The following is a 55047-nucleotide window of genomic DNA, read 5'->3' as shown; positions in this document are numbered from 1 at the left end:
TGACGGTCGCCGCGGGCGGCGTGGTGCTGGCCGTGCTCGAGGTGCGGCTGTATGACATCTGGGGAGGCTGAGGTGGCCGTGACACAGGAGAAGCCCGGCAGGGCACGGCTGATCAGCGGGCCCGGAATCGTGCTGGTGTGGCTGTACGGCGTGATGGTGGTCGGCGCCGTGTCGCGCTCGGCGTACCAGATCGCGACCGAGTTCGACCGGGCGCCGCTCGCGTATGCGCTGTCGGCGGTGGCGGGCGTGGTGTACGGCTTCATCACGTACACGCTCGTACGCGGCGGCGAGACAGCTCGCAAAGCAGCGCTGGTGTGCTGCGTCGCGGAGTTGGTGGGAGTGCTGACGGTCGGCACCTGGACGTTGGTCGAGCCGTCGGCCTTCCCCGACGCGACCGTGTGGTCGGACTTCGGCATGGGGTACGTCTTCATCCCCGTACTGCTGCCGTTGTCGGCGATCTACTGGCTCCGCAAGGCACGTGCACAGCAGGGGGATGCCGCCTGAGGTCGTCAGGCGGCTGCCTGCCCGTCGTAACCGGTCACGCCGTTGTTGCGTACGCGCCTGCCTGCTTCTCCAGGACGACCATCGGAACGCCGTCGGCGCCCTTCGACGTGCCCACCGCCTCGTAGCCCACCTTGCGGTACAGGCGCAGGTTGCCCTCGCTGCGGTGGCCGGCCTCCAGGCGGAACCGCTTGGCGCCGCGCTGTTCGGTCAGGGCGGCTTCCGCGGCGCGCAGGAGGCGGGCGCCGATGCCGTGGCCCTGGAGTCGGGGGTGGACGCAGAGCTTGCCGATGGCCGCCGCGCCGTCCTCGGTGACGCTGCCGCGGACGGAGCCGACCACCTCCTCGCCGAGCCGTGCCACGAAGACACAGTCCGCGGCGACCTCCGCCCGGACCGAGTCCAGTGTTTGGACGAGCGGGTCGATGCGGTAGTTGCCGTACAGCGCCGCCTCGCTCTGGAAGCACAGGTACTGCAGCCTGAAGATCTGCTCCGCGTCCTGCTCGGTCGCCGCCGAGATGGTCACGCTCATGCCCATGTGCGCACGCCTCCCGCTCACCTGATCACCTGTCGTCCCTCACTCCTATCCCCGCGCTCCGCGGGCCGCAACCTCCGGCGTGAGCATTCGACGCAGACATCCCAGGCATCTGGAACGTTCCGGGCCGAGACTGCCCTGTGAGATACCCAACTCCCCCGCGATTTCCCGGTATGTCAGGTCGTCCGGGGAGAGCAGGGCCTCGACGAGGCGGGGGCAGCGGCCGGGGAGACGGCGCACCGCTTCGCGCAGGGCGCGGCGGCGGGCGGCCGCGAGGGCCAGGTGTTCGGGGTCGTGACGGTCGCTGTCGGCGGCGGGCTCCTGCTCGTACGGCCGTTCACGGCGGGTCGTACGGCGGCTTCGGCGGGCTTCGGAGCGGACCGCCCTGCGCAGCCAGCCCGGCGGGTCCGCGGGCGGGCCGTCGGAGTCGAGGCGTTCCAGGAGGCGGAGCCAGACCGCCTGTTCCAGGTCGCCCGGCTCCGCTCCGGAGGCGGGTGCCTCGGCTGAGGCCTCCGCGAGGAGCAGCGGGCGCAGGGCGGCAACCAGGTCGTCCGTCATATGCGGCACGACGCGGCCGCCCGGGCATGGGGTTGCCCGGGCGGCCGCCAGTCACCCCAACCGGGGCGCGGGTCTCAGTCGTTGACGAAGTCCTTGCGGGCCAGCAGGCCCGTGTCCGGGTTGTCGGTGAAGACACCGTCGATGCCGGTCGCGAAGTACGTCTTGTAGGCGCCGAAGACGTCACCGTAGGCGTCCGCGTCGGTGCCCTTGCGGAAGCTGGTCGGCAGGAAGGGGTTCTCGTTGCGCATCGTGTAGGGGTGCAGGATCAGCCCGACCTTGTGTGCGTCGGCGACCAGCGTCGTGGGCTGGGTGAGGTTGCCGTTCGCGTCCTTCGGGATGACCAGGTCCAGGGTGGGGCCGATGCCCTGGGCGTAGGAGGCGATCTCCCTGAGGCCGGCCGGCTTGACCAGGTCGGCGACCGTGCGCGGGTCGCCCGTCTCGACGAAGTCCCAGGGCCGGGTGGTCGCGCCGGAGAGCAGGACCACCAGCGGGTTGTCGACGAGCTTGTTCAGCCGCTGGATGCCGGTCGGCTCGAAGGACTGGAGGATGACGGGCGAGTTCCGCCGGTCCTTGCCGTACTTGTGGAGCACCTTGGCGACCCGCTCCTCCAGAGCGAGGCCCTGCTTGCGGAAGTAGGTGGGGTGCTTGAGCTCGGGGTAGATCCAGACCTGCTTGCCGCGCTTACGGCTCTGCTCGTCCTGCCACCGCAGGACCTCTTCGAAGGTGGGGATCTCCCAGCGGCCGTTGTAGAGGGTGTTGTGCGGGCGGTTGGCCGGGATGCGCTCGGTCGCACGCAGCGTCTTCAGCTCGGCGAGCGTGAAGTCCTCGGTGAACCAGCCGGTGGTGGCGACGCCGTCGAGGGACTTGGTCTTCTTGCGGTCGGCGAACTCGGGATGGTCCGCGACATCGGTCGTGCCGCCGATTTCCGGCTCGTGCCGGCAGACGAGGTGGCCGTCCTTGGTGGGCACCAGGTCGCCGGCCTCGACGATGTCGGCGCCCATGTCGAGGGCCAGCTGGTAGGAGCCGAGGGTGTGCTCGGGCCGGTAGCCGCTGGCGCCGCGGTGTCCGATGATCGTCGGCTTGGGCAGGTTCTTCAGGCCGCCGCCCGAGCCGCCGTGCCGTGCCTCGCCCGCTCGCGCCGTACCGGACAGCCCGAGGACCGCTCCGCCCGCGCCGAGCACAGCCGCGCCGAGAAGCATCCGCCGTCCGGTGACGACCGTGTGCTCGTTCTCCTGGGTTCCCATGAGGGCCCTCCTGACCGTCCGCCCATTTCAGTGCGGGGTGATCGTAGGTGCGTGTCCATGACGGATGGGAGACCTTCGGCGGAACTCGCGGGTGATGCTGAATGTCGTACCGGAATGGTGAGGTGACGGCCCGTCGGAATGCCTACGGCCGTACGGGGAACGTGTCGGACAGGCCCTCGGGGCGATGTCCGTCACATCATGGCGAACGCGTTACGTGCCGTTCTCGACGCGCCACCGCAGGTAAACGTGCGTCAACAGTGCGTAAGGCGTAGGTGAAGTCGGCCCACCCGATGTGCGGGACCCGGGGAACCGCGAGTATCGTCCTCACCTGCACAGACTTATACCGAATCCCTTGACACCGGAGGGCCCGTTGTCCCGCTTCGCGCTCATCAAGGCAGTGCTCGGACCGATCATGCGCCTGATGTTCCGCCCACAGGTGGAGGGCGCGGAGCACATCCCGGGCGACGGTCCGGTCATCCTGGCCGGCAACCACCTCACGTTCATCGACTCGATGATTCTGCCGCTGGTCTGCGACCGACAGGTCCTCTTCATCGGCAAGGACGAGTACGTCACCGGCAAGGGCCTCAAGGGCCGGCTGATGGCGTGGTTCTTCACCGGCGTCGGCATGATCCCCGTCGACCGTGACGGCGGCCGCGGCGGTGTGGCCGCGCTGATGACCGGGCGCCGGATCCTGGAGGAGGGCAACGTCTTCGGGATCTACCCCGAGGGCACGCGGTCTCCCGACGGGCGGCTGTACCGGGGCCGTACCGGCATCGCACGCCTGACGCTCATGACCGGGGCGCCGGTCGTTCCGTTCGCGATGATCGGCACGGACAAGATCCAGCCGGGTGGGGCGGGGATGCCCCGGCCGCGGAAGGTCACGGTTCGCTTCGGCGAGGCGATGGAGTTCTCGCGGTACGAGGGGATGGACCGGGACCGGTATGTGCTGCGCGCGGTGACCGACTCCGTGATGGCGGAGGTCATGCGGCTGTCCGGACAGGAGTACGTGGACATGTACGCGAGCAAGGCCAAAGAGGCGGCGTAGCTCCGCTGGTTCGGCGGCCCGGAGGTCCGGGGGCCGCGGGTTGCTCTCGGGTGCGGGTCCGATGCAGCTGATCGCGCCCGCGCGGCGGAGCCGCACAACGGACACGGCCCCGCCCCTTGTCCCCGCGCCCCTGAAAGGACGCGGGGAGGGCGGGTCGCTCAAGGCCTCAGGCGGTGTTGTCCAGCCGCTGGCCGCGCAGGAGGAACCACGCTGCCACCGCCGCCGCGAGCAGTACGGCCGCTCCGACTCCCGCCGCGAGGGCGAGACCGTCGACGAAGGAACTGCGAGCTGCGTCCAGCATCGCCTCGGAGGTCTGGGCCGGCATTCCCGCCGCGGCTTCCACCGCGCCACCCAGTGACTCATGCGCCTCCGTCGGAGTGCCCGCCGGGCCCGTGAAGTCCCGGTAGACGCCCGTCACGATCGAGCCCAGCACCGCGATACCCAGAGCGGCACCCAGCTCGTACGCCGTCTCCGACACCGCCGACGCCGCGCCCGCCTGCTCCTTCGGCACGCTGGAGAGGATCACGTCCGACGTCACCGTGAAGGAGAAGCCGGCGCCGACGCCGACCACCAGCAGGGCGGCGCCCAGCAGGGGGTAGCCGGTCGAGCGGTCGATGACCGTGAGCACGGCCAGGGCGAGGCCGATGGCCGCGAGGCCGCCGGAGACGACGGCCCGTACCGAGTAACGGCGGGCCGCGCGACCGGCGATCAGGCCGGCGACGACCGCGCCGATCGCGGCGGGCAGCTCGGCAAGGCCCGCCTCGAACGGGCCCCTGCCCTGCACGAGTTGCAGGAACTGGGAGAGGAAGAACACCAGGCCGGACAGGCCGAGGATGGTCAGCAGGTCGGCCAGCACCGCGCCGCTGAAGCCGCGGTGACGGAACAGCCGCATGTCCAGCAGCGGGATCGGCAGGGTGAGCTGGCGGCGTACGAAGCCGTACAGTGCTGCGGCACCCAGCAGGCCCGCGGCGACCATGACCCAGGTGAAGCCGACCGCGGCCGCCTCCTTGACGGCGTACACGACACCGATCATGCCGACGAGGGACAGCACGACGCTGATCATGTCCCAGGGACCGGGGTTCGGGTTGCGGGACTCGGGGAGCAGCTTGATGCCGACGACCACGAGGACCGCCATCACGGGCAGGTTGATCAGGAAGACCGAGCCCCACCAGAAGTGTTCGAGCAGGAAGCCACCGACGATCGGGCCGACGGCCGTACCGGCGGAGGCGGTCGCGCCCCAGATGCCGATGGCGAGGCTGCGTTCGCGCGGGTCGTGGAAGAGGTTGCGGATCAGGGCGAGCGTGGCCGGCATCAGGGTGGCGCCCGCGACACCGAGCAGGGCCCGGGCGACGATCATCATCTCCGGGGTCGTCGCGTAGGCGTTGAGCACGGACACCGCGCCGAACGCCGTGGCGCCGACGAGCAGGATCCGCTTGCGGCCTATGCGGTCGCCGAGGCTGCCCATCGACACCAGCAGACCGGCGATGACGAAGGAGTAGACGTCGCCTATCCACAGGAGCTGGGTGCCGGAGGGCTTCAGGTCCTCGCTGATGTAGGGGGTCGCGAGGCCGAGGACGGTCGCGTCCACGGCCACCAGCAGCACGGCGAGGACGAGGACGGACAGCGCGAGCCAACGGCCGGGGCGCTTGGTCACCGCCTCGGTCGTGGTCGCCGACTGCAGGGTGCTGGTCATGATTCCTCTCTTCTGAGCGCGCCGCCGAGCAACAGCTCGACGATCATGTGGTGGAAGTCGTTGGCCGCGACCTTGCCGCTCTGCACGACCCAGGCGCCGGACGCGAGCAGCCCGAACAGAGCCTCGGTGAGCCAGGTGGGCGTGAGGTCGATCCGGAACTCGCCGTTGTCCTGTCCGCGCCGGAACAGCGCGGCGATCCGGGCGTCGATCCGGGACCAGCCCTCGTCCACCTCCTCGCCCTCGAACAGCTGGTTCTCGGTGTAGAGGAAGGCGAGGAGGCCCGCGACGGGCTCGATCCCGCGGACGAGACGTCGTACGGCGTCACTCGCCGCCCCCTCGTCCAGCCGCGCCGAGTCCACCACGGCCTCGCACTCCGCGATGCCGAGCGACTCCAGCGCCCGCACGAGCGCGTCCCGCCCGGCGAACTGCCGGTGCAGTGTGGCGCGGCTGATCCCGGCGGCCTTGGCGACCTCGTCCATGGTCGCGGTGGATTTATGGGTCAGCAGTGCGGCGGCACTGCGGAGTACGTGGTCACGATCGACGGCCATGAGACAACGATAACCCATCTGAGACATCATTGTCTCATTCAAGGCATGCGAAGCTCACGGTTGATGGCGCTCAGGGTGTCTCAGTGCCAGGGCAGCTGCCCGCGCCGCTCCCAGTACGCGCCGGGCTCCTCCACCAGCGCGGCGAGCTTCTCCAGCTGCCCCTCGTCGAGATCGACGACGGCGGCATGCAGGTTGGACGCGAGCTGTACGGTCGTCGCGGCGCCGGAGAGGACCACGCCGGCCCAGGGTCGGCGCAGGATCAGCGCGAGGGCGACGGCGTCACACCCGAGGGACGTCTCCTCGGCCACGGCCTTCAGAGCGTCCGGCGCGTACGGGTCGGCGAGCCGCCCGTTGGCCATGCCCTCCTTGACGATCACCGTGAGCCCGGCGTCGTGGGCCTCGGCGAGGGCGGGTTCGGCCGAGGTCTCCAGGGCGTTGTACGTCGACTGGACGGTACGGAAGAGGGGCTCGCCGTCGACCGTCACGGCGAGGGCGGCGCGGATCGCCTCGGCCTGGGCGGGGCCACTGGTGGAGAAGCCGATGGTGAGGCCGGCGGCGGCTGCCTCGGCGAGCCTGGCGTGCAGGTCCTTGTCGGTGAGGGCGGGGCTGTCCGGGGTCACCGAGTGGATCTGGTAGAGGTCGAGCCGGTCGCCGAGCAGGTCGTCGGTCTCGGCGCGCTGACGTTCGTACGTCTGAAGGCCGTGGTCCTTGACCTCGTGCTTCTCGGCGTCGGTGGTCCAGTCGGCGGTGTAGGTGTAGCCCCACTTGCTGCCTACGACGATGTCGTCGAGGTCGGGGCGGGCCTTCAGCCAGTCGGCCAGAAACTCCTCGGAACGGCCGTAGGAGCGGGCTGCGTCGAAGTAGCGGACGCCCTGGGCGTAGGCGGCGTTCAGGAGTTCGTGGGTGCGGGTGCGCAGCGCTTCGGGGCTGCGGTGCTCTCCGAGGTCTTCGTCGCGGCCGAGGTTGATGTAGCCGGGGCGGCCGACGGCGGCGAGGCCCAGTCCGATGTGGCAGGTGGGGGTTGTTGCTGTGGCCAGTCGGGCGAAGGGCATCGCGGGCTCCGTCGGTCGGGTCCGGTACGGCGTTCCGACCAACGTAACCCGTGATGACCTTCGACTGACGCCTCAGAGCTCGGTTCGTGCGGTGCTTTGGCGGGCGCGGGACCGTCGTGGCTTGTCGCGCCCGCGCGGCGAAGCCGCAAATCGATACAGCCCCGCGCCCCTTGAGGGCGTTGCTCTAGCGCTTCTTGGCGGTCGCCCACTCGTGCTGGGCCGCCACGTCCTGCTTCACCTCGGCCAGCTGGACCGCCACCGCGCTCGGGGCGGTACCCCCACGGCCGTTCCTGGAAGCCAGGGCACCCGGCACGTTCAGCACCGAGCGCACCTGAGGCGTGAGGTGGGCGGAGATCTTCGCGAACTGTTCGTCCGTCAGGTCGGCCAGTTCCTTGTTCTCGGCCTCGGCCACCTTGACGCACTCGCCGGCGACCTCGTGGGCGACGCGGAAGGGGACGCCCTGCTTGACCAGCCACTCGGCGATGTCGGTGGCGAGGGAGAAGCCGGCCGGGGCCAGTTCCTCCATGCGCTCACGGTTGACGGTGAGGGTGGCCATCATGCCGGTGAAGGCGGGGAGCAGGACCTCCAGCTGGTCGCAGGAGTCGAAGACGGGCTCCTTGTCCTCCTGGAGGTCACGGTTGTAGGCGAGGGGCAGGGCCTTGAGCGTGGCCAGCAGACCCGTCAGGTTGCCGATCAGGCGGCCGCTCTTGCCGCGCGCCAGCTCCGCGATGTCCGGGTTCTTCTTCTGCGGCATGATCGACGAGCCCGTGGAGAACGCGTCGTGCAGGGTCACGAAGGAGAACTCCTTCGTGTTCCAGATGATGATCTCCTCGGCGATCCGGGAGAGGTTCACGCCGATCATCGCGGTGATGAAGGCGAACTCGGCGACGAAGTCACGGGAGGCCGTGCCGTCGATGGAGTTGGCGGCGGACCCGTGCTCGAAGCCGAGGTCCTTCGCCACCGCCTCCGGGTCCAGTCCGAGGGACGAGCCCGCAAGGGCGCCCGAGCCGTACGGCGAGACGGCCGTCCGCTCGTCCCACTGGCGAAGCCGCTCGGCGTCCCGGGACAGGGACTGGACGTGGGCCAGGACGTGGTGGGCGAAGAGCACGGGCTGGGCGTGCTGGAGGTGGGTGCGGCCGGGCATCGCCACGTCCGGGTGGGCCTCGGCGAGGCCGATCAGGGCGTCCTGGAGGTCGGCGATCAGGCCGCCGACGATGCGGGCGTGGTCGCGCAGGTACATCCGGAACAACGTCGCCACCTGGTCGTTCCTCGACCGACCGGCCCGCAGCTTGCCGCCGAGGTCCGGGCCGAGGCGCTCCAGCAGCCCGCGCTCCAGGGCGGTGTGGACGTCCTCGTCGGCGATCGTGCCCACGAAGGAGCCGTCGGCGACGTCCGCCTCCAGCTGGTCCAGCCCGGCGATCATCCGGGTCAGCTCGTCCTGCGTGAGCAGCCCCGCCTTGTGCAGCACGCGCGCGTGGGCACGCGAACCGGCGATGTCGTACGGCGCCAGCCGCCAGTCGAAGTGGACGGATGCGGACAGCTTGGCCAGTGCCTCGGCGGGACCGTCGGCGAAACGGCCGCCCCAGAGCCGGACGTCACCGCTGTTGCTGCTCACTTGCGTTGCTCCTAGGGAGGGTTGGTCGGCGTTGCGCCGGTCGACGTCAGGCTATGCCCGCGACGGACGCTGAGCGGGAATGCTCGACGACAAGCTGTTGCATGAGTATGCAGAGCTCTGCATGATTCGTCAATCTCGGTCGGCGGGGGCGGAAATTCTTGAGCTCCCCTTGAACGCTAGAAACCGCTTACCCGTACCTCTCGCCGAACGCAGGCGCCGCGTTTGTAAAGAAGAAGACACCCCCGAACCCGAGTGAGGCATCCGCATGTCCAGGGCCCTTCCGAAGTACAACAAGCGTCGCGTCGCGTTCGTCGGCGGTGCCGCCGCGGTGGCGCTGTCCGGCACGGTGATCGCCGGTTTCGCCCTGGCAGGGGAGACGACATCGCCCTCGAAGAGCGCCGGCACGAACGCCCGGACGCTGGCCGGCCCCGGCACCATCTCGTGCCCGGACGTGACCGGCGAGCTGCCCGCGATCCCGGCCTCCGCGCAGGCCGAGGTCGACCGCAACCTCGCCCAGCTCCGGACCCAGATCCAGGAAGCCGACCAGCGCCTCGTCGACACCGTCGGCCAAGGCGGACCCAACTTCGTCCAGAACGCCATCCTCGGCCCCCTGGAGGACAAGCGCGTCGCCGCCCTCAACCGCATCGAAACCTCCATCGGCCGCGCCGCCGCAAAGCCGGAAGGACTGGAGGCATTCGCCGCCTGCACGCTCAACGCCGAGGGCGGTGCGGGCGCAGGCGAGGAGGCCGGTGCGGAAGCGGGAGCCGGTGCGGGCGCGCAGGACGGTGCCGGTGACGAGGCCGCGGCCACCCCGGGCGGCGGGGCCACCGAGGAGGCCGGCGGTGCGGCGGGCGAGGACGCCGGTGACGCCGCGGGTGAGGCGGGCGACGCGGGGGACGCCGGCGTCGGCACGATCAGCTGCCCGGACGTGACCGGCGAGCTACCTGCGATCCCGGCCTCCGCGCAGGCCGAGGTAGACCGCAACCTCGCCCAGCTCCGGACCCAGATCCAGGAAGCCGACCAGCGCCTCGTCGACACCGTCGGCCAAGGCGGACCCAACTTCGTCCAGAACGCCATCCTCGGCCCCCTGGAGGACAAGCGCGTCGCCGCCCTCAACCGCATCGAAACCTCCATCGGCCGCGCCGCCGCAAAGCCGGAAGGACTGGAGGCATTCGCCGCCTGCACGCTCTCCCAGTGACGTGACAGGCAGCCATGGCCGCCCCGTTGGCACGCCGGCCGGGGCGGCCATGGTGACTCCACATGGACCAGGCAATTCCTTAGACAGGCGAACGATCCGGGTCCATACTCGGTTGACGTGGGAAAAACTTACGAACGCATAGACGGCAGGCTGCGGACGTTCATCGAGGAGCAGCCCCTCTTCTTCACCGCGACCGCTCCCCTGTCCGCCGACGGCACGGTCAACCTCTCCCCCAAGGGCCTCAAGGGTTCCTTCGCGATCCTCAACGAACTGACCGTCGCCTACCTCGATTTCGCCGGCTCCAACGCCGAGACCGTCGCGCATCTTCGGGAGAACGGCCGGATCACGCTGATGTGGTGCGCCTTCCAGGGCCCTCCGAACATCGTCCGCGTCCACGGCCGCGGTGAGGCCGTCTTCCGCGACGACCCGCGGTTCAAGGAGCTGCTCGGGCACTTTCCCGACATCGACCCGTCCCTGCACGGGCTGCGCGCGATCATCGTGGTCCGGGCCGACGTCATCCGCGACTCCTGCGGGTACGCGGTGCCCCTGATGACGTACGACGAGGACCGCGACCTGCACGGCAAGCGGTTCGCGCGCGAGGACGACGACTCGCTGAGCGCGTACTTCAGCAAGAAGGACTACATCGCGACCAGCCTGGATGGCCTACCCGGGCTGCCGTTGCCGCTCCCGCCCTCTAGCGTCTGAGGCATGCGCCCCGGTGTCGTAGCCCTCGCGTCCCTTCTCGTACTCGGTGCCGCACCCGGCGCCACAACGCCCGAGCCGCTGCCCGCACGCATGGCCGACACCGGGGGCGGCACCCAGCTGATCACCGCTGTGGCGCCGCGGAAGGGCTCGACGTCGGGCACGGTCACCTGGTGGGACCGGGTCGGCGGGACGTGGGTGAAGGCCGGTTCGGCGCCCGCCCGTTTCGGGGCGAAGGGCCTCGTCGAGGGGACCCGGCGCAAGCAGAGCACGAACACGACACCGACCGGGCTGTACGGGCTGCCGTACGCCTTCGGCATCAAGGCGGCGCCGCGCGGCACTGCGTACAAGTACCGCCGTGTGCACCAGGACTCCTGGTGGTGCCAGGACAGCGACTCCCGCGCCTACAACCGCTGGAGCGAGCCGCTGGCACGGGACTGCCGTGCCGCCGAGTCCGAGCACCTGGTCTCCTACGGCGCCCTGTACGCCCACGCACTCGTCATCGCCTTCAACTACGAGCGCCCCGTGAAGGGCCGCGGCGCCGGCATCTTCCTCCATGTGAAGGGGCGTACGGCGACGGCCGGTTGTGTGTCGGTGTCCGAGGGGGCCATGAGACGGATCCTCAAGTGGGCGGATCCGGGACGGAAGCCGCACATCGCGATCGGGACGGCGGGCGGGGCCACGGCAATCACCCGTTACTGAGCAAGCAGCACTGAACACACGGACCTCCCCGCACGTACCTCAGGGCCAAGGGACCACGCCCATCTCCACCCCCTTGCTCCCGTCCCCGGAGGAACCGTGACCACCACGCTCGCAGGCGGCCGTGCCGCTCGCCGCCAGACGATGCGCCGCATCCGCCCGCGCCGCTCCCCGGCCGTTCCGCTGGTGATCGCCCTATGGGCGGGCGCGGCGGCGGTGCTGTGGTTGTGGTGGGACAACACGCCGTCCCTCGCGGACAACACAGCCAAGATCATCGCCGCGGGCCGGATCACCGGCCTGCTCGCCGGCTACCTGATGGCGCTCGTGGTGCTCCAGATGGCCCGGGTGCCCGCGCTGGAGCGACGGGTGGGCTCGGACCGGGTCGCGCGCTGGCACGCGATGAGCGGGCGGTACACCATCTGCCTGGTCATCGCGCACGTCTTCCTCATCATGTGGGGGTACGCGCTCCAGGCCGGCAAGACGCTCGGCGATGTCGTCCAGCAGACGATCGACTCGGTCAACACGCTGCCGGACATGGGCAAGGCGGCCATCGGCACGGGGCTGCTGTTCTTCATCGCCTTCATCTCGATCGGGGGCATCCGCCGCCGCATCCCGTACGACACCTGGTACCACGTGCACCTGCTGACGTACGCGGCCGTGTACCTGACGTTCTGGCACCAGATCTCCACCGGCAACGAGTTCGCCGTCGAGCCCGCCGCGAAGACCTTCTGGTACGGGCTGTACGGCGTGGTCACCGCGCTGGTGGTCTGGTACCGGATCCTCACGCCGATCCGCCTCAACCTGCGGCACCGGATGTATGTCGAGGCGGTCATCGAGGAGACGCCGGGCATCGTGTCCGTGCTGATCGGCGGGCGCAAGCTGCACCGGATCGGGGCGGAGGCCGGGCAGTTCTTCCGCTGGCGGTTCAAGGCGCCGGGCATGCGGTTCAGCTCCCACCCGTACTCGCTGTCGGCGGCGCCCCGCCCCGACATGCTGCGGATCACGGTCAAGGCGATCGGCGACCACACGTCGCGGCTGCGCGACCTGAAGCCCGGCACCAAGGTGTGGGCCGAGGGGCCGTACGGCGCGCTGACCGCCCAGCGGCGCAGCCGCGGCAAGGTGCTGCTGGTCGCCGGCGGGGTCGGCATCACGCCGATGCGGGCCCTGTTCGAGACGCTGCCGGGCGCGTCCGGCGACATCACCCTGCTCTACCGGGCCAACAGCACCCAGGACCTGGCGCTGTGGGACGAGCTCTCCAAGATCGCCGACGAGCGCGGTGCCCGGCTGATGTACGCGGTCAACAGCCCGGACGGGGAGCGGCCCGACATCTCGGCGGAGCGGTTGCAGCAGAAGCTGCCCGACATCGACAAGCACGACGTGTTCATGTGCGGGCCGGCCGGCTTCGCGCAGTCCGTCTACGAAGCACTACGCGGCGCGGGTGTGCCCGCCCGCCGCATCCATCACGAGTCGTTCGAGATGTGAGCGACGGGACTTCCAACTTCAGGAGCTGTAGGAGCGATGAGGAAGAGTCACCCGATCCGCCGCGTTGTGCTGGCAGGCGCCGCCACCGTGTCCGGGATCGTGCTGCTGCTGTCGCTGAAGCCGGCGACCGACCCGGGCTCCGCGCAGGCGGCGGGCGTCGGCGCACCGCCGGCGGCCTCGGCCCAGGGCGGCGCCCAGGCGGCGTCCGGCACGGTCACCGGTGACGCGGCGCAGACCCAGTACGGCGCCGTGCAGGTGCGGCTGACCGTGGCCAACGGAAAGATCACCAAGGCCGAGGCGGTCCAGGCCCCCAAGGGCGGCCAGAGCGACCAGATCACCGCGAACGCCGTACCCAAGCTCAACCAGGCGGTGGTCACCGCCCAGAGCGCGAACGTCGACGCCGTGTCCGGGGCGACGTACACCAGCAACGGCTACAAGAAGTCCGTCCAGTCGGCGATCGACAAGGCGAACGCGAGCGCCGGCTCCCAGGGCTCGGGAGGCTCCGCCCAGGCCGCCACCGTCACCGGCGACGCCGTCCAGACCCAGTACGGCGCGGTCCAGGTCCGCGTCACCGTCGCCGGCGGAAAGATCGCCAAGGCCGAAGCGGTCCAGGCACCCAAGGGCGGCCAGAGCGACCAGGTCACCGCCAACGCCGTACCCAAACTCAACCAAGCCGCCGTAGCCACCGGAACCGCCGACATCGACGCCGTCTCCGGAGCCACCTACACCAGCAACGGCTACAAGGAATCCCTCCAGTCGGCTCTGGACAAGGCGAAGGCGAGCGCGGGTTCGTCACAGGGCTCCGGCTCCCAGGGTTCGGGCGGCGGCGCCGCTCAGGCCCGCACGGTCACCGGCAGCGTCTCCCAGACCCAGTACGGCGCGGTCCAGGTCCGTGTCACCGTCGCCGGCGGAAAGATCACCAAGGCCGAAGCGGTCCAGGCACCCAAGGGCGGCCAGAGCGACCAGGTCACCGCCAACGCCGTACCCAAACTCAACCAAGCCGCCGTAGCCACCGGAACCGCCGACATCGACGCCGTCTCCGGAGCCACCTACACCAGCAACGGCTACAAGGAATCCCTCCAGTCGGCTCTGGATCAGGCCGGTGGCTGACACGGTGGCGGAACCGGCAGAAGCTCCCGCCGCGGTGCGTCATGCGGAGGAGGTCATGGGGACGGTCTTCTCCTTCGACGTCCGCGGCGGGGACCCCGGTGCCGTGCAGGCGGCGCTGGGAGAGGCGGTCGCGGGGCTGCACCGGGTCGACGAGGTGTTCAGCACCTACCGCGACGACAGCCAGATCTCCCGGCTGGCACGCGGTGAGCTGGCCGTCGAGGAGTGCGATCCGGAGGTCGCCGCGGTGCTGGAGCTGGGCGCCGAGGCGGAGCGGCTCAGCGAGGGCTGGTTCAGCACGAAGTACGAGGGCCGCCTCGACCCGACCGGCATCGTCAAGGGCTGGTCCGCCGAACGCGCGGCCCGCCGCCTCGCGGACGTCCCCGGTGTGACCGGCGTCAGCCTCAACGGCGGCGGCGACGTCCAACTGTTGGGTGTGCCGGGCCCCCAGCGCCCCTGGCGGGTGGGCGTCTCCGACCCCCTGCGCCCCGGCGGCCTCGCGGCAGTCATCTCCGCCGCCGGCGCGTCCGAACTGGCGGTCGCCACCTCCGGCACGGCAGAACGGGGCGACCACATCGTCGACCCCCGCACGGGCCGCTCAGCGGTGACGGACCTGGTGGCGGTGACGGTGGTGGCACCCAGTCTGACCTGGGCGGACTGCTGGGCGACGGCGGCTTTCGCGATGGGGTCGCGGCAGGGCCTGCGCTGGCTGGAGTCGCTGCCCGACGTGGAGGCCCTGCTGATCACGGCAGGCGACGAGGTGAGATGCACAGGCGGCCTGGCATCTCGACTCGGGTAAGTCGAGATGCCAGGGGGCGTGTGGAACCCACCGCCCCCGCTCAGTGGCCGTTCTGAGCCAGCCTCAGCAAGTGATCGGCCAGGGCCTGACCCCCGGTAGGGTTCCGGCTGATCAGCAGCAACGTATCGTCACCGGCGATCGTCCCCAGGATGTCCTGCAGCTCGGCCTGATCGATGGCCGAGGCCAGAAATTGCGCGGCCCCCGGAGGGGTACGCAGGACCACGAGATTCGCAGAGGCCTCCGCGGAGATGAGCAGCTCCTGCGACAACCGCCGCATCCGCTCCTCCTTCGCCGACTCCCCGAGCGGCGCCCGAGGAGTACGGAAGCCGCCCTCGCTCGGCACCGCGTAGATCAGGTCACCGTCGTTGTTGCGGATCTTCACCGCGTTGAGCTCGTCCAGATCCCGGGAGAGCGTCGCCTGGGTGACGCTCAGCCCGTCGTCCGACAGCAGCTTCGCCAGCTGACTCTGCGAGCGCACGGGCTGCCGGTTGAGGATGTCCACGATCCGGCGGTGGCGTGCGGTGCGGGTCTGCGGCACGGCCGGCCCGACGGCCCCGTTCGCCTCGTTGTGCCCGTGGTCCTGCGCCTGACTCATCGTCGTCTCATTCTCCGGATCCGTCCCCGTTGGCTTGGTCCAGGATGCCGGGAAGGGCCTGAAGAAGCGCCTCCACTTCGTCGTCACCGAGGTTCAGCGGCGGCATGAGCCGTACGACATCGGGGGCGGGCGCGTTCACCAGGAAACCGGCGTCCTGAGCCACCTGCTGCACCTTGGCGGCGTGCGGCTCGGTGAGCACGATACCCAGGAGCAGTCCCGCGCCCCGGACATAACCGATCAAAGGGTGGCCCAGCGCCTCGATCCCGTCCCGCAACTTCTCGCTCTGCCGCTTGACGTTCTCCAGCAACCCGTCGTTCGCGATGGTGTCCAGCACGGCAAGACCGGCGGCGCACGCGACCGGGTTCCCGCCGAACGTCGTCCCGTGCTGGCCGGGCTGCAGCAGCTCCGCGGCCCGCCCGAAGGCGACGGTCGCGCCCAGCGGCAGCCCGCCGCCGAGCTGCTTGGCGAGGGTGACCACGTCGGGCAGCACGCCTTCGTGGGCCTGGTACGCGAACCAGTGCCCCGACCGGCCGACGCCGGTCTGCACCTCGTCCAGCACCAGCAGCGAGCCGGTCGCGGCCGTGATGGCCCGGGCCGCCTTGAGGTAGCCGGCGGGCGGCACGACCACGCCGTTCTCGCCCTGGACCGGCTCGATGATCACGAGGGCGGTCTCCTCGGTGACGGCGGCGGCCAACGCCTGCGCGTCCCCGTACGGCACGTGCGTGACGTCGCCGGGCAGCGGCAGGAACGGCTCCTGCTTGGCGGGCTGGCCGGTGAGCGCGAGGGCGCCCATGGTCCGGCCGTGGAAGCCGCCGTCGGTGGCGACCATGTGGGTCCGCCCGGTCAGCCGGCCGATCTTGAAGGCGGCCTCGTTGGCCTCGGCGCCGGAGTTGCAGAAGAAGACCTTGCCGTCCCGGCCGAAGAGCTGGAGGAGCCGCTCGGCGAGGGCGACGGTCGGCTCGGCCATGAAGAAGTTGGAGATGTGGCCGAGGGAGGCGACCTGCTTGCTCACGGCCTCCACGATCGCGGGGTGGGCGTGGCCGAGCGCGTTGGTGGCGATGCCGCCGACGAAGTCGAGGTACTGCCGGCCCTCGGTGTCCCAGACCTTGAGGCCCGCACCGCGGATGAGGGGCAGCCGCGGGGTGCCGTAGTTGTTCATGAGCGAGCCCTGCCAGCGCTGGGTGAGCTCCTGATTGCCGGTCATTCGGCATCCCCCTCTTCGGCGTCCGCCACGACCATCGTGCCGATGCCCTCGTCGGTGAAGATCTCCAGCAGGATCGAGTGCTGGACCCGGCCGTCGATGACACGGGCGGTGGTCACGCCGCCCCGGACCGCGTGCAGGCAGCCCTCCATCTTCGGCACCATGCCGGAGGACAACTCCGGCAGCAGCTTCTCCAGTTGGGAAGCGGTGAGGCGGCTGATCACCTCGTCGGAGCGGGGCCAGTCCTCGTAGAGGCCCTCGACGTCCGTGAGGACCATGAGGGTTTCGGCGCCCAGCGCAGCAGCGAGTGCCGCAGCCGCCGTATCAGCATTGACGTTGTAGACATGTCCGTCGTCCTGGCTCCGGGCGATCGACGAGACGACCGGGATCCGGCCGTCGGCCAGCAGCGCCTCGATCGCGCCCGTGTCGATGTCGGTGATCTCGCCGACCCGGCCGATGTCGACGAGCTCACCGTCGATCTCGGGCTGGTGCCGGGTGGCGGTGATGGTGTGCGCGTCCTCGCCGGTCAGGCCGACAGCCAGCGGGCCGTGCTGGTTGAGCAGCCCGACCAGTTCCCGCTGGACCTGTCCGGCCAGCACCATCCGTACGACGTCCATGGCGTCCTCGGTTGTGACCCGGAGCCCCGCCTTGAACTCGCTGACGATGCCGTGCTTGTCGAGGGCGGCGCTGATCTGCGGGCCGCCGCCGTGCACGACGACCGGCTTGAGACCGGCGTGGTGCAGGAAGACGACGTCCTGGGCGAAGGCGGCCTTCAGCTCCTCGTCGATCATGGCGTTGCCGCCGAACTTGATGACGACGGTCTTGCCGTTGTGCCGGACCAGCCAGGGCAGGGCCTCGATGAGGATCTGGGCCTTGGGGAGCGCGGTGTGCTTGCGCGCGGGTGAGTTGCTCATGAGGAGTACGCGCTGTTCTCGTGGACGTAGTCGGCGGTGAGGTCGTTGGTCCAGATGGTGGCGGTCTCGGACCCGGCGGCGAGGTCGGCGACGATGTGCACCTCGCGGTAGCGCATGTCGACCTTCTCGCGGTCCTCGCCGACGCTGCCGTTCTTGCACACCCAGACGCCGTTGATGGCGACGTTGAGCCGGTCCGGCTCGAAGGCGGCGGACGTCGTGCCGATCGCCGAGAGGACGCGGCCCCAGTTGGGGTCCTCGCCGTGGATGGCGCACTTGAGGAGGTTGTTGCGGGCGACGGAGCGGCCCACCTCGACGGCGTCGTCCTCGGTCGCGGCGTTGATCACCTCGACCTTGATGTCCTTGCCGGCGCCCTCGGCGTCCCGGATCAGCTGCTGGCCGAGGTCGTCGCAGACCTGCCGTACGGCCTCGGCGAACTCCTCGTACTCCGGGGTGACGTCCGCCGCCCCGGAGGCGAGCAGCAGCACGGTGTCGTTGGTGGACATGCAGCCGTCGGAGTCGACGCGGTCGAAGGTCGTGCGGGTCGCCGCCCGCAGCGCCTTGTCCAGTACGTCGCCGTCGAGGACGGCGTCGGTGGTGAGGACGACCAGCATGGTGGCCAGCCCGGGGGCGAGCATGCCCGCGCCCTTCGCCATCCCGCCGACGGTCCAGCCGTCCTTGGTCACGACGGACGTCTTGTGGACGGTGTCCGTGGTCTTGATGGCGATGGCGGCCTTCTCGCCGCCGTGCTCGGAGAGCTGGTCCGCGGCGGCCTCGATGCCGGGGAGCAGCTTGTCCATCGGCAGCAGGACGCCGATCAGGCCGGTCGAGCAGACGGCGACCTCGATGGCGCCCCGGCCGAGCACCTCGGCGACCTTCTCGGCGGTGGCGTGGGTGTCCTGGAACCCCTTGGGGCCCGTACAGGCGTTGGCGCCACCGGAGTTGAGGACGACGGCGGACACTCCGCCGCTCTTCAGCACCTGCTCGGACCACAGCACCGGCGCTGCCTTCACACGGTTGGAGGTGAAGACACCGGCGGCGGCGCGGCGGGGCCCGGTGTTGACCACGAGGGCCAGGTCCGGGTTGCCGTTCTCCTTGATCCCGGCGGCGATGCCCGCCGCCGTGAATCCCTTTGCGGCCGTGACGCTCACGGTGCGACTCCGATCGTGGAAAGCCCGGTGTTCTCGTGAAACCCGAGGGCGATGTTCATGCTCTGGACGGCGCCGCCGGCCGTGCCCTTGGTCAGGTTGTCGATGGCGCTGATCGCGATGATGCGGTTCGCGGCGGCGTCGAATGCGACCTGCACCTGAACGGCGTTCGAACCGTGGACGGACGCCGTGGCGGGCCACTGCCCCTCGGGCAGGAGGTGGACGAAGGGCTCGTCGGCGAGGGCCTTCTCGTAGGCGGCGCGGACGGACTCGCCGCTGACCCCGTCCTTCGCCTTCGCGGTGCATGTGGCGAGGATGCCGCGGGGCATGGGAGCGAGGGTCGGCGTGAAGGAGACGGAGACCCGCTCCCCTGCCGCCGCGCTGAGGTTCTGGATCATCTCGGGCGTGTGCCGGTGCCCGCCGCCGACGCCGTACGGCGACATGGAGCCCATGACCTCGCTGCCCAGCAGATGGGGCTTGAGCGCCTTGCCCGCGCCGGACGTGCCGGAGGCGGCGACGATCACGGCCTCGGGCTCGGCGAGGCCGGCGGCGTAGGCCGGGAACAGGGCGAGCGAGACGGCGGTCGGGTAGCAGCCGGGTACCGCGATGCGCTTGGACCCCGCAAGCGCGGCGCGACCGCCCGGCAGCTCGGGAAGGCCGTACGGCCAGGTGCCGGCGTGCGGGGAGCCGTAGAACGTCTCCCAGTCGCCCGCGTCCTTCAGCCGGAAGTCGGCGCCCATGTCGACGACCAGCACATCCGGGCCGAGCTGCTCGGCGACGGCGGCGGACTGGCCGTGCGGCAGCGCGAGGAAGACGACGTCATGCCCGGCGAGGACCTCAGGGGTGGTCTCCTGGAGTACACGGTCGGCGAGGGGCAGCAGGTGCGGTTGCAGCGCACCGAGCCGCTGGCCCGCGTTCGAGTGCCCGGTGAGGGCCCCTGTCTCGACCTCGGGGTGCGCCAGGAGCAGACGCAGCAGTTCCCCGCCCGCGTACCCACTCGCTCCGGCCACTGCCGCACGTACCGCCATGGACTCCTCCTCCTAGATGGCATGACTATACGTTTCGCCGCAGGTTTATGCAATCACGATTCATGGGCCCGGCCCCTCGAAGCGGGCCAGGAAAACCAGCTTTGTCCATGACATGCCCCTGAGCTACTGTCCCCCGGCAAACATCAGGGGATCACGGCAGGTGGGGGCATATGGCCGGAAAGATCGGCACGCCGGAGAACGGCCACAACGCGTGGGGGCAGGCCGTCGCGGCCGTGGCGCTGTTCGCGGCGATCGCCGCCGGTCTGTGGGTGTCCGAGGCGACATCCGGGAACAGCGGCCCGCCGGCAGCCACGTGCTCCGACGAGGAACCCGGCAAGTCGACCGGGCGGGTGACCGGAAAGCAGCTGTGCGAGGCCCTGCTGCGTCCCGATCTCGCGGAGTTGCTGGGCACACCCACGGAGACCGCCAAGACCGCCTTCGGCAACGACGGCTCCGCCGGACTCGAAGGCGGCAAGGACATCCCGATGCCCACCGCGGAGGTCGAGTTCGACACCTACACCGTGACGCTGTCGGCCACCTACGACGACCTCCCCGTGGCCGGGGCCCACGACCTGCTCGGGGAGGGGGAGCAGCGTACGGTTCTGGACCGTCCGGCGGTGCTGTACTCGGACCGGACCATCAGGATCAACTTCCGCCTCGACGGGGGCGACGCCGAAGCCGGTACCGGCGTCCCGCTCCGCGCCCTCATGGTGGCCCAGGACGCGAAGGACGGCGGCGGATCCTACGACGTGACCCTGTGGCGTTCGGACGGCATGGTGCCGGACGACGCCGTGCTGCTGCGGGTCGCCGAGAAGATACTGCCGACGGTCCCGGGATGGACCGCCGGCAGCTGACGCGCTCCGTCACCTCTGCTTGATCCTCAGGAACGTCACGGAGTTCGCCGGGAAGGTGTACGTGAACGCGTCGGCGACCCCCGAGAAGGTGGACGTCACGGGCGTGACCGGGGCGTCCGTCTCGGTGTTCACCGCGTCCTGGTCGGCGGCCAGGGTGGTGACCCGGGCCTTGGCGGCGACCTTGGCGCCACCCAGGTCGATCGCCGTGCGGGCCGGGGCCGACCGGGCGTTGACGACCTTGACGATCAGGTCACCGGTGCGGGCGTCCTTGGTGACGACCTGGCGGAACGGCTCGGCCGGCTTGTCGTCGGTGAAGCTGCCCCATTCCTGACCGTCGAGGTACAGGGTGATCTGGCGGCCGCGCACCTTGATGTCGATGTCGTAGGCACGGCCCGTCTCGATCGACCCGGCCTTCGTCATCAGCGTGCCCTTGCCACCGTCCACGGCCTGCTCGATCGCGGACTGGGTGTTGTTCCAGCCGCCCAGGTTCCACCAGTAGTGGTTGCCGGTGTCCTTGACGCCGAACGCGACGAGGAAGCCCTCCTTGCCGGACTTCTTGGTGGCCTTCACATGCAGGTCGTAGTCGTGCCAGGTCGGGTCGCCGGCCGACACCATCGTGTTCTCGGCGGCCACGTCGCTCTGCACGTACTGGCCGTCCTGGACACTCCAGCTGCCGCCGCCGGAGTGCGTCCACTTCGAGGCGTCGCCGGAGAAGTCGTCGCTGAGCAGTGTCGAGCCGTCCGCCGCCGTGACCGACACGTCGTCGTACGCGGCACTGGTCGCCCACGTCGAGAGGCCGACGGCACCGGCGATCGGGCCGCTGACGTCCGGCGTGGTGGTCGCCTTCGAGGGGACGACCCGGTCGCCGACGTTGTTCATGAACAGCTTCTGGACCTCGTAGTTCGTCGAGTTCCAGGAGGAGCGGTTGTTGAACCAGACCAGGTCGGGCCGCCACTGGACGTAGTCCTCGTTGGCGAGCAGCGGGGCGTACGAGGCGAGCTTGACGATGTCCGCGTTGCGCTCCAGGCCGGTCATGAACGCGGCTTCGGAGAGGCCGTTCTTCCAGGCGTTGCCCTGGGAGGCGTACTCGCCGAGGAAGACCTTCGGGCCGCTGCGGTCGTAGGAGTCGTAGCGGTCGTTGTTCTGCAGGAACCAGTTGGGGCTGTTGTAGTAGTGCTCGTCGACCATCTCGACGTTCGCCTCGCGGTTCAGCTTCCAGGCGGTGTCGAAGGTCGTGCCGCTGTCGTCCGGGCCGGAGTTGGAGACGACCGTGATGTCCGGGTACTCGGCCTCGATCGCGGCGCGGAACTGCTGGAACCGCGCGAAGAACTCGTTCGGGAGGTTCTCCTCGTTGCCGACTTCCAGGTGGGTGAGGTGGAAGGGCCTCGGGTGGCCCATCCGGGCCCGGACCTTGCCCCACTTGGAGGTCGCCGGGCCGTTGGCGAACTCGATGAGGTCGAGGGTGTCCTGGATGTGCCGCTTGAGCAGCGCCTCGTCGTCGACTGCCTTGTTCTGGCCGCAGCCGGTCACCAGGGCCGGGACGACGGGCAACGGCATGGCGCCGATGTCCTCGGAGAAGCGGAAGTACTCGTAGTAGCCGAGGCCGTAGCTCTGGTTGTAGCCCCAGAAGTTGGCATTCGTCGCGCGCTGCTCGACCGGGCCGATGGTGTCCTTCCACTGGTAGGACCGCTTGCGCTGCCAGCCGGAGGCTTCGCTGTAGTCCTCCATGGAGCCGGTGTTGACCAGGCAGCCGCCGGGGAAGCGCACGAAGCCCGGGTGCAGGGCGGCGATCTTCTCCGCAAGGTCCTTGCGCAGGCCGTTCGCCTGGTTCCTGTAGGTGTCGCGCGGGAACAGCGACACCATGTCGAGGGCCGCCGCGTCCGTGGCGGCGACGGCGAGACGGCCGCGATTGCTGCTGCGGGTCGCGGTGAACGTGGCCCTGTACTGGGCCCAGCCGCCCTTCACGGCCACCTGGCGGGCGGTCGCCAGTGAACCGGCGGCATCCTTGAGGCCCACACTCAAGGTGCTGCCGCTCGCGGCGCGCGCCCACACCGAGAAGTCGTACCTCCTGCCCTGCTCGACCCGGATGCCGGTGTTGTATCCGGCGTTCGTGACGGACGAACCGGCGCCGAGGGAGAGGTAGTTGCGGTTGCGCTCGTTGAGCCGGCCGGAGTCGTTCACGACCTGCGCGGTGCCGTCGACCGTCCAGGAGGTGAGCGGGGTGTAGGAGCCGTTGTCGGCGGTGGAGTACTCGAAGGACCGGTTCTGCGCGAGCTCGGCGTACAGACCGCCGTCCGCGGCCCGGTTGATGTCCTCGAAGAAGACGCCGTACATCGTGTCGTCGATCTTCGCGCCCTGAGCGGTGGGGTCGACGGTGATGGCGTAGTCGGTGACGCCCTCGGCGTGGGCGGGGGCCGGGATCAGTGCGGCTGCCGCCAGGAAGGCGGTGGCAGCGACGCCGGATCTCCAGCGGCTGGGGGTGCGTGGCATGGATACTCCGCGGCTCGATGTTCGAAATATCAGACGCTGATCAACACTTCGAACGGCAAGATAGGGAGGGGGATCCGGAGCGTCAACGGGTCGCGCGGCATCGAAAGTGTCGGAAGTGAGGGCGGGATGAGCGAGTTCTGGCCGGTACCGGATGCGCTGGCGTACCTCGCCGGGAGCTGGCGAGCCGTCCGATCCGTGCGGGATCTGGCGAGCGGGGACGAGGGGGAGTTCTCCGGTACGACGGTTTTCGGCCCGTTGGAGGGCGGCGGGCTACTGCATCACGAGTCCGGCACCTTCGTCTGGCAGGGCGTCCCGAGGCCCGCCGAGCGGACGCTGAGCTTCCTGCCCGGCACCGCGCGGGGCACCGCGGACGTCCGGTTCTCCGACGGCCGCCCCTTCCACGACCTCGACCTGGCCTCCGGGCACCACATCGCGGACCACCCCTGCTCGGCCGACCTCTACCGGGGCGAGTTCACCGTCCTCGACGAGGACCACTGGCGGACGGTGTGGCGGGTGCGCGGCCCCGCCAAGGACCTGGTCCTCACCACCGACTACGCCCGCGAGGGCTGAACCGGCGCCCCCTCGAGGCGGAGGTACCAACGCCCGGCCCGGCCGGTCACGGTGGTCGTCGACAGCGGACGCACGTCGATGTTCCAGTACGTCGACGGCGGCGCCTTCAGCGCGTACACCAGCGCGGCACGGATCACCGACGGCTCGGCCACGGCGACGATACGACCGCCGTCCTCCACGGGCCGGGTGTCGAGCCAGTTGCCGACCCGGGCGATGAACGCGAGCAGCGACTCGCCACCGTGCGGTGTGCCCCGCGGGTCGGCCAGCCAGGCGTCCACCGCCTCCGGCTCACGGGCCATCGCCTCGCCGAGCGTGAGCCCGCGCCAGCGGCCCATGCCGCAGTCGCGCAGGGCGAGTTGCACCAGCGGTGCATAGCCGAGGGCGTCGCCGGTGGCACGGCTGCGCGGGGTCGGCGAGCAGTAGCGCAGCTCGGCCGCCGCCAGCGGCAGCAGGTCGCGCGCGGCGAGCTGCACCTCGTCCCAGCCGGCCTGGTCCAGCGGCCGGTCGTCCTCGAAGCGCTCGGCGAGCAGCGGGGAGCTGCGCGCGGCGGCGACGAACGTGACCCGAAGCGACATGCGGCGATGGTGTGTCGCGAAAGTGCGCAGGTCAAGAGAGGTTGTGCAGCTGTCACCGAGGGTTGGCGAAACTTTACTGCGGGGTCAGGATCAGACGGACATGTCGCTGGAAAACGTTCAGTTGGAAAGTTCAAGCACGCCGTCTGCCCCGCAGAGGACGCCCGACCCTCGAAGACGGCCCGAACTCAGAAGTAGAGCGCCATCCACTGGTCCGGCTTCTCCAGCGGCGCGAACCCGTGCTTCTCGTAGACCCCGTGCGCGTCGTGCGTGGCGAGCAGCATCCGCTTCACCCCGTACGACCGCACCTGCTCGCGAACGGCCCCGACGAGCGCCGTCCCGATCCCCTTGCCGCGCACCGACGGGTCGACGTACACGTCGCAGAGCCACGCGAAGGTCGCCCGGTCGGTGACGACCCGGGCATACGCCACCTGCTCCCCCGAAACCGTCTCGTACACCCCGAAGTTCAGCGAACCCTCGATCGCCCGGTCCTGCTTCTCCCGCTCCCGCCCCATCGCCCAGTACGCGTCGGTGGACAGCCACCGGTGCACGCGCTCGGCGTCGATACGGTCGGCGTCGGTGGAGATCTCGTAGCCCTCGGCGAGGGGCGGGGTGTCGGTCATGCGGCGAGATTCGCAGGCCGGGTTCGCCGGCGTCGAGCGGTTTTCCCCGGTGGGCAGGGGGTTGTCAGTGGCGGGTGCGATGCCGCGGGCATGACCGGGGTGACGACTGCCGCGGAGTTCGCGTGCGGCCTGGCACCGCTGTCCCGCACCTAACGCACCTCGTCCCAAGCCGCCCGCAGCCGCCGCACCCCCTCCGTGATCTCCCCCAGCCCCGCCACCGCCGCGAAGCTCAACCGCAGGTGCCCGGCCGAAGGCTCCGCGCTGAAGTAGGGGCGGCCGGGGGTGATCGCGACGCCCGAGCGCAGGGCGGCGGAGGTCAGGGCGGACTCTCCCCCGGAGCCGAAGGCCTGGGAGGTGCCCCCACTGCCGTCGGGCAGGCGGAGCCAGAGGTGGTAGCCGCCGGACGGGATGTGCGGGAGGGCGAGTTCGGGGAGGTCGAGGCGCAGGGCGGCCGTCATCGTGTCGCGGCGGGTCTTCAACTCGGCGGAGATCGCCCGCAGATGGCGCGGCCAGGCGGGCGAGCCGACCAGTTCCAGCGCCGCCTCCTGCAACGGTCGCGGTACGAAGAAGGTGTCCACGACCTGGATGGCGCGCAGCCGCTCCAGCACCGGGCCGCGGGCGGCGAGCGCGCTGACCCGGAAGCTGGGCGAGGTGGCCTTGGTCAGCGAGCAGACGTGGACGACGACGCCGTCGGGGTCCTCGGCGGCCAGCGGACGCGGCAGCGGCCCCGCGTCCTCGTGCACCAGCCGTCGTACGAAGTCGTCCTCCACGACGAAGGCACCGGCCTCGCGTGCGATGCGCAGCACCTCGCCGCGCCGCTCGGGGGCGAGCAGCGCGCCGGTCGGATTCTGGAACAGCGGCTGGCAGACGAAGACCCGGGCGCCGGTCGCCTTGAAGGCGTCGGCGAGCAGGGACGGCCGTACACCGTCGGCGTCGACCGGGACGGGGACCGGGCGCAGTCCCGCCGCACGGGCGATCGCCAGCATGCCCGGGTACGTCGGTGACTCCACCAGCACCGGGGCGCCCGGTGGCGCGAGTGCCCTCAGCGCGGTGGTCAGGGCCGACTGGCCGCCCGAAGTGATCAGCACCTCGGCCGCGGTGACGGCGCCGCCCGGCCCGCCGATGCTGCGCGCGAACCACTCCCGCAGCTCCGGCAGCCCCTCCATGGGCGGCCTCCCCCACGCCCCGGGCCGTCGGCCGGCCCGGGACAGCGCGGCGGCCATGGCCCGCTCCGGCTGCAGGGACTGGTGCAGATAGCCGCCGTTGAACTCGATCACACCGGGCGGCGGCGCGGCGAGGGAGGCCAGTACCCCGGAGGCGTCCACGGAGCGCGGTACCTGTTCCGCGGCGGCGTCCGCGCTGAGCGTCACCTCCTGCCAGGAGGTGTCCCCGGCGGCAGGAGTCCGCGTGTGCGCCTCGGCGCGGAAGGCCCCGGCGCCGGGCCGGGTCATCACGAGCCCCTCGGCGGCCAGCTGCGCGAGGGCGCGGGAGACGGTCACCGGGCTCACCCGGTACCGCTCGACGAGGGCACGGCTCGACGGCAGCTTTCCACCTGGCGAGTAGCGGTCCAGCTCCCGCCTCAACTGATCCGCCAGTTCACCGACACTGCTACGCTCTTGCATGAGGACCAAGAATAGCGCTACCGCTCCAAGCTCGATAGCAGTGACCGGTGGCAAAGCAATGCCGGCCGCCCCAGCCGCCACGGCCGTCGGAGGCACCCTCCAGGCCGCGCTGGGGGTCGCGGCCTTCTCCCTCACCTTCCCCGCCACGGCCTGGGGTCTGGAGAGCTTCGGTCCCTGGTCCCTGGTCGCCGTGCGCAGCCTGCTGGCCGCGCTGATCGCGGGGGTCTGTCTGATGGCGCTGCGTGTGCCGCTCCCCGCCCGCCGGCACTGGGCGGGCCTGGCGGTGGTCGCCGCCGGAGTGGTCCTCGGCTTCCCCCTGCTCACCACGCTGGCGCTGCAGACCTCCACCACCGCGCACGCCGCAGTCGTGGTCGGTCTGCTCCCGCTGACCACGGCCCTGTTCTCAGCCCTGCGCGTCGGCACCCGCCCCTCGCGCACCTTCTGGACGGCGGCGCTGGCGGGCGCCGCCGCGGTGGTCGCCTTCACCGTGCAGCAGAGCGGCGGCGCCCTGACCACCGCCGACCTGTATCTCTTCGCGGCACTGCTGGTGTGCGCGGCCGGCTACACCGAGGGCGGCCGGCTGGCCCGGGTCATGCCGGGCTGGCAGGTGATCGGCTGGGCGCTGGTGCTGTGCCTGCCGCTGACCGTCCCGGTCGCCGCGGTGGCGCTGTCGCACGAACCCGTGCACCTGACCTGGCACGGCGTGACCGGGCTGCTGTGGGTCGCGGCGGGCTCGCAGTTCCTCGGCATGGTCGTCTGGTACCGGGGCATGGCCGCCATCGGCATCCCGAAGGCCAGCCAGTTGCAGTTGGCCCAGCCCCTGCTCACACTGGTGTGGTCGGTGCTGCTGCTGGGCGAGCACCTGACAGTGGCCGCCCCGCTGACGGCCGCGGCTGTGCTCGTGTGCATCGCCGTGACCCAGCGGGCGCGTGGCTGAGCGGGCCGTACGACCCACCTCCAACCACCGCTCCACGCCGTAGACTCAAGGCCACGGACCGCTGCTCCCGCACCTGGTGAGGAGGCCCAACAGATGCGTGCAACCGTGGGCGACCAGCTTGTCCAGCACGGCAGGGTGGTCGGGCAACACGACAAGGTCGGCGAGATCGTCGAGATCCTGGGGCATGAGGGCAATCCCCCGTACCGCGTCCGTTTCGAGGACGGGCACGAGGGTCTGTGCTCCCCCGGCCCCGACACCGAGATCCGTCACAGGAACACGATGAAGTAGCCCGGCGACAGATCAGCGCGGGGAAATCGCCGGCTGCCCGTAGTGGTCGGCGACGACCCTCGCCATGGCCCCGATCCGGTCCGCCGCCATCTCCTTCGCGGCGAAGTACATGTGCCCGCCCACCTCCGCGTGCTCCTTGGCCAGGGTCAGATGCCGGGACAGCTCGGCCGCGTCCTGCCAGGCCGCGGGCTGCGCCGGGTCACCGGCCTTGTAGAGCGCCTCACCCACGTACAGCTTCGTCCGGCTGTCCCGCGCCACTTGCGCCCACCAGGGCACGAGCTTGGCGTAGTCGGCGGCGGCAAAACCGATGTTCCAGTACAACTGCGGGCAGATGTAGTCGATCCAGCCCTCGCGGACCCATTTACGGGTGTCCGCGTACAGATCGTCGTACGTCTCCACCCCGCCCCGGGTGTCGGAGCCGAGCGGGTCGGTGCCGGCGTTGCGCCACACGCCGAAGGGGCTGATGCCGAACTGGGTGGTGGGCCGGATCTGCCTGATGGCGTCCGCCATCTCCAGGACCAGCTTGTCGATGTTGTCCCGCCGCCAGTCGGCCCGGACCGAGAAGCCGCCGCCGTAGCGGTCGTAGGCCTCGTCGTCGTCGAAGCTCTGGCCGGCCACCGGATAGGGATAGAAGTAGTCGTCGAAGTGGACCCCGTCGAGGGGGTACCGCTCCACCGCGTCGAGCATCGCCCGCTGCACGAACGCACGGACGTCGGGCAGCCCCGGGTTGTAGTAGAGCTTGCCGCCGTACGTCACCACCCAGTCCTCGTGGGCGCGGGCGGGGTGCGACTCGGCCAGCCTGCCGAGGTCCGTGTGGTTGGCGATGCGGTACGGGTTGAACCAGGCGTGCAGCTGAAGACCGCGGGCGTGGGCCTCCTCGACGGCCGTGCCGAGCGGGTCCCAGCCGGGGTCCTCGCCCTGGGTGCCGGTGAGGACCTGCGACCAGGGCTCGTACGGCGACGGCCACAGGGCGTCGGCCGTGGGCCGCACCTGGAGGATCACCGTGTTCAGGTGGCGTTCCACGGCCGTGTCCAGGTGGGCGATCAGCTCGGCGCGCTGCTTGTCGGCGCTCAGGCCCTGCTTGGAGGGCCAGTCCCGGTTCGCCACGGTCGCGACCCACACGCCGCGCATCTCCCGGGTCGCCCGTCGCCGGGCCCGGTCCGTTCCGCCCGCCGTGGCGGAGCCGGCCGCCATCGCGCTTCCTGACGCCACGAGTGCCGCCAGGGCGGTCACCGAGAAAGCCCGTCGTGACATCCGTGACTTCCGGTGCAGCATCTCTTCGTACCTCCGTGTGCCGTGGTCAAGGGCCCACCCCGCGACCGGTCCGTGTGCTCCGGACCGGCCTCGTGTCAGCCTTGCATGAGGCACCCGAACGATCGATCAAGCTGCGCCGAAGGTAACGTGCAGGTTTGGAGCAGGCGTCGAACAACGGCGGACCTGCCGCAGTCGTGGATCAGCGAAGGGGACGATGTGACCGGCATCTCCGGAGATATTGCACGCGTCGGTGTGGTGGGCTGCGGCCAGATGGGAGCGGGCATCGCCGAGGTGTGCGCCCGCGCCGGCCTGGACGTCAGGGTCGCCGAGACCACCGGCGAGGCCCTGGAGTTCGGCCGCACCCGGCTGTTCAGTTCCCTGGCCAAGGCCGCCGAGCGCGGCAAGATCACCGAGGAGGAGCGGGACACCACGCTGGAGCGGCTGTCCTTCACCACCGACCTCGGCGAGTTCGCCGACCGTGACCTCGTGATCGAGGCCGTGGTCGAGAACGAGCAGGTGAAGACCGAGATCTTCCAGGTGCTCGACCAGGTCGTGACCCGGCCGGACGCGATCCTCGCCTCCAACACCTCCTCGATCCCGCTGGTGAAGCTGGCGGTCGCCACCTCGCGCGCCGACCAGGTCATCGGCATCCACTTCTTCAACCCGGCCCCGGTGCAGCAGCTCGTCGAGCTGATCCCGGCGCTCACCACCTCCGAGGGCACGATCGCCCGTGCCCAGTCGTTCGCCGAGAAGCTGCTGGGCAAGCACGCCATCCGCGCCCAGGACCGGTCCGGCTTCGTCGTGAACGCGCTGCTGATCCCGTACCTCCTCTCCGCGATCCGGATGTTCGAGTCGGGCATCGCCAGCCGCGAGGACATCGACAACGGCATGGAGCTCGGCTGCGCCCACCCGATGGGCCCGCTGAAGCTGTCCGACCTGATCGGTCTGGACACGGTCGCCTCGGTGGCGCAGAGCATGTACGACGAGTTCAAGGAGCCGCTGTACGCCGCTCCCCCGCTGCTGCTGCGCATGGTCGACGCGGGCCGGCTGGGCCGCAAGACGAACTCCGGCTTCTACACCTACGGCTGATTACGGACGGTCAGATTCCGGCCAACCGCACGGGCCCGGCACCGAGAAGGTGCCGGGCCCGCGTCATTCACACACCGTGTGCGCTCCGGGCTCGCATATGCCCCTCGCACACGCTCCCCATGCACCCACCAGGCGAGTTCACTTTCCCTGCGCATGCCAGGGATGTGAGATGACTACGGAAAGGAGCGGACAAGTGACCGCCGATCCCGAGCATCCCGTCGTACAAGGGGAACTCGCAGAGTTACGACGTCGCCTCGACGTCGCCTACGCCCGTGTGGAGGGCGGGCTGGCTCTGCTCACGCACCGCACCGAGGAGAGCGCCAAGGAACTCGACGAGCTGAACACCCGGATCAACACACTGGAACACGCGCGCTGGCCGCTGCCCGCGGTCGCCGCCATCACCGCCGTGGGTGCTCTCGTCGTGGCGATCTGGCAGGCGGTGGGGCACTAAACACGGAGATGGTGCAGCATCAGTAACGCGGCCGCCATGTTGGCGGCCGGGACCTCCCCCCGGGCGACCATGTCGGGGACGAGCTTGAGAGGAACCCATTCCCGGCGGTCCGACTCGAAGTCGTCCACGGGATGCCCGACATACTCGCCCTCGTCGGCCCAGTAGATGTGGTGCCGGGCGTCGGTGAGCCCGTTGGAGGGCTCCACGCTCATGAGGTGGTGCAGGGGTCCCGGCCGCCAGCCGGTCTCCTCCTCCAGCTCCCTGGCGGCCGCCCGTACGATGTCCTCGCCGTCCTCGACGACGCCTGCCGCGAGTTCCCACCCCCAGCTGTCGGTGATGAAGCGGTGGCGCCACAGGAGGAGGACTTCGCCCGCCTCATTGACCACCGTGGCCACGGCGACCGGCCGCATCCGTATCAGGAAGTGGTCCAGGTGCCGGCCGTCAGGCAGTTCCACGTCTGCCAGGTTGACGGTGAACCAGCGGTTTTCATACACAGTTTGTTCGCTCTGTTTCGTCCACTGCACGGTTCTGCCACCTTCCGTCGAGTAAGTGGCAATATCGCAGCAGGGACTATGAAGTGTCGGTGCTCGGGTGTCCCGTCGCGGCCGGGCTACAGCGGTACGCGCAGTGCTCCGTCGATGAGTTCGGCCGCCTCGGCCGTGCCCGCACAGCCGTTGCGCACCAGGTGTTCGCGAACCGCCCGGAGTCTGTCGCGCAGGCGCTGGGACTCCATTCCCCGGGCCTGCTCGGCCATCTGCACCGCGATGGCCACCGCCTTGTCGGCGTTGCCCTGACGCAGCTCGATCGTGCTGAGCATGGCCAGCCGGTGCACCCGGCCCCGGTCGTGCGCGGGATTGTCGACGGCGGCCGCGGCATGCTCGCCCGCGGCTGCCAGTTCCCCGAGGCTGAGCAGCGCCTCCGCCACCTGGACGTTGACCAACCCCGGCTGGACATAGCCGGTCTCATCGGGTTCGTATCCGCGCCGGATGCGATCTGCGGCCTGCTCGGCACGCCGTATGCAGGACAGGGCGCTCGTGCCGTCGCCGAGGTGTGCGTACGCCTTCGCCTGCATCGCGTACAGGTCGGAGGCGAGCGCCGGGGTGATGTGCTTGCCGGCGGCCCGCAGTGCGGCCTCGGCGAAGGCGACGGCCTGGCGGAACTCCCGCATGAACAGCGCCTGGTTGACGAGCAGCGCGATCACATAGGCGCCGAGTCCCCGGTCCCCGCTGGCCTTCGCGAGCCGCAGCGCCTGATGGAAGTACCGCTGGGCGAGCCCGTGCGCGTCGGAGTCGTAGGCACAGATGCCCGCGATGGCCACCAACCCGCCCGTCGCCCGGTGCAGTTGACGCCCCGTCGCATCGGTGTAGCTGCCGCGCAGCAACGGGGCGGCCTCGGCGTTGAGGAAGCCGACGATCCGGGTGCGGGTCGCCATACCACCCGCCTTGCGGTACATCTGCTCGTAGTGCGTACGGGCCGAGCGCAGCATCTCCAGGTCGGCGGGGGTGACCCGGTGCCGGCCGCCGCGCGAGACATCCACGTCCTCGGGCGGGTTCTCCCACTCCCACACCGGCATCACGGCGGGCGTGCCGGTGACCGCCGGCGCGCCCAGGATGTGGGGTCGTTGCTGCTCGTCGGAACGCCACAGGGCGGTGGCCCGCTCCACGAAGCCGGACAGCGAGGTGGTGTGCACGGCGGACTGCTCACCGGGCACGCCGAGGCCGATGTCGTCGAGCGTGACGGTACGGTGCAGCCGGGCGGCGAGCACCTCGCAGATCAGGTCGGGCACCTGGCCGCGTGGCCGCTGTCCCTTCAACCACCGTGCGACGGCGGTGTGTTCGTATCTCAGCGCGAGCCCGCGCGCCCGCCCTGCCTGGTTCACGTGTGCGGCCAGCCCCGCGTGCGAGACCCCGGCCTCATCCAGGATCGCGTCGAGCAGAGTATTGGGCTGCATGTATGCCCCCCGGGTGGCTCGGTGTCGTCAGAGTAGTGCGAACCGGTTCACACGGGGTGTGAACGGAGTACGCGAATCCGCAGCGTGCGCGCGCTGTTGCGGAGAGTTTCCGACCGGTTGACTGAGATGCCTCGCAAGAGGCCGGCAGGGCCGCCGGCTCCCCCTCGTACAGTGCGGCGGCCCGCATCCGCGCCGTCCGCCCAGCTGCCTGCCCGACACTCCGCGGCTGGGCGGATGGCCTGCCGACAGCTGTTCTGTGCGGCCAATCGCCGTTGAGCTAAAGGTGGTTGGTCGGCTGCGGGTCGTGCGGGGCTGGTCGCGCGGTTCCCCGCACCCCTGAAGGGGCGCTGCAGGGGACGTGGGTTCTGTCGTTCCGTAGGACCAGCAGCGCTATGTCGTCCGCCGGCCTTCCCTTCGTGTGGCGGATGAGGGCCGTGAAGAGCGTGCGCAGGACCGCCTGGGGAGTGATCGGGGGGTTCCGTACGGTGCCGATGAGCGCCGCCCGGAGCGAAAAGAACCGGCCTCTCGCGTCCCTCGCGTCCTCGACACCGTCCGTGTACAGGACGAGCGAGTCGCCGGGCAGGAGCGAGCCGCAGGCCAGTGGGGTCAGTTCGGCGGGGAGGGGAAACGGGCCGAGGGGTGGTAGAGGATCGGCTCGGGCGAGGGGTTCGACGGCCGTACCGCTCAGCAAGTACGGCCAGGGATGACCGCAGTTGAGGACGGCGATCCCGCCGTCCTGCCCGATCTCCAGCAGCAGGAGCGTGACGAATTCCTCGGCGGCCGGGCTGTCCGGATCCCGGCACCTCTCGCGCACGTGGCGGGCCAGGGCCCGGTCCAGTCTCTGCAGCACCCGGCCCAGGTCGGGTTCGTCGTGGACGGCCTCGCGGAAGCTGCCGAGGACCGCGGCCACGGTGCCGATGGCGGTGATGCCATGGCCGCGTACGTCGCCCATCACCGCCCGTACGCCGTGCTCGGTGGCGATGACGTCGTACAGGTCACCGCCGACACAGGCGCTGCGATCCGCGGAGAGCTGGGCGGCGGCGACGTCCAGCCCGTCGATGCGCGCGGGCAACGGCCGCAGCAGCGCGCTCTGCGCGGCGCCGGCGACCCTGCGGACCTGCCGGAGCTCACGCAGCAGGGCCTGCCGGACGTGCACGATCAGCCCCGTGCCCACGGCGAAGAAGACGGCACTGGTGACGACCCGGGCGCCGAGGCCGTCCTGCTGGGCGAGCGGGCAGGTCAGCTTGTACGTGATGGCCATCGCGCCCCAGGCGGTGGGGAGCCCCCACGCGATCGCCTTGCGGGGAACCCGACCCTTGATGCGAAACATGCCGATGGCCCCCCAATAGGCCCTGACAACGCAGACGGACCGACCCCGAAAGGCCGGTCCGATTCTGTCGACAGAGCACCCGGAAGTACCAGATCACCCAGAGAAGTCACCCTTTTGAGTGAGGTGACCGCAACGTCCTGATGGGGGGTGTGGGGGCTCGCCCCCACAAGGGGCGCGGGACTGTGTCGATATGCGGTTCCGCCGCGTGGGCACGACCGGCCACGGACTACCCGCAGCCGCCGAACAAACAGCAGTCCCCCACCCCTTGGGCGAACTAACCCCGGAGCACCGCACCCGTCCGCTCGCCCGCGAGGGCCACCGCAGCGTCCCGGGCAGCCGACGCCTCAGCGACGGTCAGCGTCCGATCCCCCGCGCGGAAGCGCAGCGCGTACGCCAGCGACTTCTTCCCGTCACCGAGCTGCTCGTCATTGACGTACACGTCGAACAGCCGGATCCCCTCAAGCAGTCCGCCCGCCCCCTCACGCAGCGCGGCCTCGACCTCCGCGGCCGGCACCGGCTTGTCGACGACAAGGGCGACATCCTGCGTGGCGACCGGGAACGTGGAGATGCTCGGCGCCTGCGGCACACCGTCCCCGACCTGCTCCAGCGCGTCCAGGTCCAGCTCCATCGCACAGGTACGCCCGGGAAGGCCCAGCGCCTTGAGCACCCTCGGGTGCAGCTCACCGGCGTGACCGACGACCCGCGGAGCACCGTCGACGGTGATCGCCAGCTCGGCGCACCGGCCCGGGTGCCACGGCCCGTACTGCCCGGCCCGCACGATCAGTTCGGCGCCCGCTTCGAGGGCGACGGCACGCGCCGCCTCCACGGCGTCGGCCCAGTCGGCCGGGCGGCCCTTGCCCCACCAGCCGGCCTGCTCGCGCGCACCGGCGAGGACGACGGCCACGTGCCGGGGCTGCTCGGGCAGCACGGCGTTCAGAGCGGCGAGCTCCTCGTCGGTCGGGCGGCGGTCGACCGGCAGGTGCCCGGCGACGCGCTGCTCCGCCAGCGGCTGGAAGACCAGGCCCGTCTCGAACAGGGCCAGGTCGTGCGAGCCCCGGCCGTCGTTGCGGCGCAGCGCACCGAGCAGACCCGGCAGCAGCGACGTACGCAGCGCGGGCTCCTCGTCGTTGAGCGGGTTGACCAGCTTCACGACGCGGCGGGCCGGGTCGTCGGCCTCCAGGCCGAGCTGGTCGAAGACCTGCTCGCTGACGAAGGGGTAGTTCGGCGCCTCGACGTAACCCGCGCCGGCCAGCGCGCGGCCGACCCGGCGGTGCAGCCGCTGGCGGTACGTCAGGCCGCGGCCGGACGGCGGCTTGGGCAGCGTGGAGGGCAGGTTCTCGTAGCCCTCCAGGCGGATGACCTCTTCGGCCAGGTCGTTCGGCTCCAGCAGGTCGGGGCGCCAGGACGGCACGGTGACGATCAGCTCGTCCTGCCCGTACACGTCACAGCCGATCTCCTGCAGCCGCCGTACGACGGTCTCGCGGCCGTACTCCACGCCCGCGACCTTGTCCGGGTGGTCGGCCGGGGTGGTGATGGTGTGCGGCGCGGACGGCGCGACGACCTCGGTGACGCCGCCCTCGGCGGTGCCGCCCGCGAGCAGCACCAGCAGGTCGACGGTGCGCTGGGCGGCAGCCGCCGCGGCAGCCGGGTCGACGCCGCGCTCGTAGCGGCGGGACGCCTCGGAGGACAGCTTGTGGCGGCGGGCCGTGCGCGCGATCGACACCTGGTCGAAGTGAGCGGACTCGATGACGACCTCGGTCGACGCGTTCTCCACGTCGTCGTGGTCGGCGATCTCGGTGTGGGCGCCGCCCATGACGCCCGCGAGGCCGATCGGGCCGCGCTCGTCGGTGATGACCAGGTCCTCGACGTGCAGCTTGCGCTCGGTGCCGTCGAGGGTGACGAGCTTCTCGCCCTCCTGCGCGCGGCGCACACCGATGGTGCCCTGGACCAGATTTCGGTCGTAGGCGTGCAGCGGCTGGCCGAGCTCCATCATCACGTAGTTGGTGATGTCGACGGCGAGCGAGATCGGGCGCATGCCGACCTTCTGCAGGCGGCGCTGCAGCCAGATCGGGGAGCGCACCTCGGGGCTCAGGCCGCTCACCGTGCGGGCCGTGAAGCGGTCGCAGCCGATCGGGTCGGAGACCTGCACGGGGTAGCCGTAGGCGTTCGGGCCGGGCACGTCGATGAGGGCCGGGTCGCGCAGCGGGAGGCCGTAGGCGATGGCGGCCTCGCGGGCGACGCCGCGGATGGACAGGCAGTCGCCGCGGTTGGCGGTGACGGCGATGTCCAGGACCTCGTCGACCAGTTCCAGCAGCTCGATGGCGTCCTTGCCGACTTCGGTCTCCGGCGGCAGCACGATGATGCCCTTGGTGCCGTCGTCGCCCATGCCCAGTTCGTCGCTGGAGCAGATCATGCCGTGGGACGTCTTGCCGTACGTCTTGCGCGCGGAGATCGAGAAGCCACCCGGCAGTGTGGCGCCGGGGAGAACGACCACGACTTTGTCGCCGACCTGGAAGTTCCGCGCGCCGCAGACGATCTCCTGCGGCTCACCGGTGCCGTTGGCCTGGCCGACGTCGACGGTGCAGAAGCGGATCGGCTTCTTGAACTCCGTCAGCTCCTCGATGGTCAGCACCTTGCCGACGACGAGCGGGCCCTTGAGGTCGGCTCCGAGGTGCTCGACGGTCTCGACCTCCAGGCCGGCCGAGACGAGCTTCTCCTGGACGTCGCGGCCGGTTTCCGTCGCCGGCAGGTCGACGTACTCCCGCAGCCAAGAAAGCGGGACCCGCATCAGATCTCCATCCCGAACGGCCGGGTGAACCGGACGTCACCCTCGACCATGTCTCGCATGTCTTCGACGTTGTGGCGGAACATCAGCATCCGCTCGATGCCGAACCCGAAGGCGAAGCCGCTGTACTTCTCCGGGTCGACGCCGCAGGCCTTGAGCACCCGCGGGTTGACCATGCCGCAGCCGCCGAGCTCGATCCAGCCCTCGGAGGAGCAGGTACGGCAGGGCCGGTCGGGGTTGCCGACGGACTCGCCGCGGCAGACGTAGCAGACCATGTCCATCTCGGCGGACGGCTCGGTGAAGGGGAAGAAGTTCGGCCTGAGCCGGGTCTTCATGCCCTCGCCGAACAGGGCCTGGACCATGTGGTCCATGGTGCCCTTGAGGTCGGCCATGGTCAGGCCCTCGTCCACGGCCAGCAGCTCGACCTGGCGGAAGACCGGGGTGTGCGTGGCGTCCAGCTCGTCGGTGCGGTAGACCACGCCGGGGCAGATCACGTACACCGGCAGCTCACGGTCGAGCAGCGAGCGGACCTGCACGGGCGAGGTGTGGGTGCGCAGCACGAGGCCGGACTCGGTGCCGCCGTCGGGGCCCTGCACGAAGAACGTGTCGGCCTCCCCGCGCGCCGGGTGGTCCGGGCCGATGTTGAGGGCGTCGAAGTTGAACCACTCCGCCTCGACCTGGGGGCCCTCGGCGACCTCGTAGCCCATGGCCACGAAGACGTCCTCGATGCGCTCCGAGAGCGTGGTGAGCGGGTGGCGGGCGCCGGCCGGTACGCGGTCGTACGGCAGCGTGACGTCCACCGCCTCCTCGACCAGCACGCGCTGGTCCCGCTCGGCCTCCAGCTCGGCCTGACGGCCGGCGAGCGCCTTGTTCACGGCGCCGCGGGCCTGGCCGACGCGCTTGCCGGCCTCCGCCTTGGCCTGCGGGGGCAGGGCGCCGATCTCGCGGTTGGCGAGCGCCAGCGGGGACGTGCCGCCGGTATGGGCGACCTTGGCCTCCTGGAGCGCGTCGAGGGAGTCCGCGGCGGCGAAGGCGGCGAGCGCCTCGTCCCGCATGCGCTCGATCTCTTCCGGTTTCAACGCCTCGACCTCGACAGGGTCGTACGACTTATTCGGTGCCGACATCTCTTCCCGTGCTTCCGGTTGGCTGGCTGAAGGTCCCCGTACCGACTCGTGGACAGATCGTCACGGTTTTTGGGACACAAAGGTGCCAAAGGCCGAGTCTAACGGGGTTGAGGAATGCGAATGCGCCCGTGGGGGCGGGGCCGGATCTCAGGTGAGATACGCCGGTGCCGCCACGGGCAACGTAAATCGGAACTGCGCGCCGCCGCCTGAGGCGCGGCCGACCTCGATGGCGCCGCCGTGAGCCTCGACGATGCCCTTGACGATGTAGAGCCCGAGGCCCGTGCCGCCGCGCTTGCTGCCCCGCCAGAAGCGGGTGAAGACGCGGTTCATGGACTCCTCCGGGATGCCGGGCCCCTCGTCGCTCACCGTGACCGACGTGCCGGTGTCCTCGCCCTCGCGGGGGGATGCCGTGGCCGTGACGTCAATGGTGACCGTTCCGTCGCCGTGCCGCACGGCATTTTCGATGAGGTTGCTGAGCACCTGGTCGATCTTGTCGGGGTCGGCCCACAGGTCGGGCAGCGGCTGCTCGACCCGCAGGAGGAACCGGTCGGCGGGCTGGCCGGCGGCGACGTAGGCCTGGATGTGCCGCCCGACGGCCGCGCCCATGTCGACGGGCTGGCGGCGCACCTCCAGGCGCCCGGAGTCGATGCGCGAGATGTCGAGCAGCTCGGCGATGAGCCGGGTGACCCGGTCGGCGTCGGCATCGACGGTCTCCAGCATGAGCCGCTTCTGGTCGTCGGTGAACCGTGCCCACTTGGCGAGGAGCGTTGCGGTGAAGCCCTTGACGGAGGTGAGCGGCGAACGCAGCTCGTGCGCGACGGTGGCGATCAGCTCGGCGTGACTGCGCTCGGTACGGCGGCGGGCCTCGGTGTCACGCAGGGAGACGACGACGCGGCGGACGGGTCCGGTCGGCTCGCCACGGACGTACCGCACCGAGACGAGCACCTCCCGCCCGCCCGGCAGGAGGAGATTGCGCTCGGGCTGCCGACGGCGGATGGCGAGGCCGCCGTACGGATCCGTCAGCTGCCACCAGCGCCGCCCCTCCAGGTCCTCTAACGGCAGCGCCTTCTCCAGCCGCTGCCCGAGGGCGTCGGCGGCGCGGACGGCTGTGATGCGCTCGGCGGCGGCGTTGAAGCAGATGACGTGCCCGTGCTCGTCGGCGACGACGAGGCCGTCGGGCAGGTCGTCGGGATCGATACCGAGCTCGGCGAGATCACCGGGCCGGGACGCGGACGGCCGCCGCACCTCCCGTGCCCCCGGTGCGCTGCTCGTGCCGACACTCATCCCCGTACCCCACCTCTCACGACGACTGAGGGGCCCCCGAGCTGGTCACCCTACTAGCTCTCGGTGACGGTGCGGCACCCTCCGGAGGCGCGCTGTGCACGGGCCGACGCATAGAGACATACGGCGGCGGCGGTCGCGAGGTTCAGGCTCTCCGCCTTCCCGTGGATCGGGACGCGCACGACGGCGTCGGCCAGGACACGCGTCTCCTCCGGAAGCCCCCAGGCCTCGTTCCCGAACACCCAGGCGGTCGGGCCGCCCATGCTGCCCTTGTCGAGTTCGTCGTCGAGATCGTCCGTGCCTGCCCCGTCGGCGGCGAGAATCCGCACCCCGGCGTCCTTGAGCCCGGCCACGGCCCGCTCGACGGGCACGCCGACGGCGACGGGAAGGTGGAACAGCGATCCGACGGAGGCTCGTACGGCCTTGGGGTTGTAGAGATCGACGGACGCGTCGGTGAGGACGACCGCCTCGGCGCCTGCGGCGTCGGCGCATCGCAGCACGGTCCCGGCGTTCCCGGGGTCCCGCACGTTCGCGAGCACGGCGACGAGCTTGGGCCGGGCGGCGAGGATCTCCTCGAAGGGGGTGTCGATGAACCGGCAGACGCCGACGAGCCCCTGAGGCGTCACGGTGGTCGAGACGTCGGCGATGACCTGCTCGGAGGCGAGGTGGACACGGGCGCCCGCGTCCCGGGCCTCCCCCACGATGTCGGCGTACCGCTCGGCGGCCTCCAGTGTGGCGAACAGCTCGACCAGCGTGCCGTCGTGCGCGGCCGCCTCCCGCACGGCCTGCGGCCCCTCCGCGAGAAACAGCCGCTCCTTGCCCCGGAAGTTCCGCTTGGCCAGCCGCCGGGCGGCGGAGACCCGGGGGGAACGGGGGGAGATCAGCTCGGGGGTGGCGGGGGGCATGGGTTCACCTTGGAGTTCTGAGGGTCGCGGACACAGCGGGACCCGCAGGCCTTCTCAGCCTGCGGGTCCCTCAGTCACGTCGGCTGGGCCGAGCGTCGGCGTCAGGCCGCCTTGGGGGCGTTGACGTCCGCCGGCAGCGCCTTCTGGGCAACCTCGACGAGCGCGGCGAACGCGTTCGTGTCGTTGACGGCCAGCTCGGCGAGGATCTTGCGGTCGACCTCGACGTTGGCGGCCTTCAGACCCTGGATGAAGCGGTTGTACGTGATGCCGTTGGCGCGGGCAGCGGCGTTGATGCGCTGGATCCACAGCTGGCGGAAGTCACCCTTGCGCTTCTTGCGGTCGTTGTAGTTGTAGACCAGCGAGTGGGTGACCTGCTCCTTGGCCTTGCGGTACAGGCGCGAACGCTGACCGCGGTAGCCGGAGGCCTGCTCGAGGATCGCCCGGCGCTTCTTGTGGGCGTTCACTGCCCGCTTGACGCGTGCCACTTTTTAACTCCTTGTAGCGGGGCCGCGGTTGGACTCACACGACCCGGTATCGATTGGGTCCCGGTCAGAGATCAGGCGCGAAGTGGTTCCGCGCCCCGATGTCACTTGCCGAGAAGCTTCTTGATCTTCGCGGCGTCGCCCGGGGCCATCTCGGCGTTGCCGGTCAGGCGGCGCGTCACGCGGGACGACTTGTGCTCGAGCAGGTGGCGCTTGCCGGCGCGCTCACGGAGCACCTTGCCGGAGCCGGTGATCTTGAAGCGCTTGCTGGCACCGCTGTGCGACTTGTTCTTCGGCATAGCGCCGTTCTCTCCTCGTCGGTGGCGTTCCGGTGCCCGGTCGTGAAACCGGGCACGGTGGAACGTCGCTGTTGTATCGGTTACGTCCTGGGGACTCGCGTCCCCCGGGATCACGCCTCGGCGGAAGCCTCGGCAGGTGCCTCGGTGTCCACGGTGTCCTCGGACTCCGCGGCGTCCTCGGCGTCCTCGGACTCCGCGGCGTTCTGCGACTTGCCGGGGTTGGCCTTCGCGTCTGCCTTGCGGGCTTCCTGCGCCTGGCGGGCCTCGGCCATCGCCTCGGTCTTCTTCTTGTGCGGACCGAGAACCATGATCATGTTGCGGCCGTCCTGCTTCGGGTTCGACTCCACGAACCCGAGGTCCTCGACGTCCGTCGCGAGCCGCTGCAGCAGTCGGTAGCCCAGCTCGGGCCGGGACTGCTCGCGACCACGGAACATGATCGTGATCTTGACCTTGTCGCCCTGCTTGAGGAACCGGACGACGTGACCCTTCTTGGTGTCATAGTCGTGCGGGTCGATCTTCGGCCGGAGCTTCATCTCCTTGATGACCGTGTGCGCCTGGTTCTTGCGCGCCTCACGGGCCTTCATGGCCGACTCGTACTTGAACTTCCCGTAGTCCATGAGCTTGCACACGGGCGGACGGGCGTTCGCCGCGACCTCGACCAGGTCCAGGTCGTACTCCTGCGCAAGCTCCAGTGCCTTGGCCAGCGGGACAATGCCCACCTGCTCGCCACTGGGACCGACAAGTCGCACCTCGGGAACGCGAATCCGGTCGTTGATGCGGGGCTCGGCGCTGATGGATCCTCCTCGGTTAGCACCACACGGCGGTCTGGCGGACAGCCGCGTATGTCTCTTCTAGACCGACCTAACCGCGCCGAAGCACAAAAAATGCCCCGGACGATCACAGGCGGGGCTCCTAAGCACTACCGGAGCACCGCCGCGATGGCCGCGGGGCGCACATTCGGGCGACTCCATCGTCCGTACGGAACGATGGTGGCCGCCTGACCGGGGTGACCCGCCGTCCCGGGGGACGGTCAGGTGGGAGATCGGAGCCTCCACTTGTGGGCCGGACACCCTCACTGCTCATGGGTCGTCCAGCCGGTCGTCACACAAGGTTAGCAGCTCCGGAAGGGAAGGGCTAACCGAGGCCAACTGGGGGCCGGGCCGCCACGGCACCTATCGTGTCAGGCATGAGTGAGACCTCCCCCTCCGGCTCCGCCGAGCAGCCCGACTTCAACGAGATGACCCGCGACATCGCCGAGGTCCCGGCGGTCGAGGTGATCGTGACGGTCGCCGTCAACCTGATGAGCGCCGCCGCCGTGAAGCTCGGTCTGACCGAGGAGGGCGACAGGTTCAAGGACCTGGACGAGGCACGCAAGCTCGTGCACGCCCTCGCCGGTCTGCTGGACGCGAGCGCGACCGAGATCAGCTCCTTCCACGCGGCGCCGCTGCGTGACGGTCTGAAGTCGCTGCAGCTGGCCTTCCGCGAGGCGTCGATCGTCCCGGACGAGCCGGGCCAGGGCCCGGGCGAGAAGTACACCGGCCCGATCTACGGCTAGCCCGGCGGCGGGTCCGTCCGCTGGATCCGTCCGCTCATCCGCGTACGAACAGGGGCTCGCCCGGTGGCGTCGCCTCGGTCGGCAGCAGTGCCAGATCGAGGCCGTGCACCAGGCGGGCCCTCAGTGTTGCGTCGGCGGCGAGGCGCTCCGCCACCGCCCGCGCGGCCTGGGCCGGGGGCGCGGACGGGTCCAGTACGAGGGCGAGGGTGCCGTCGGCCTGCCCCGGGCCGAGGTGGGCGCGCAGGACGGCGGGCTCGGCGGCGACGGCGGCGCGTACGGCCGCCAGCACGGCCGGGTCGGTGAGCGGGTCGGTCGTCGTACGGCCCTCGGCGAGCGCGAGCAGTGAGCGCCCCGACAGCTCGAACGGCACCGGGCCGGCCATGTCCAGCACGATCGTGTCCGCCTTCTCGTGCGCCGCGGCCTGCAGGGCCTGGTGCAGAGGGACGGCGACGGGGCGGGCCGCCGGGTCCCAGCGGGCGAGCGACTCGGTGGACGTGAAGGCGGGCAGGGCGGTGCGCTCGCCGGCCTTCAGGGTCGGTACGGCCATGTCGCTGGTCTTCTCACGGCGCAGCCCGTTCTCGTCCTCCTCGACCTCGCCGAGCACGGCCACGACCGGGACGAGCAGCCGGGCAGCCTTGAGCGCCTCCAGGACCGGGCCTTGGGCAGTGCGGTCCTCGGCCCAGGCGGCGAGCGCGGCGCTCAGCCGGGGGTCGGCGGAGCCGTCGTCGTCGGAGAAGAGAGAGTCGGGAATGTTCTTGTTCGCCACGGTCACCGACCCTATCGGGGGGATGCTGCTGCGCTTGTGCGGCCCCGGAAACCTCGCTGTGACGCCCTCACCGGATTCTCAGTTCTCCCTGACACAGATCTAACGTCCGTCTAACGGCCCGCACAGTCGCCGCCCCGACGATCGCGGGATGGAGTCCCCCAGAGCTCGCGCCCGTCGGCGACGCCGGCCACTGCTGTTCACCGCGCTCGCCCTCCTCACCGTCGTCGGCGGCGCGGCCGCCGGGACCGTGTATGTGAAGGCTCAGGCGCACTCGGGCGGGAGGCCCGTATCGTCGGCGTCGGTGTCGGTTCAGGCAGGCGAGGAGGCTTCCGTGGAACCCGTGGCACAGCCGGCGGTGGACCACGACGCGGCCCTCGCCAAGGCCATGGCGCCGGTGACCGTCGAGGAGGGCGCCGAGGTGTCCGTGGCGGTGCTGGATCCGGAGTCCGGTGAGAGCGCCACGTACGGCAGCGGCAGCTTCGACACGGCGAGCGTCGTCAAGGTCGACATTCTGGCGGCGCTGCTGCTCCAGGCACAGGACGCGGGGCGACAGCTGACAGCGACGGAGAAGTCGTACGCGACCGCGATGATCCAGAACAGCGACAACGCCTCCGCATCTCAGCTGTGGCGGGCCATCGGGGAGGCGGCGGGGCTGGACGCCGCGAACGAGCGGCTCGGGCTCACCGCGACCGAGGGCGGTGACGGGATGCTGTGGGGGCTGACGCAGACCACCGCCGACGATCAACTGCGGCTGTTGCAGCAGGTGTTCGGGGAGGACTCGGAGCTGAGCGAGGCCTCACGGTCGTATCTGCGGGGGCTGATGGGGGAGATCGCCGTCGACCAGCAATGGGGCGTGTCGGCCGTGGCCGACGGCTCCGCGTGGGCGTTGAAGAACGGCTGGCTGCCGCGTACAGCCACCGGGCTGTGGGACATCAACAGCATCGGGCGGGTGACCGTGGACGGCCGCGCGTATCTGGTGGCGGTGCTGTCCGGCGGCAACTCGACGAAGGCGAAGGGGATTTCGCTGGTCGAGACGGCGGCCGGGGCGGCGGTGTCGGTGTTCACCGGACCCGGCCGCTAGAACTCGCGGCGTCCGCGTCGGCCCCGCCACACCACGACCGCCGAGACCAGCAGCAGGCCGCCGGCGCCGCCCGCGAGGGGGGCCGTCCAACTCGACGCGTCGTCCCCCGACTCGGCGGCGTCGGGACCCGAGCCGAAGTACTCCTCGCCGTAGGCCGCCGGCTGAAGCTTCTCCCGCTCCATGCGGGAGGCCTCCTTGATGGCGGCGGCCGGGTCGATGAAGCCGTAGCCGCGGGAGTCGTCGCGGCCGTCGGCGGGGGCGTTGCGTGCGGTGTCCTCGAGGACCTTCTTGATCTGGGCCGGGGTCAGGCCCGGGTGGGCGGACTTGACCAGGGCCACCGCTCCGGAGACGAAGGCGGCCGCGGCGCTCGTCCCCCAGCCCTCGTAGTACTTGTGGTCGGGGTCGGCGATGACGACGTTGACGCCGGGGGCGCTGACGGTGGCGTACCAGCGGCGGGTGGAGAAGGAGGCGCGGGTGCCGAACTTGTCGACGGCGGTGGCGGCGATGACGCCCGGGTAGGCGGCCGGGTAGGAGATGTGGTCGCCCTTCTCGCCGCCGTTGCCGGCCGAGGCGACGACGACGGAGCCCTTGTTCAGGGCGTACTGGACGGCCTCGTCCTCACCGGCCTCGGGGTGGGCGGACTTGGAGTCGTCGCCGAGGGAGAGGTTGATGACGTCGGCGCCGTGGTCGGCAGCCCAGCGGATGCCTTCGGCGAGGGCGTTGCCGCGGCTGCTGCGGGCCTTGGCGCGGGCGGGGTCGCCGTCCTCCAGGATGACGCGGACGGGGAGGATCTTGGCCTCGGGCGCGATGCCCATGACGCCGTCGCCGTTGCCCGCGCCGTGTCCGTGCCCGGCGATGATGCCGGCCATCGCGGTGCCGTGCCGGGCCCAGGCGCGGTCGCCGCGCCGGGCTCCGAAGCCGACCATGTCCTTGCCTTCGAGGACGTTGCCGGCCAGGTCGGGGTGGTCGTCCTCCACGCCGGTGTCGAGGACGGCGACGGTCATGCCCTTGCCCTTGGTGGTCTGCCAGGCCTCCTCGGTGTGCATGGCGTCCAGGGCCCACTGCTGGGCCCGTATGGAGTCGGCGTGCGCGGCGGTGGGCGGCAGGACGGCGAGGCAGGCGCCGAGGAGGACGGCGAGGGAGCCGGTCCGGCGGGTCATGAAGGTCTTCACAGTCCTGGTCACGGCGCCGGCCGCCGCACTGTTCATGCCGGTGTTCGTGCGGGTGCTCATGACGGCTGCTCCGTGGACGTGCCGACGTTCTTGCGCAGGGAGCGCTCGACGCGGTCGGCGAGACCCTGTGCCTCGTGGCCGAGGCCGGCCTGGGCGACGGCCGTGGTGTCGCCGGACTCCATCGCCTCCTTGGCGGGCTCGGGCTCGTCGACGGTGCGGTCGTCGGCCCAGCCGGAGACGGCGTAGACGACGACCGGGGCGTCGGTGAGGACGGAGACGGTCCAGGAGGCACGCTGTTCGTCGCCTAATCCGGCGGCCGGGGTGCCCTTCGCGGCGTAGGAGCGGGGCATCAGGTCCGTACGGCGGTCCAGGCCCTCTTTGGTGAAGCGGGTGTCGAGCGAGCGCATGGCGGTGGCGTCGGCCGTGGTGAAGAGCAGGCCGACGGTGGTGACGTAGCTCTGGGTGGCGTCGATGTAGGTGGCGCGCAGGAGGCGCTCGCAGCCGACGGTGGACAGAGCCTTGCGCAGGAGCGGGTCGAAGGCGTTCGCGCAGCCCGTGTCGGGGGCGACGGCGATCCGCGTCCAGGTCCGGTCGGCGCCACCGGGGCCGGCGCCCCGGCCGATCACGGTGGGCGGGAACAGCTGGTCGACGGGAACGCTGTGCCACAGGCTTCCGGCTGTGGCGAAGGTGTCCTGCGTGCCGCCGTCGCCGGGCTCGCCGATCAGCCAACTCCCGGTCACGGCCCCGCCGATGAGCCCCAGCCCGAGCACGACGCCGGCGGCTGCCACGGCGACCCGCGGCCTGATCCGCAGCCCGAGGGGCCGCGGTCGCGCCTGCTCGTCGTACCCCTCGGGCTGCCCGAACGAGACGACCGGCCGCCCGGCCCCCGGGCTCCCGCCCGGCGCCATCGGGGCGCTCCAGGAGAGCGACGGATCCGGGGAGAACGCGGCGGAGCCGTGGCCGTTCGAGGAGTGGCCGGCGTGTGTGGAGTGCTGGGTGTCGGGCGCGGACCCGGCGGGGGCCGAGGCCGCGTATCCGCGCGCCTCCGACCCGTTCCCTGCCGAGGGCCGGGGTGCGGGACGCTGCGGGGGCAGCGCGACGGAAGCGGGGCCGCGAGGGGGCTCGCCGGGGGCGGAGCCGGGGCGGGTGGCGGGCCTGGGGGACATGCCGGCCGAGCTCTGCGCGGGGCTGGGAGCCGCGTGCGGGGGCATGGCGCCGGGGCCCTGCGTGGCGGAGGTGGCCGAGTGCGGGGGCATGGGGCCGGAGCCGTGCGCCGGTCCGGTGGACGGCTTCCGGGGCATGCCGGCAGAACCCGGCGCCGGTCCGGAGCTCGCCTGCGCGGGCATACCGCTGGAGCCTTGCGGGCCCCCGGTGCCCGGCTGGGCGGGGGTACCGACGGAGCCGTGCGGCCGGCCGGAGCCGGACGGTGCGGGCGTACCGACAGGACCTTGCGCCCTGCCGGAGCCCGCCTGCGGACGCTCGGTCGACTGGGGGCGTTCGGCGTACGGGCGGTTGCCCTGCTCCGGTGACGAGGGCGGGGTCATCCGGATCGGGCGGAGGCGGAACGTGGTCTCCGCCGCCGTTTCCGCGGGAGCGGCCGGGCGCCGGGGCGGGGAGGGACGCTCGGGCGGGCGGGGCGGCGTATCGCCGGGTGCGCTGTCGCGGTGCAACGATCCGCCACTGTCCTGACGTCCGGCCGACGGCGGGGTGTCCGGGAAGCGTGCCGATGCCCGGGGCGGTGGCGGGGCCGTCGCAGCGGTGTCCGCGGCGCTCGGGTTCTGGCGGGGCTGCGCACCGGAGGCCGCATCCGGGCCGCCGTCCTGCTGCTCACCCTGTGTGTCGGCGGACGTCGGAGGCTCCGCGGGTCTCGGCGGGGTCGACGGGCGGGGCGGGGTGGCGGGCGGTGGCGGCGTCGAGGGGCGTGGAGGGATGGGGGCACGCCGCGCTTCCGTGCTCATGCACCCCCCGTTTCCTCGTGTCCGGGCCCGTCCTCGTACGCGGGGCCGTCGTGCCGTTGTCCCTGGGCCCGGCCCGGCGCGGACTCGTCCGACCAGGCACGCATACCCGCACAGATGGAGCGTCATCCCGGCGCGCCGAGCGGCCGGGGATGTTCCCCACATGCGTGCGCGTCACTCTACGGGTTGATCCTGGGCGAACGGGAACCAGTCCGGGACCCCGTGTGCATCTGCCCGGAACATCCCCCTACCCTGCGGTAATCCTGCATGGCAGGCTTCGTTCATGACTGCGCGCGCCGCCGACCGGGCCCGTTACGACCGGGCCACCGCCCATCTCGACGCCCCACTCGCGATCGTGGACCTGGACGCCTTCGACGCCAACGCCGACGACCTGGTCCGCCGGGCCGGCGGCAAGCCGATCCGGGTCGCCAGCAAGTCCGTACGCTGCCGTGCCCTGCTCGAACGCGTCCTCGCGAAGGACGGCTTCGCGGGCCTGATGTCCTTCACCCTCGCCGAGTCCCTGTGGCTGGCCCGCTCCGGGTTCGACGACGTCCTGCTCGCCTATCCGTCGGCCGACCGCGCCGGGTTCGCCGAGCTGACCGGTGATCCCAAGCTCGCCTCCGCCGTCACCGTGATGATCGACGACCCGGCTCAGCTGCGGCTGATCGACGAGGCCCGGGCCGGCGGGCAGGAAGTGGTGCGGGTCTGTCTGGAGTTGGACACCTCGCTGAAGCTGTTCGGCGGCCGGGTGCGCGTCGGCGCCCGGCGTTCGCCGCTGCACTCCCCCGCCCAGGTCGCCGACATGGCCCGTGCCGTCGCCCGGCGGCCGGGGTTCGAGGTGGTCGGGATCATGGCGTACGAGGGGCACATCGCCGGGGTCGGGGACTCCTTGGCGGGGCGGCCGCTGCGGTCGCGTGCCGTACGGCTGATGCAGGCAGCCGCCCGCCGGGAACTCGCCGAGCGGCGGGCCGAGGTGGTGCGGGCCGTCCGGGCCGTGGCGCCGGGGCTGGAGTTCGTCAACGGCGGCGGGACCGGCAGTGTGCAGTTCACGGCCGCCGAGGACTGCGTCACGGAGATCGGGGCCGGGTCGGGACTGTACGTGCCGCGGCTGTTCGACAACTACACGTCCTTCAGCGGGCGTCCGGCCGCGCTGTTCGCCCAGCCCGTCGTGCGCCGGCCGGGGGTCGGGGTGGTGACCGTCCTCGGCGGCGGCTACCCGGCCTCGGGTGCGGCCGGACCCGACCGGCTCCCGGTGCCGTATCTGCCGGAGGGCCTGCGGTACGACCCTCAGGAGGGGCCCGGCGAGGTGCAGACGCCGCTGCTCGGCTCCCCCGCCGACGATCTCCTGCTCGGCGACAAGGTGTGGTTCCGGCACGCCAAGGCCGGTGAGCTGTGCGAGCGGTTCGACACGCTGCATCTCGTCGAGGGCGACGCGGTCACGGCGACCGTGCCGACGTACCGGGGTGAGGGCCACACCTTCCTGTGAGCCGGGACGGCTCCGGGGGCGGTGCGGGCGACGGCTCGGGGCCGCCGCCCGCAGGCATCGCCGGCGCTGTCCGTGGGACGGCTACAGCGGTGTGACGTACGCCCCGGAGATTCCGCCGTCGACCAGGAAGTCGGTGGCGTTCACGAACGAGGAGTCGTCGCTGGCCAGGAAGGCGACGGCGGCGGCGATCTCCTCGGCCTCGGCGAAACGGCCCACCGGGATGTGGACGAGCCGGCGCGCGGCGCGCTCGGGGTCCTTGGCGAACAGCTCCTGGAGCAGCGGGGTGTTGACCGGTCCCGGGCACAGGGCGTTGACCCGGATGCCGTCGCGGGCGAACTGCACACCCAGCTCGCGGGACATGGCGAGGACGCCGCCCTTGGAGGCCGTGTACGAGATCTGGGAGGTGGCGGCGCCCATCCTCGCCACGAAGGACGCCGTGTTGATGATGGAGCCCCTGCCCTGCTGCCGCATGTAGGGAATCGCGGCCTTGCAGCACAGGTAGACCGAGGTGAGGTTGACCTCCTGGACACGCTTCCAGGCGTCCAGGCCGGTCTCCAGGATGGAGTCGTCGTCGGGCGGCGAGATGCCGGCGTTGTTGAAGGCGATGTCGACGCTGCCGTAGGTGTCGTACGCCGTCCTGAACAGCGCCTCGACCTGCTCGGGGTCGGTGACGTCGACCTTGACGAAGGTTCCGCCGACCTCCTCCGCGGCCGCCTTGCCGCGCTGCTCGTCGACGTCGCCGCAGACGACGTGGGCACCCTCGGAGGCGAGCCGGCGGGCGGTGGCGAGGCCGATGCCGCTGCCGGCTCCGGTGATGACGGCGGTACGGCCGACCAGGCGTCGGCAGACAATCTGTTCGGTCACTGTGCGGAGCCCTCCGTGCTGATGAAGACGTTCTTGGTCTCGGTGAAGGCGGTCAGGGCGTCCGGGCCCAGCTCGCGGCCGATGCCGGACTGTTTGAAGCCGCCGAAGGGGGTCCAGTAGCGGACGCTGGAGTGGGAGTTGACGGACAGGTTGCCGGCCCGGACCGCCTGGGAGACGCGCAGGGCACGGCCGACGTCACGGGTCCAGATGGAGCCGGAGAGGCCGTAGTCGGTGGCGTTGGCGAGGCGGACGGCGTCGGCCTCGTCCTCGAAGGGGAGGACGACGGCCACGGGACCGAAGACCTCCTCGACGGCCACGCGCGCGTGCGGGTCGACGCCGGTGAGGACGGTGGGCGGGAACCAGAAGCCGGGGCCCTCGGGGGCCTTGCCGCGGATGCCGTCGAGGTCGTCGGTGACGTACGAACGGACCCGGTCCAGCTGGACCCTGGAGATCAGCGGGCCCATGTCGGTCTTCTCGTCGGCCGGGTCACCGACCGTCACCGCCTCGATCGCGGGGCTCAGCAGCTCCAGGAAGCGGTCGTAGGCGGAGCGCTGGACGAGGATGCGGGTGCGGGCACAGCAGTCCTGGCCGGAGTTGTCGAGGAAGGACATGGGGGCGGCGGCCGCGGCGGCTTCGAGGTCGGCGTCGGCGAAGACGATGTTGGGGCTCTTGCCGCCGAGTTCGAGGGTGACGCGCTTGAGGAGCGCCGAGCCCTTGGCCAGCACCTGCTTGCCCACGGCCGTCGACCCGGTGAAGACGATCTTCGCGACGCCCGGGTGCTCGACGAGGGCGTTGCCCGCGACGGGCCCGTGGCCGGGCAGCACCTGGAAGAGGCCCTCGGGAAGGCCTGCCTCCAGGGCGAGTTCGGCCAGGCGCAGGGCGGTCAGGGGGGTCGTCTCGGCGGGCTTGAGGATGACCGCGTTGCCGGCCGCGAGCGCCGGGGCGGCGCCCCAGGCCGCGATCGGCATCGGGAAGTTCCAGGGCGCGATGACGCCGACGACGCCGAGCGGTTCGAGGATCGTCACGTTCAGGCCGCCGGGAACCGGGATCTGCTGTCCGGTCAGCCGCTCCACTCCCCCGGCGGCGTAGTCGAGCAGATCGCGGACGTTGCCCGCCTCCCATCGGGCGTTGCCGACGGTGTGCCCGGCTTCCCGGACTTCCAGCTGGGCCAGTTCTTCGAGGTGTTCGTCGACGGCGACGGCGAACCGGCGCAGCAGTCGGGCACGTTCGCCGGGGGCGAGCGCGGACCACACGGTCTGCGCCTTCGTGGCACGTACGACCGCCGCGTCCACGTCGGCCGCGGTGGCGGCCGGGACCGTGGCGACGACCTCTTCGGTGGCCGGATTCAGTACCTGGAGCTGGTCGGACAAGTGGTGCCTCACATGCGTTCGAAGGAGCGGCGCAGCTCCCAGTCGGTGACCGCGGCGTCGAAGGCGTCCAGCTCGACGCGCGCCATGTTGCGGTAGTGGGCGACGACCTCGTCGCCGAAGGCGGCCTTGGCGATCGGGCTGTTCTCCCAGAGCTCGGCGGCCTCGCGCAGGGTCGTGGGGACGTGCTCGAAGCCGGCGGTGTAGGCGTTGCCGGGGCAGGGCTCGGGCAGCTCCAGCTTCTGCTCGATGCCGTACAGGCCGGCCGCGACCAGGCCGGCCACGGCGAGGTGCGGGTTGACGTCCCCGCCGGGCAGCCGGTTCTCGAACCGCATCGAGCGGCCGTGGCCGACGACACGCAGGGCGCAGGTGCGGTTGTCGTAGCCCCAGGCGACCGCGGTCGGGGCGAAGGAGCCGGGCTGGAACCGCTTGTAGGAGTTGATGTTGGGGGCGTACAGCAGGGAGAAGTCCCGCAGCGCGGCCAGCTGGCCGGCGAGGAAGTGGCGCATGACGTCCGACATGCCGCCTTCGCCGTCGCCCGGCATGGCGTTGTTGCCGGCCGTGTCCGCGAGGGAGAGGTGGATGTGGCAGGAGTTGCCCTCGCGCTCGTTGTACTTGGCCATGAAGGTGATCGAGACGCCCTCCTGGGCGGCGATCTCCTTGGTGCCGGTCTTGTAGATCGTGTGCTGGTCGCAGGTGACCAGGGCGTCGTCGTACTTGAACGCGATCTCGTGCTGGCCGGGGTTGCACTCGCCCTTGGCGGACTCGACGGTGAGGCCGGCGGCGGCCATTTCGTTGCGGATGCGCCGCAGCAGGGGCTCGATCCGGCCGGTCCCCAGCACCGAGTAGTCGATGTTGTACTGGTTCGCCGGCGTGAGCCCTCTGTAGCCCGCGTCCCAGGCCTGCTCGTAGGTGTCCTTGAAGACGATGAACTCCAGCTCGGTGCCGACCTTGGCGGTGTACCCGTGCTCGGCGAGGCGCTCCAGCTGGCGGCGCAGTATCTGGCGGGGCGCGGCGACCACGGGCGAGCCGTCGCTCCAGGCGAGGTCGGCGACGAGCATGGCGGTGCCGGCGTTCCAGGGGACGCGGCGGAGCGTGGCCAGGTCGGGGAGCATGGCGAAGTCGCCGTAGCCGCGGTCCCAGGACGACATCTCGTAGCCGTCGACGGTGTTCATCTCGGTGTCGACGGCGAGGAGGTAGTTGCAGCCCTCGGTGCCGTGGTGGAGGACGTCATCGAGGAAGAAGCGGGCGGCGAACCGCTTGCCCTGGAGCCGCCCTTGCATATCTGGGAAGGCCAGGACGACAGTGTCGATCTCACCGCTCGCGACGAGGGCGTGCAGCTCCTCGACGCTCAGCGGGGGTGTGCGGTCTGCCACGGGAGAGCCTCCATTCGGCTACTTCGGTCAGCCGGGAGCCATAAGGTATTGCTGATGACCATTGCTTGGGAAGGGGGTACGGCCACATGTCGCAGGCGGAAACGGAGCACGAGGCGCCCGGGGCCGACGACCGGCTGACGTCGGTCCTGCGGCCGGTGCGGGCCGGCAACGGCTTCGAGGAGGCCCTGGAGCAGATCCTCCAGGTGGTCCGGCTCGGCCTGGTGCCGGGCGGCGAACGGCTGCCCGCGGAGCGCGAGTTGGCGGACCGGCTGGGGATCAGCCGGGTGACGCTGCGCGAGGTGCTGAAGGTGCTCCAGGACCAGGGGCTGGTCGAGTCGCGGCGCGGGCGCTACGGCGGAACGTTCGTGCTGCCGCGGCCCGTGACACCGGGCGAGGAGGAGCTGCGCCGCCGCCTCAAGGACGTCGACGTCGAGGACGCGCTGCGCTTCCGCGAGGTCCTCGAGGTGGGCGCGGCCGGGCTGTGCGCGGCGCACGGCCTTGACGAGGAGCAGGCCGACCGGCTCCGTGAGGCGCTGACCCGCACGCACGACGCCCCGCTCGCCGAGTACCGCCGTCTGGACACGCTGCTGCACCTGACGCTCGCCGAGCTGTCCGGCTCCCCCACGCTCACCGCCCAGTACGCGGCCGTCCGCGCGACGGTCAACGACCTGCTCGACTGCATCCCGCTGCTCGTCCGCAATCTGGAGCACTCGCAGCGCCAGCACACCGCTCTGGTGGAGGCCGTGATCGAGGGGAACGCCGAGTGCGCGCGGGAGATCATGCGGGAGCACTGCGGGGGGACGGCGGCGCTGCTGCGCGGCTTCCTGGGCTGAGCGCGGCCACGCCCCCCGCGTGTGGATTTACAGGCGATTAACGCAAGGGGCTTGCCTTTGAGCGGCCGACACCGCAAAGGTATGCATCCATTCCATTGAGCCGGAGCCCGGTCGACCCCACCGTGCCCGGAAGAGCCCGGTGTCCATCGCACGTGGGGAGTTGGCCATGTCCCTCGAATCCACAAGCACACCCGCCGCCGCTGAGGCGGACGACTATCTCAAGCGCAGAGCACTGCGCCGCGGCAGCGCCGGCTGGGTGCTGCTGACCGGTCTCGGCGTCGCGTACGTCGTGTCCGGCGACTACTCCGGCTGGAACTTCGGCCTGGCGGAAGGCGGCTTCGGCGGCCTGGCGATCGCCATGGTGCTCATGGGCGCGATGTACGCGTGCATGGTCTTCGCCCTGGCCGAGCTGTCCTCGATCCTGCCGACGGCGGGCGGCGGCTACGGCTTCGCCCGCCGCGCCCTGGGCCCCTGGGGCGGCTTCCTGACCGGTACGGCAATCCTCATCGAGTACGTCCTCGCGCCCGCCGCCATCGTCATCTTCATCGGCGACTACGTCGAGTCGCTGGGGCTGTTCGGCCTGGAGTCGGGCTGGCCGATGTACCTGGTCTGCTTCGCGATCTTCCTCGGCATCCATCTCTGGGGCGTCGGCGAGGCGCTGCGCTTCAGCTTTGTCGTCACCGGCATCGCGGTGGTCGCCCTGATCGTGTTCGCGCTGGCGGCGCTGCCCGAGTTCTCCTTCGGCTCGCTGGACGACATCCCGGTCGACACGTCGGCCGCGGGGTCCAGCTCCTGGCTGCCCTTCGGGCTGCTCGGGATCTGGGCGGCGTTCCCCTTCGGGATGTGGTTCTTCCTGGGCGTCGAGGGGGTGCCGCTGGCGGCCGAGGAGACCAAGGAGCCGGCCCGTACGCTGCCGAAGGCGATCCGCTGGTCCATGGCCATTCTGGTGGTGCTGGCCGTGGTGACCTTCGTCGCGGCGGCCGGTGCGCGCGGCTCGGCGGCGATCCAGGAGGCGGGCAACCCGCTGGTCGAGGCGCTCCAGCCGGACGGCGAGGCGACGACGCTGAGCAGGATCGTGAACTACGCGGGCCTCGCAGGCCTGGTGGCGTCGTTCTTCTCCCTCATCTACGCGGGCTCGCGCCAGCTGTTCGCCCTGTCCCGAGCCGGCTATCTCCCCCGCTTCCTCTCCCTGACCAGCAGCCGCAAGGCGCCGTACCTGGGCCTTCTGGTCCCAGGCACGATCGGCTTCCTGCTGGCTGCGATCTCGGGCGACGGCGCGCGGATGCTGAACATCGCGGTGTTCGGCGCGACCATCTCCTACGCGCTGATGTCCCTCTCGCACATCGTGCTGCGCCGCCGGGAGCCGGAGCTGGCACGGCCGTACCGCACGCCGGGCGGGGTGCTGACGTCGTCGGTCGCCCTGGTCCTGGCGTGCGCGGCGCTGGTGGCGACGTTCCTGGTGGACGTGACGGCGGCCCTGATCGCGCTGGCGGTGTACGTGGTGGCCGTCGGGTACTTCGGCCTCTACAGCCGTAAGCGGCTGGTGGCGAAGGCGCCGGAGGAGGAGTTCGCGGCGCTGGCGGCTGCCGAGGCAGAGTTGGCACGGGACTGAACGCGTCGCCGTGAATTCGCTGTGAAGGAGTACGAGCATCGTGGGCAGGCCGTTGATCGGGGTCAGCACCTATCTGGAGTCGGGTGCGCGCTGGGGTGTGTGGGAGCTGGAGGCGGCGCTGCTGCCGGTCGGCTATCCACGGCTGGTGCAGCGGGCGGGCGGGCTCGCCGCGATGCTGCCGCCGGACGACCCGGCGCACGCCGCGGCCGCGGTGGCCCGCCTTGACGGGCTGGTCATCGCGGGCGGGCCGGACGTCGAGCCGGTCCGGTACGGCGCCGAACCGCACCCCCGCACCGGGCCGCCGGCGCGGGAGCGGGACGCCTGGGAGCTGGCCCTGATCGACGCTGCGCTCGCGGCGCGGGTTCCGCTGCTGGGGATCTGCCGGGGGATGCAGCTCCTCAACGTGGCCCTCGGG

Annotated in this window: 53 protein-coding genes and 1 pseudogene (2 of these 54 running past the window's edge); 21 read left to right on the top strand and 33 right to left on the bottom strand. The window is 71.0% G+C overall.

All coding sequences use genetic code 11. The annotated features are described in order from the left end of the window. Both OG331_RS39165 and OG331_RS39160 read left to right on the top strand, forming a co-directional pair. Positions 1 to 71: the 3' portion of a hypothetical protein gene (locus OG331_RS39165; RefSeq protein WP_369269913.1), read on the top strand. Its footprint begins 289 nt before the window's first position; only the last 71 of its 360 coding nucleotides appear in the window; its start codon lies off the left edge, out of view; its stop codon occupies positions 69 to 71. Then, positions 52 to 504, top strand: coding sequence for a hypothetical protein (locus tag OG331_RS39160; RefSeq protein ID WP_406205680.1), 453 nt, complete (start codon positions 52 to 54; stop codon positions 502 to 504). The genes OG331_RS39165 and OG331_RS39160 overlap by 20 nt, the downstream gene beginning before the upstream one ends. A 34-nt stretch (positions 505 to 538) precedes the next feature. On the opposite strand, the gene OG331_RS39155 is transcribed toward OG331_RS39160, so the two are convergent. The 3 genes from OG331_RS39155 to OG331_RS39145 all read right to left on the bottom strand — a co-directional run bounded on the left by OG331_RS39155 (position 539) and on the right by OG331_RS39145 (position 2835). Further along, positions 539 to 1036 (bottom strand): GNAT family N-acetyltransferase, encoded by a 498-nt coding sequence (locus OG331_RS39155; protein WP_406210598.1) that lies wholly within the window; start codon positions 1034 to 1036, stop codon positions 539 to 541. Between the two features lie 45 nt (positions 1037 to 1081). Continuing rightward, on the bottom strand, positions 1082 to 1591 hold the full coding sequence (locus OG331_RS39150; RefSeq protein ID WP_406205677.1) for an RNA polymerase sigma factor: 510 nt from the start codon (positions 1589 to 1591) through the stop codon (positions 1082 to 1084). Between the two features lie 74 nt (positions 1592 to 1665). Next, positions 1666 to 2835, bottom strand: coding sequence for a glycerophosphodiester phosphodiesterase (locus tag OG331_RS39145; RefSeq protein ID WP_406205675.1), 1170 nt, complete (start codon positions 2833 to 2835; stop codon positions 1666 to 1668). A 370-nt stretch (positions 2836 to 3205) separates the two neighbouring features. On the opposite strand from OG331_RS39145, the gene OG331_RS39140 reads away from it, so the two are divergent. Then, entirely contained in the window at positions 3206 to 3880 is a 675-nt protein-coding gene (locus tag OG331_RS39140) for a lysophospholipid acyltransferase family protein (RefSeq protein ID WP_362381384.1), read from the top strand. A 166-nt stretch (positions 3881 to 4046) separates the two neighbouring features. Here the strand turns inward: OG331_RS39140 and OG331_RS39135 are convergent, their stop codons facing one another. From OG331_RS39135 to argH, 4 genes are all read right to left on the bottom strand, one after another. Further along, positions 4047 to 5573, bottom strand: a complete 1527-nt coding sequence (locus OG331_RS39135; protein ID WP_406205672.1) for an MFS transporter — start codon at positions 5571 to 5573, stop codon at positions 4047 to 4049. Continuing rightward, positions 5570 to 6121: a TetR/AcrR family transcriptional regulator gene (locus tag OG331_RS39130; protein ID WP_406205670.1), complete on the bottom strand. Its 552-nt coding sequence runs from the start codon at positions 6119 to 6121 to the stop codon at positions 5570 to 5572. The genes OG331_RS39135 and OG331_RS39130 overlap by 4 nt, the downstream gene beginning before the upstream one ends. Positions 6122 to 6201: 80 nt before the next feature. After that, on the bottom strand, positions 6202 to 7173 hold the full coding sequence (locus tag OG331_RS39125) for an aldo/keto reductase (protein WP_406205667.1): 972 nt from the start codon (positions 7171 to 7173) through the stop codon (positions 6202 to 6204). A gap of 184 nt (positions 7174 to 7357) precedes the next feature. Beyond that, the gene (argH, locus tag OG331_RS39120) at positions 7358 to 8788 is read right to left on the bottom strand and encodes an argininosuccinate lyase (protein WP_406205664.1); all 1431 of its coding nucleotides are present in this window, start codon (positions 8786 to 8788) and stop codon (positions 7358 to 7360) included. 265 nt (positions 8789 to 9053) lie between these two features. Here argH and OG331_RS39115 point away from each other — a divergent pair, with 265 nt between their 5' ends. The 6 genes from OG331_RS39115 to OG331_RS39090 all read left to right on the top strand — a co-directional run bounded on the left by OG331_RS39115 (position 9054) and on the right by OG331_RS39090 (position 14775). After that, positions 9054 to 9986 (top strand): hypothetical protein, encoded by a 933-nt coding sequence (locus tag OG331_RS39115; protein WP_406205661.1) that lies wholly within the window; start codon positions 9054 to 9056, stop codon positions 9984 to 9986. A 117-nt stretch (positions 9987 to 10103) separates the two neighbouring features. Next, positions 10104 to 10691, top strand: coding sequence for a pyridoxamine 5'-phosphate oxidase family protein (locus tag OG331_RS39110; protein ID WP_406205658.1), 588 nt, complete (start codon positions 10104 to 10106; stop codon positions 10689 to 10691). A 3-nt stretch (positions 10692 to 10694) separates the two neighbouring features. Next, positions 10695 to 11390 (top strand): L,D-transpeptidase, encoded by a 696-nt coding sequence (locus tag OG331_RS39105; protein WP_406205655.1) that lies wholly within the window; start codon positions 10695 to 10697, stop codon positions 11388 to 11390. 96 nt (positions 11391 to 11486) lie between these two features. After that, positions 11487 to 12869 carry a ferredoxin reductase family protein gene (locus OG331_RS39100; protein WP_328882818.1) on the top strand — a complete coding sequence of 461 codons (1383 nt, stop codon included), beginning with the start codon at positions 11487 to 11489 and terminating at the stop codon, positions 12867 to 12869. A gap of 36 nt (positions 12870 to 12905) precedes the next feature. Continuing rightward, complete coding sequence (locus OG331_RS39095) at positions 12906 to 13979, top strand: FMN-binding protein (protein ID WP_406205652.1); 1074 nt, start codon at positions 12906 to 12908, stop codon at positions 13977 to 13979. 55 nt (positions 13980 to 14034) lie between these two features. Continuing rightward, positions 14035 to 14775, top strand: a complete 741-nt coding sequence (locus OG331_RS39090; RefSeq protein ID WP_406210595.1) for an FAD:protein FMN transferase — start codon at positions 14035 to 14037, stop codon at positions 14773 to 14775. Positions 14776 to 14815: 40 nt separating this feature from the next. Here OG331_RS39090 and OG331_RS39085 read toward each other — a convergent pair whose 3' ends face one another. From OG331_RS39085 to argC, 5 genes are read right to left on the bottom strand one after another with little or no spacing between them, the layout of a single operon-like run. Then, positions 14816 to 15370, bottom strand: coding sequence for an arginine repressor (locus OG331_RS39085; protein ID WP_328428916.1), 555 nt, complete (start codon positions 15368 to 15370; stop codon positions 14816 to 14818). Between the two features lie 7 nt (positions 15371 to 15377). Continuing rightward, on the bottom strand, positions 15378 to 16574 hold the full coding sequence (locus OG331_RS39080; RefSeq protein WP_406205648.1) for an acetylornithine transaminase: 1197 nt from the start codon (positions 16572 to 16574) through the stop codon (positions 15378 to 15380). Next, positions 16571 to 17485 (bottom strand): acetylglutamate kinase, encoded by a 915-nt coding sequence (gene argB, locus OG331_RS39075; RefSeq protein WP_406205645.1) that lies wholly within the window; start codon positions 17483 to 17485, stop codon positions 16571 to 16573. Before argB ends, OG331_RS39080 begins: the two co-directional genes overlap by 4 nt. Then, the gene (argJ, locus tag OG331_RS39070; protein ID WP_406205642.1) at positions 17482 to 18633 is read right to left on the bottom strand and encodes a bifunctional glutamate N-acetyltransferase/amino-acid acetyltransferase ArgJ; all 1152 of its coding nucleotides are present in this window, start codon (positions 18631 to 18633) and stop codon (positions 17482 to 17484) included. The genes argB and argJ overlap by 4 nt, the downstream gene beginning before the upstream one ends. Beyond that, positions 18630 to 19658 (bottom strand): N-acetyl-gamma-glutamyl-phosphate reductase, encoded by a 1029-nt coding sequence (gene argC, locus OG331_RS39065; RefSeq protein ID WP_406205639.1) that lies wholly within the window; start codon positions 19656 to 19658, stop codon positions 18630 to 18632. Before argC ends, argJ begins: the two co-directional genes overlap by 4 nt. A 170-nt stretch (positions 19659 to 19828) precedes the next feature. Between argC and OG331_RS39060 the strand changes: the two genes are divergently transcribed. Beyond that, positions 19829 to 20512: a DUF6215 domain-containing protein gene (locus OG331_RS39060; RefSeq protein WP_406205636.1), complete on the top strand. Its 684-nt coding sequence runs from the start codon at positions 19829 to 19831 to the stop codon at positions 20510 to 20512. A 9-nt stretch (positions 20513 to 20521) separates the two neighbouring features. On the opposite strand, the gene OG331_RS39055 is transcribed toward OG331_RS39060, so the two are convergent. Next, positions 20522 to 23002 (bottom strand): alpha-L-arabinofuranosidase C-terminal domain-containing protein, encoded by a 2481-nt coding sequence (locus OG331_RS39055; RefSeq protein WP_406205633.1) that lies wholly within the window; start codon positions 23000 to 23002, stop codon positions 20522 to 20524. 126 nt (positions 23003 to 23128) lie between these two features. Here OG331_RS39055 and OG331_RS39050 point away from each other — a divergent pair, with 126 nt between their 5' ends. Further along, the gene (locus OG331_RS39050) at positions 23129 to 23572 is read left to right on the top strand and encodes a DUF6314 family protein (RefSeq protein ID WP_406205630.1); all 444 of its coding nucleotides are present in this window, start codon (positions 23129 to 23131) and stop codon (positions 23570 to 23572) included. On the opposite strand, the gene OG331_RS39045 is transcribed toward OG331_RS39050, so the two are convergent. The 3 genes from OG331_RS39045 to OG331_RS39035 form a co-directional block, all read right to left on the bottom strand. Continuing rightward, positions 23554 to 24147: a histidine phosphatase family protein gene (locus OG331_RS39045; protein ID WP_406205627.1), complete on the bottom strand. Its 594-nt coding sequence runs from the start codon at positions 24145 to 24147 to the stop codon at positions 23554 to 23556. The two genes, OG331_RS39050 and OG331_RS39045, sit on opposite strands and share 19 nt — an antisense overlap. Before the next feature lie 185 nt (positions 24148 to 24332). Continuing rightward, a complete protein-coding gene (locus OG331_RS39040; protein ID WP_406205624.1) occupies positions 24333 to 24767 on the bottom strand; it encodes a GNAT family N-acetyltransferase in 435 nt (144 codons plus the stop codon). A gap of 149 nt (positions 24768 to 24916) precedes the next feature. After that, positions 24917 to 26389 (bottom strand): PLP-dependent aminotransferase family protein, encoded by a 1473-nt coding sequence (locus tag OG331_RS39035; RefSeq protein WP_406205621.1) that lies wholly within the window; start codon positions 26387 to 26389, stop codon positions 24917 to 24919. On the opposite strand from OG331_RS39035, the gene OG331_RS39030 reads away from it, so the two are divergent. After that, positions 26388 to 27326, top strand: coding sequence for a DMT family transporter (locus tag OG331_RS39030; protein ID WP_406205618.1), 939 nt, complete (start codon positions 26388 to 26390; stop codon positions 27324 to 27326). The genes OG331_RS39035 and OG331_RS39030 overlap by 2 nt on opposite strands. 93 nt (positions 27327 to 27419) lie before the next feature. Beyond that, positions 27420 to 27614, top strand: a complete 195-nt coding sequence (locus OG331_RS39025) for a DUF1918 domain-containing protein (protein WP_328882804.1) — start codon at positions 27420 to 27422, stop codon at positions 27612 to 27614. A gap of 12 nt (positions 27615 to 27626) precedes the next feature. Here the strand turns inward: OG331_RS39025 and OG331_RS39020 are convergent, their stop codons facing one another. Beyond that, positions 27627 to 28868 carry a glycoside hydrolase family 10 protein gene (locus OG331_RS39020; protein ID WP_406205615.1) on the bottom strand — a complete coding sequence of 414 codons (1242 nt, stop codon included), beginning with the start codon at positions 28866 to 28868 and terminating at the stop codon, positions 27627 to 27629. 216 nt (positions 28869 to 29084) lie between these two features. Between OG331_RS39020 and OG331_RS39015 the strand changes: the two genes are divergently transcribed. Then, positions 29085 to 29957 carry a 3-hydroxybutyryl-CoA dehydrogenase gene (locus OG331_RS39015; RefSeq protein ID WP_406205612.1) on the top strand — a complete coding sequence of 291 codons (873 nt, stop codon included), beginning with the start codon at positions 29085 to 29087 and terminating at the stop codon, positions 29955 to 29957. A 193-nt stretch (positions 29958 to 30150) separates the two neighbouring features. Further along, positions 30151 to 30408 carry a hypothetical protein gene (locus tag OG331_RS39010; protein WP_147997080.1) on the top strand — a complete coding sequence of 86 codons (258 nt, stop codon included), beginning with the start codon at positions 30151 to 30153 and terminating at the stop codon, positions 30406 to 30408. On the opposite strand, the gene OG331_RS39005 is transcribed toward OG331_RS39010, so the two are convergent. From OG331_RS39005 to infC, 10 genes and pseudogenes are all read right to left on the bottom strand, one after another. Continuing rightward, a complete protein-coding gene (locus OG331_RS39005) occupies positions 30405 to 30932 on the bottom strand; it encodes an NUDIX hydrolase (protein WP_328882800.1) in 528 nt (175 codons plus the stop codon). The genes OG331_RS39010 and OG331_RS39005 overlap by 4 nt on opposite strands. An 86-nt stretch (positions 30933 to 31018) precedes the next feature. Further along, positions 31019 to 32359: a transcriptional regulator gene (locus OG331_RS39000; protein WP_406205608.1), complete on the bottom strand. Its 1341-nt coding sequence runs from the start codon at positions 32357 to 32359 to the stop codon at positions 31019 to 31021. A 277-nt stretch (positions 32360 to 32636) separates the two neighbouring features. Then, positions 32637 to 33689: a PP2C family protein-serine/threonine phosphatase gene (locus tag OG331_RS38995; RefSeq protein ID WP_406205605.1), complete on the bottom strand. Its 1053-nt coding sequence runs from the start codon at positions 33687 to 33689 to the stop codon at positions 32637 to 32639. A gap of 274 nt (positions 33690 to 33963) precedes the next feature. Beyond that, a complete protein-coding gene (gene pheT / locus OG331_RS38990; protein ID WP_406205602.1) occupies positions 33964 to 36477 on the bottom strand; it encodes a phenylalanine--tRNA ligase subunit beta in 2514 nt (837 codons plus the stop codon). Beyond that, positions 36477 to 37598: a phenylalanine--tRNA ligase subunit alpha gene (pheS, locus tag OG331_RS38985; RefSeq protein WP_406205599.1), complete on the bottom strand. Its 1122-nt coding sequence runs from the start codon at positions 37596 to 37598 to the stop codon at positions 36477 to 36479. The genes pheT and pheS overlap by 1 nt, the downstream gene beginning before the upstream one ends. A 147-nt stretch (positions 37599 to 37745) precedes the next feature. After that, positions 37746 to 38882, bottom strand: a complete 1137-nt coding sequence (locus tag OG331_RS38980; RefSeq protein WP_328882795.1) for an ATP-binding protein — start codon at positions 38880 to 38882, stop codon at positions 37746 to 37748. A 53-nt stretch (positions 38883 to 38935) separates the two neighbouring features. Beyond that, the gene (locus OG331_RS38975) at positions 38936 to 39784 is read right to left on the bottom strand and encodes a TrmH family RNA methyltransferase (protein ID WP_406205595.1); all 849 of its coding nucleotides are present in this window, start codon (positions 39782 to 39784) and stop codon (positions 38936 to 38938) included. 101 nt (positions 39785 to 39885) lie between these two features. After that, entirely contained in the window at positions 39886 to 40269 is a 384-nt protein-coding gene (gene rplT / locus OG331_RS38970) for a 50S ribosomal protein L20 (protein WP_187750653.1), read from the bottom strand. 101 nt (positions 40270 to 40370) lie between these two features. Beyond that, the gene (gene rpmI, locus OG331_RS38965; RefSeq protein ID WP_003977225.1) at positions 40371 to 40565 is read right to left on the bottom strand and encodes a 50S ribosomal protein L35; all 195 of its coding nucleotides are present in this window, start codon (positions 40563 to 40565) and stop codon (positions 40371 to 40373) included. Positions 40566 to 40675: 110 nt separating this feature from the next. After that, positions 40676 to 41384 (bottom strand): annotated as a pseudogene (gene infC / locus OG331_RS38960) (translation initiation factor IF-3). Between the two features lie 367 nt (positions 41385 to 41751). On the opposite strand from infC, the gene OG331_RS38955 reads away from it, so the two are divergent. After that, a complete protein-coding gene (locus OG331_RS38955; RefSeq protein WP_406205590.1) occupies positions 41752 to 42120 on the top strand; it encodes a DUF1844 domain-containing protein in 369 nt (122 codons plus the stop codon). Between the two features lie 34 nt (positions 42121 to 42154). Here OG331_RS38955 and OG331_RS38950 read toward each other — a convergent pair whose 3' ends face one another. Next, complete coding sequence (locus tag OG331_RS38950; RefSeq protein WP_406205587.1) at positions 42155 to 42886, bottom strand: SseB family protein; 732 nt, start codon at positions 42884 to 42886, stop codon at positions 42155 to 42157. Between the two features lie 148 nt (positions 42887 to 43034). On the opposite strand from OG331_RS38950, the gene OG331_RS38945 reads away from it, so the two are divergent. Then, on the top strand, positions 43035 to 43967 hold the full coding sequence (locus tag OG331_RS38945) for a serine hydrolase (RefSeq protein ID WP_406205584.1): 933 nt from the start codon (positions 43035 to 43037) through the stop codon (positions 43965 to 43967). Here OG331_RS38945 and mycP read toward each other — a convergent pair. Together mycP and OG331_RS38935 are read right to left on the bottom strand one after the other, a co-directional pair. Next, complete coding sequence (gene mycP / locus OG331_RS38940; protein ID WP_406210592.1) at positions 43964 to 45127, bottom strand: type VII secretion-associated serine protease mycosin; 1164 nt, start codon at positions 45125 to 45127, stop codon at positions 43964 to 43966. The genes OG331_RS38945 and mycP overlap by 4 nt on opposite strands. A gap of 68 nt (positions 45128 to 45195) precedes the next feature. Beyond that, positions 45196 to 47097 (bottom strand): hypothetical protein, encoded by a 1902-nt coding sequence (locus tag OG331_RS38935; RefSeq protein ID WP_406205581.1) that lies wholly within the window; start codon positions 47095 to 47097, stop codon positions 45196 to 45198. Between the two features lie 280 nt (positions 47098 to 47377). Between OG331_RS38935 and OG331_RS38930 the strand changes: the two genes are divergently transcribed. After that, positions 47378 to 48580 (top strand): amino acid deaminase/aldolase, encoded by a 1203-nt coding sequence (locus tag OG331_RS38930; RefSeq protein ID WP_406205578.1) that lies wholly within the window; start codon positions 47378 to 47380, stop codon positions 48578 to 48580. An 81-nt stretch (positions 48581 to 48661) separates the two neighbouring features. On the opposite strand, the gene OG331_RS38925 is transcribed toward OG331_RS38930, so the two are convergent. From OG331_RS38925 to OG331_RS38915, 3 genes are read right to left on the bottom strand one after another with little or no spacing between them, the layout of a single operon-like run. Then, a complete protein-coding gene (locus tag OG331_RS38925; protein WP_406205576.1) occupies positions 48662 to 49444 on the bottom strand; it encodes a 3-oxoacyl-ACP reductase in 783 nt (260 codons plus the stop codon). Further along, a complete protein-coding gene (locus OG331_RS38920) occupies positions 49441 to 50814 on the bottom strand; it encodes an aldehyde dehydrogenase family protein (protein ID WP_406205573.1) in 1374 nt (457 codons plus the stop codon). The genes OG331_RS38925 and OG331_RS38920 overlap by 4 nt, the downstream gene beginning before the upstream one ends. Before the next feature lie 8 nt (positions 50815 to 50822). Then, the gene (locus tag OG331_RS38915) at positions 50823 to 52187 is read right to left on the bottom strand and encodes a glutamine synthetase family protein (RefSeq protein WP_406205570.1); all 1365 of its coding nucleotides are present in this window, start codon (positions 52185 to 52187) and stop codon (positions 50823 to 50825) included. Between the two features lie 86 nt (positions 52188 to 52273). Between OG331_RS38915 and OG331_RS38910 the strand changes: the two genes are divergently transcribed. From OG331_RS38910 to OG331_RS38900, 3 genes are all read left to right on the top strand, one after another. After that, positions 52274 to 53020 (top strand): FadR/GntR family transcriptional regulator, encoded by a 747-nt coding sequence (locus OG331_RS38910; RefSeq protein WP_406205567.1) that lies wholly within the window; start codon positions 52274 to 52276, stop codon positions 53018 to 53020. 166 nt (positions 53021 to 53186) lie between these two features. Next, complete coding sequence (gene eat, locus OG331_RS38905) at positions 53187 to 54632, top strand: ethanolamine permease (RefSeq protein WP_406205565.1); 1446 nt, start codon at positions 53187 to 53189, stop codon at positions 54630 to 54632. A 37-nt stretch (positions 54633 to 54669) separates the two neighbouring features. Next, positions 54670 to 55047, top strand: the 5' portion of a protein-coding gene (locus tag OG331_RS38900; protein ID WP_406210589.1) for a gamma-glutamyl-gamma-aminobutyrate hydrolase family protein. 321 nt of this gene lie beyond the right edge of the window; the window shows 378 of its 699 coding nt (coding positions 1-378); it begins with the start codon at positions 54670 to 54672; its stop codon lies beyond the right edge, outside the window.

The sequence above is a fragment of the Streptomyces sp. NBC_01017 genome, from assembly GCF_045162795.1.
GTDB lineage: Bacteria > Actinomycetota > Actinomycetes > Streptomycetales > Streptomycetaceae > Streptomyces > Streptomyces machairae.
Note: the sequence above shows the minus strand (reverse complement) of the source record. Positions and strands in the feature narration are given on the sequence as shown.

What these genes read in the sequence shown, in the direction of transcription:
- OG331_RS39160 (WP_406205680.1), top strand. Translation starts at nt 52, where the DNA reads ATGACATCTGGGGAGGCTGAGGTGGCCGTGACACAGGAGAAGCCCGGC.
- OG331_RS39155 (WP_406210598.1), bottom strand. Translation starts at nt 1,036, where the DNA reads ATGGGCATGAGCGTGACCATCTCGGCGGCGACCGAGCAGGACGCGGAG.
- OG331_RS39150 (WP_406205677.1), bottom strand. Translation starts at nt 1,591, where the DNA reads ATGACGGACGACCTGGTTGCCGCCCTGCGCCCGCTGCTCCTCGCGGAG.
- OG331_RS39145 (WP_406205675.1), bottom strand. Translation starts at nt 2,835, where the DNA reads ATGGGAACCCAGGAGAACGAGCACACGGTCGTCACCGGACGGCGGATG.
- OG331_RS39135 (WP_406205672.1), bottom strand. Translation starts at nt 5,573, where the DNA reads ATGACCAGCACCCTGCAGTCGGCGACCACGACCGAGGCGGTGACCAAG.
- OG331_RS39130 (WP_406205670.1), bottom strand. Translation starts at nt 6,121, where the DNA reads ATGGCCGTCGATCGTGACCACGTACTCCGCAGTGCCGCCGCACTGCTG.
- OG331_RS39125 (WP_406205667.1), bottom strand. Translation starts at nt 7,173, where the DNA reads ATGCCCTTCGCCCGACTGGCCACAGCAACAACCCCCACCTGCCACATC.
- OG331_RS39115 (WP_406205661.1), top strand. Translation starts at nt 9,054, where the DNA reads ATGTCCAGGGCCCTTCCGAAGTACAACAAGCGTCGCGTCGCGTTCGTC.
- OG331_RS39105 (WP_406205655.1), top strand. Translation starts at nt 10,695, where the DNA reads ATGCGCCCCGGTGTCGTAGCCCTCGCGTCCCTTCTCGTACTCGGTGCC.
- OG331_RS39095 (WP_406205652.1), top strand. Translation starts at nt 12,906, where the DNA reads ATGAGGAAGAGTCACCCGATCCGCCGCGTTGTGCTGGCAGGCGCCGCC.
- OG331_RS39090 (WP_406210595.1), top strand. Translation starts at nt 14,035, where the DNA reads ATGGGGACGGTCTTCTCCTTCGACGTCCGCGGCGGGGACCCCGGTGCC.
- OG331_RS39085 (WP_328428916.1), bottom strand. Translation starts at nt 15,370, where the DNA reads ATGAGTCAGGCGCAGGACCACGGGCACAACGAGGCGAACGGGGCCGTC.
- OG331_RS39080 (WP_406205648.1), bottom strand. Translation starts at nt 16,574, where the DNA reads ATGACCGGCAATCAGGAGCTCACCCAGCGCTGGCAGGGCTCGCTCATG.
- argB (WP_406205645.1), bottom strand. Translation starts at nt 17,485, where the DNA reads ATGAGCAACTCACCCGCGCGCAAGCACACCGCGCTCCCCAAGGCCCAG.
- argC (WP_406205639.1), bottom strand. Translation starts at nt 19,658, where the DNA reads ATGGCGGTACGTGCGGCAGTGGCCGGAGCGAGTGGGTACGCGGGCGGG.
- OG331_RS39060 (WP_406205636.1), top strand. Translation starts at nt 19,829, where the DNA reads ATGGCCGGAAAGATCGGCACGCCGGAGAACGGCCACAACGCGTGGGGG.
- OG331_RS39055 (WP_406205633.1), bottom strand. Translation starts at nt 23,002, where the DNA reads ATGCCACGCACCCCCAGCCGCTGGAGATCCGGCGTCGCTGCCACCGCC.
- OG331_RS39050 (WP_406205630.1), top strand. Translation starts at nt 23,129, where the DNA reads ATGAGCGAGTTCTGGCCGGTACCGGATGCGCTGGCGTACCTCGCCGGG.
- OG331_RS39045 (WP_406205627.1), bottom strand. Translation starts at nt 24,147, where the DNA reads ATGTCGCTTCGGGTCACGTTCGTCGCCGCCGCGCGCAGCTCCCCGCTG.
- OG331_RS39040 (WP_406205624.1), bottom strand. Translation starts at nt 24,767, where the DNA reads ATGACCGACACCCCGCCCCTCGCCGAGGGCTACGAGATCTCCACCGAC.
- OG331_RS39030 (WP_406205618.1), top strand. Translation starts at nt 26,388, where the DNA reads ATGAGGACCAAGAATAGCGCTACCGCTCCAAGCTCGATAGCAGTGACC.
- OG331_RS39035 (WP_406205621.1), bottom strand. Translation starts at nt 26,389, where the DNA reads ATGCAAGAGCGTAGCAGTGTCGGTGAACTGGCGGATCAGTTGAGGCGG.
- OG331_RS39025 (WP_328882804.1), top strand. Translation starts at nt 27,420, where the DNA reads ATGCGTGCAACCGTGGGCGACCAGCTTGTCCAGCACGGCAGGGTGGTC.
- OG331_RS39020 (WP_406205615.1), bottom strand. Translation starts at nt 28,868, where the DNA reads ATGTCACGACGGGCTTTCTCGGTGACCGCCCTGGCGGCACTCGTGGCG.
- OG331_RS39000 (WP_406205608.1), bottom strand. Translation starts at nt 32,359, where the DNA reads ATGCAGCCCAATACTCTGCTCGACGCGATCCTGGATGAGGCCGGGGTC.
- OG331_RS38995 (WP_406205605.1), bottom strand. Translation starts at nt 33,689, where the DNA reads ATGTTTCGCATCAAGGGTCGGGTTCCCCGCAAGGCGATCGCGTGGGGG.
- pheT (WP_406205602.1), bottom strand. Translation starts at nt 36,477, where the DNA reads ATGCGGGTCCCGCTTTCTTGGCTGCGGGAGTACGTCGACCTGCCGGCG.
- pheS (WP_406205599.1), bottom strand. Translation starts at nt 37,598, where the DNA reads ATGTCGGCACCGAATAAGTCGTACGACCCTGTCGAGGTCGAGGCGTTG.
- OG331_RS38980 (WP_328882795.1), bottom strand. Translation starts at nt 38,882, where the DNA reads ATGAGTGTCGGCACGAGCAGCGCACCGGGGGCACGGGAGGTGCGGCGG.
- OG331_RS38975 (WP_406205595.1), bottom strand. Translation starts at nt 39,784, where the DNA reads ATGCCCCCCGCCACCCCCGAGCTGATCTCCCCCCGTTCCCCCCGGGTC.
- rpmI (WP_003977225.1), bottom strand. Translation starts at nt 40,565, where the DNA reads ATGCCGAAGAACAAGTCGCACAGCGGTGCCAGCAAGCGCTTCAAGATC.
- OG331_RS38955 (WP_406205590.1), top strand. Translation starts at nt 41,752, where the DNA reads ATGAGTGAGACCTCCCCCTCCGGCTCCGCCGAGCAGCCCGACTTCAAC.
- OG331_RS38945 (WP_406205584.1), top strand. Translation starts at nt 43,035, where the DNA reads ATGGAGTCCCCCAGAGCTCGCGCCCGTCGGCGACGCCGGCCACTGCTG.
- mycP (WP_406210592.1), bottom strand. Translation starts at nt 45,127, where the DNA reads ATGACCCGCCGGACCGGCTCCCTCGCCGTCCTCCTCGGCGCCTGCCTC.
- OG331_RS38935 (WP_406205581.1), bottom strand. Translation starts at nt 47,097, where the DNA reads ATGAGCACGGAAGCGCGGCGTGCCCCCATCCCTCCACGCCCCTCGACG.
- OG331_RS38930 (WP_406205578.1), top strand. Translation starts at nt 47,378, where the DNA reads ATGACTGCGCGCGCCGCCGACCGGGCCCGTTACGACCGGGCCACCGCC.
- OG331_RS38910 (WP_406205567.1), top strand. Translation starts at nt 52,274, where the DNA reads ATGTCGCAGGCGGAAACGGAGCACGAGGCGCCCGGGGCCGACGACCGG.
- eat (WP_406205565.1), top strand. Translation starts at nt 53,187, where the DNA reads ATGTCCCTCGAATCCACAAGCACACCCGCCGCCGCTGAGGCGGACGAC.